This window comes from Kitasatospora sp. NPDC048286 (assembly GCF_043201735.1).
Lineage (GTDB): Bacteria > Actinomycetota > Actinomycetes > Streptomycetales > Streptomycetaceae > Kitasatospora.
The window spans coordinates 494,572-552,242 of sequence record NZ_JBICZE010000006.1; the positions used below are offsets into that span (position 1 = coordinate 494,572).

Sequence of the window (57,671 nt, forward strand, 5' to 3'; positions counted from 1 at the left end):
TGGCGAGCGCACCGCGCAGCCGGCCGATGGGTGTGCGGCGGGCGGCGGCGAAGTAGACGGGACGCACGTCGTCGGGCTCCTTGTCGGGTGGCGGGGCGGGGGCGGGGCGGAACGGGTCAGAAGGCGTTGACGCCGGTGAGGGCGCGTCCGATGAGCAGCTGGTGGATCTGGCTGGTTCCCTCGTAGAGGGTCATCACCCGCGCGTCGCGCAGGTACTTGCCGACCGGGTACTCGTCGATGAACCCGTACCCGCCGAAGACCTGGAGCGCGTTGTTGGCGGCCCGGACGGCGGCCTCGCTGGCGTACAGCTTGGCGACGGAGGACTCGGTGGCGAACGGCAGGCCGCGCTCGATGTGGTCGGCAACCTTCCAGGTGAGCAGCCGGGCGGCCTCGACGTCCACGGCGATGCCGGCCAGCAGCTCCTGGACGAGCTGGTGGGAGGCGATCGGCCTGCCGAACTGCTCGCGCTCGCCCGCGTAGCGGACGGCGGCCTCCAGACAGGCCCGGGCGATGCCGACGCAGCCGGCCGCCACCGACATCCGCCCCTTGGCCAGTGCCGCCATGGCCACCGAGAACCCCTTGCCGACCTCGCCGAGCCGGGCGCTGTCCGGCACCCGGACGTCCTCGAAGGTGAGTCCGGCGGTGGCCTGGCCGCGCAGGCCGAGCTTGCCGTGGATCTCGGTGCGGGTGAAGCCGGGCGGGTCGGTGGGGACGAGGAAGGCCGTGATGCCCCGGTGGCCCCGCTGTTCGGGCGCGTCGCCGCCGGTGCGGGCGAAGACCAGGGCGACGTCGGCCCAGGTGCCGTTGGTGATGAACGTCTTGGCGCCGCTGATCAGCCAGTCCTCGCCGTCCCGGACGGCCCGGGTGGTGAGGTTGGCGGCGTCCGATCCGGTGCCCGGCTCGGTGAGCGCGAAGCAGGCGAGCGCCTCGCCCGAGGTGAGCCGGGGCAGCCAGTGCCGCTTCTGCTCCTCGGTTCCGAAGGTGTTGACGGACTTGCCGACCAGGCCGAGCGAGACCGAGACGATCCCGCGCACGGCGGAGTCGCCGCGCCCGAGCTCCTCCAGCACGAGGCAGTACGCGAGGTGGTCGCCGCCGCTGCCGCCGTACTCCTCCGGGATGGTCAGCCCCAGGAAGCCCACCTTCGCCAGCTTGCCGACGATCGCGCGGTCGACGGACTCGGCGCGGTCCCACTCGGCGGCGTACGGCACGATCTCGCGGTCGGTGAAGGAGGCGGCGAGGTCCCGGACGGCGGCCTGCTCCTCGGACAACTCCAGGTTCACGGAGGCTCCCGAATGCGGTGTCCAGGGCCCGGCGCGGGGCCCGGGCCCATTAAACTAGCGCTGCAAGTTTTATGGGGGCGACTGTAGCCCCGCCCGGCCCGCGCTGGGAAGGGGCACCTGCCAGAATCGGTCCCCACGCACCCGACCGGACGAACCGGAGGAACCCGTCGCGATGGCCCGTCCACGCACCCCGCTGCTCAGCCGAGAGCGCATCGTCGCCGCCGCGCTGCGGCTGATCGACGACGAGGGGCTGGAAGCCCTCTCCACCCGCCGACTCGCCACCGAACTGTCGGTCAGCGGGCCGTCGCTCTACAACCACTTCGCCACCAAGGACGACCTGCTGGACGCGGTGGTGGACAGCGTCATCGGCGAGGTCGACCTGTCGATGTTCGGGACCGCGGAAACCACCGGGACCGCCGCAGCCGACGAAGCCGCAGGGACGGCCGGAACCGACGGAACCGCAGGGACGGCCGGAACCGCCGGTGCCCCCGCCACCCCCGCCACCCCCGCCACCCCCTGGGCCGAGGCGCTGCGCGACTGGGCCCGCTCCTACCGCGCCGCCCTGGCCGCCCACCCCAACATCGTCCCGGTGCTCGCCCAGGGCCCCCGGCGGCGGCCGAACGCGCTGCGGCTGGCCGACGCGGTCTTCGGCCACCTGGTCGAGTCCGGATGGCCGCGCGGCCAGGCCACCAGGATCGGCGCGCTGATGCGCTACTTCGTCACCGGCTCGGCCCTCGCCTCCTTCGCGGCCGGCTTCCCGGCGGACGCCGACGTCTACGACGCGGCCGACTACCCGCACCTCGGTGAGGCGCACCGGCTGGCCGGGCACCGCGGGACGGTGGACGAGGGCGCCTTCGAAACCGGGCTGGAGGCGCTGCTCGACGGCCTCACCCTGCGCTACGCCCGGCTCGCCGAGCGGACCTGAGCCGCCGGACCCCCGCCTCGCCCCCGCCTTGCGCCCCGCGCCCCGGGGCCTCCGCCCGCGCCCCGCGCCTCGCGACCCTCCGCAGGGCGATCCCGGCCCCGCGGAAACGATTCGGCCCCCGCACCCCCGCGCTGATCGCGCCGGGGTGCGGGGGCCGAGAGTCCGACGGGCGGATCAGCCCATGTCCTCCAGTCGGACGCCCTTGGTCTCCTTCATGAACTTCGCCACGAAGAGGATGGACAGCGCCGCGAAGGCGGCGTAGATCAGGTAGGTCGACGACAGGTTCCAGCGCGACATGGACGGGAACGAGACGGTGATCGCCCAGTTCGCGATCCACTGCGCGGAGGCGGCGACGGAGAGCGCGGCGGCGCGGATCCGGTTCGGGAACATCTCGCCGAGCATCACCCAGACGACCACGCCCCAGGACATCGCGAAGAACAGCACGAAGGCGTTGGCGGCGACCAGCGCCACGGTGCCCTGGAGGTCGGGCAGGGTGAGGTTGTCCCCGCTGCCGGTGGCCGAGGAGAAGGCCCAGCCGGCCGTGCCGAGCGCGACCGCCATGCCGGCCGAGCCGATCAGGGCGAGCGGCTTGCGGCCGATCCGGTCGACCAGCACGATCGCGATCACGGTGCCGAGGATGTTGATCACCGAGCCGACGAAGCTGATCAGCAGCGAGTTGCTCTGGTCGATGCCGACCGACTGCCACAGGATCGACGAGTAGTAGAAGATCACGTTGATGCCGACCAGCTGCTGGAAGACCGACAGGCCGATGCCGACCCAGACGATCGGGAGCAGGCCGAACCGGCCGCCGAGCAGGTCGCGGAAGCGCGGGCGGTGGTCGGAGGCGATCAGCGTCCGGATCTCGGTGATCCGGGCGTCGGGGTCGACGCCCTCGCCCTCGACGTCGGCGAGCACCTTGCGGGCCTCGTCCAGGCGCTCGGCCTGGATCAGGTAGCGCGGGGACTCGGGGATGACCGAGGCGAGCACGAAGTAGACCGCGGCCGGGACGACGCAGATGCCGAGCATCCACTGCCAGGCCTCCAGGCCGAGCAGGTGGCCGCGGGTGTCGCCGCCGGCGGCCTGCGCGAGCACCCAGTTGACCAGCTGGGATATCGCGATGCCGAGCACGATCGCGGCCTGCTGGAAGGAGGCCAGCCGGCCGCGGTACCTGGTCGGAGCGACCTCGGCGATGTACGTCGGGGCGATCACCGAGGCGATGCCGATGGCCGCGCCGCCGAGGACCCGCCACAGGGCGAGGTCCCAGGCGGAGAACGGCAGCATCGAGCCGACCGCGCTGACCGCGAACAGCAGCGCGCCCGCCTTCATGACCTTGATGCGGCCGTACCGGTCGGCGAACCGTCCGGCGACCGCGGCGCCGATCGCCGAGCCCAGCAGCGCCGAGGAGACGATCAGTCCGGTCACGCCGCTGCCGACGCCGAACTTCTCCTGGATGCCGGAGACGGCGCCGTTGATCACGGAGCTGTCGTAGCCGAACAGGAAGCCGCCGAGGGCCGCTGCCGCGGTGATGAAGACGACGAAGCCGAGGCGGCCGGGCGCGGGGGCCTCGACCGCCCCGGAGGGCTTCTGGGTGACGCTCACGATCTGACTCCTGGTACTCAACGCTGAGCTCGGTAGCCGAGATCGTAACCCCTATTCGTTTAAGTCTTGTACACCAGGACCCTCAAGTTTCGCTCTGAGAATTCGTAAGATGAACAAGCAAATTGGGCCGCCACGGGAGCCCGGGCCGCGCCGGTCAGACCGGCGAGGCGAGCGAGAGCCCGAACCGGCCCTGCGGGTCGGTCCACCAGTGGGTCAGCCGCAGCCCCGCCGCCGCCAGCTCCCCGGCCACCCGCTCCCGGCGGAACTTGGCCGACACCTCCGTGCGCAGTTCCTCGCCCCGGGCGAAGTGCACCGGCAGGTCCAGGGCCGGGATCTTCACCGTCTGCGCGCGCAGCGAGCGCAGCCGCATCTCGATCCACTCCTGCTCGGCGTCCCAGAGCGCGACGTGCTCGAAGGCGTCCGGGTCGAAGTCGGCGCCCAGCTCGCGGTTGAGCACGTTGAGCACGTTCCGGTTGAACTCGGCCGTCACCCCGGCGGAGTCGTCGTAGGCGGCGACCAGCACCGCCGGGTCCTTGACCAGGTCGGTGCCGAGCAGCAGGAAGTCGCCCGGCTCCAGGGCCGCGCGCAGGCCGTGCAGGAAGGCCGCGCGCTCCAGGGGCAGCAGGTTGCCGAGGGTGCCGCCGAGGAAGGCGACCAGGCGCGGGCCGCCCTCCGGGGGCAGGCCGAGCCGGGCGGTGAAGTCGGCGAGCACGCCGTGCACCGCGAGCCCAGGGTACTCGGCGGCGAGCGCGGCGCCGGCCGAGGTCAGCGCGCTCTCGCTGACGTCCACCGGGACGTACGTCTCCAGGGTGTCGAGCGCGCGCAGGGCGTCCAGCAGCAGCCGGGTCTTCTCGGAGGAGCCGGAGCCCAGTTCGACCAGGGTGCGGGCCCCGGTGGCGGCGGCGATCTCGCCGGCCCGGGCGGCCAGGATGGCCCGCTCCGCGCGGGTCGGGTAGTACTCGGGCAGCCGGGTGATCTCCTCGAACAGCTCGCTGCCCCGGGCGTCGTAGAACCACTTCGGCGGCAGCCACTTGGGCTGGGACGTCAGCCCGTGCTGCACGTCGTGGCGCAGCGCGGTGCTGAAGTGGTCGGCGGGCAGCAGTCGGGTGAGATCGAAGGTGTCCATGACAGGGTGGTTCCTCTGTTCAGAAAGTGAAGGGAGAGTGTGGAGTGTGGGTCAGTTGCGGCCGGGGAGACGGCTCACGGTGACGCCGCGCGGCCCGGCCAGCAGCAGCGAGCCGTCCGGGACGGGCGTCCAGCCCGGAGCGTCGTCGTACGGTTCGGAGGCCACCACCGTGCCGAGGCCCGGCAGCGTGCGGTGGTACAGGGTGTCGCCCCAGGTGGTCGCGGCGATCGCGGCGCCGTCGGTGAGCAGCAGGTTGAGTCGCCCGGTGGTGTGCGCGGCGACGTCGGCGACGGTGCCCGCCAGCGCCTCGCCAGGCCCGGCGCCGGCCCGCAGCCGGTGCAGGGTCAGTGCCCACAGCAGCGCCGAGTCGGTGCGCGCCTCGAGGTCCAGCAGCTCGGCCGGGGGCAGCAGGGCGGCCAGCGCGTCCAGCTTGCCGGGCCAGCCGGCCACCGCGCCGTTGTGGCTGAACAGCCAGCGCTCGGCGGCGAACGGCGCGGCCGCGCCCTCGCCCGGCGCGCAGCCCTCGGTGGCGGAGCGGACGGCGGCCAGCAGTGCCCGGGTGCGGACCACTCGGGCGAGGTCGGCGAAGGTCTCGTCCGCCCAGATCGGCCCGGTCCGGCGGTAGCGGGCGGGCACCTCGTCCCCGTCCGCGTACCAGCCGAGGCCGAAGCCGTCCGCGTTGACCGTGCCGTACTGCTGGACCCGGGGCGCCCAGGACTGGCGGTACAGCCCGAACGGCGGGTGCACCAAAAGCTCCCGGGGCGCCACCGGCTCTCCCACATAGGCGATGTGACGACACATCAGGCCGCCTCCAGGTCGCGCGCGGTGCGGAACCCGGCGAAGATCTGCCGACGGATCGGGTAGTCCCAGTTGCGGAACGTGCCCCGGCAGGCGACCGGCGCCACCGCGAAGCAGCCGCCGCGCAGCACCTTGTACTCGGGGCCGAAGAAGACCTCCGAGTACTCCCTGTACGGCCAGGCCCGGAAGCCCGGATAGGGGCGGAAGTCGCCGGCCGTCCACTCCCACACGTCACCGATCAACTGCCGGACGCCGTACGGGGACTGGCCCTGCGGGTAGCTGCCCGCCCCGGCCGGGCGCAGGTGGCGCTGGCCGAGGTTGGCGTGCTCGGGGCCGGGCGGGCCGTCACCCCAGGGGTAGCGGCGGGAGCGGCCGGTGGCCGGGTCGTGGCGGGCCGCCTTCTCCCACTCCGCCTCGGTCGGCAGCCGCCGTCCTGCCCACCGGGCGTACGCGTCCGCCTCGTACCAACTGACGTGCAGCACCGGCTCGTTCGGCTCGACCGGCGCCACCGCGCCGAAGCGCCGGCGGAGCCACTGGCCGTCCTGGTGGTGCCAGAAGAGCGGGGCGGTCAGGTCGGCGCGCCGACGGTGCTCCCAGCCCTCCGGCGTCCACCAGCGCGGGTCGTCGTAGCCGCCGTCCGCGATGAAGCGCTGGTAGGCGGCGTTGGTGACCGGGGTGGTGTCCAACAGGAAGGCCGGCAGGTCGACGGTGTGCGCCGGGCGCTCGTTGTCCAGGGCCCACGGTTCGGTGTCCGTGCCCATGGTGAACGGGCCCGCGGGGATGAGGACTTCGGCGGGCAGGGTGGCCGCGTCGGCGGGTGCGGGCGGCGGCGGGGGAGCGGCCAGGGCCGGCTCGCCCCGGCGGAGCTGGTGGGTGATCAGCATCGTCTCGTCGTGCTGCTGCTCGTGCTGGGCGATCATCCCGAACGCGAACCCGGCCTCCAGCAGCGGCGCGCCCTCCAGCGGGCTGGCGGCCAGCAGGTCCAGCACCCGGCCGCGCACCTCGTGGGCGTAGGCGCGGGCCTCGGCGGGCGGCAGCAGCGGCAGGCCGGGGCGCTCGGCGCGGGGGTGCCGGAAGGCGTCGTACAGCGGATCGATCTCGGGGTGCATCGGGTCGCGGCCACCGACGTTGCGCAGCAGCCAGAGCTCCTCCTGGTTGCCGATGTGCGCGAGGTCCCAGACCAGCGGCGACATCAGCGGGGAGTGCTGGGCGGTGAGATCGCCGTCCTCGACGCAGTCGGTCAGTGCGGCGGTGCGGGCGCGGGCGGCCAGCAGCTCGGTGGCGATGCTCTCGCGCAGCGCCTCGGTGCCGATGCTGCCGATGCTGCCGATGCTGCCGATGGTGTCGATACCACCGATGGCGCCGGTGGTGGTGGCGTCGGTGGCGGCGGCGCCGGTGGGGGTGGTGGCGTCGGTGCGGTCCGTGCGGCCTGCCCCGGTGCCCCCGTGGGGTCGGATGTCGGTCATGGTGCGGCCTCCTCCGGGGGAGTGCGTAGGGCGCCGGAGCGCAGGGCGTCCAGCTGGTCGTCGGCCGGGCAGCGGCCGCGCGCGGGGTAGCGCTCGGCGAACTCGGCGACGGCGGCGCGCAGCCGTCCGGCACCGGGCAGGCGGCCCAGCGCGGCGTCGGCGGCGGCGAAACAGGCGAGGGCGGCCCGGCGGAGTTCGGGGTCGGCCACGGCCAGGGTGGCGGCGCGGCGCCAGACCTCGCTGCGCGGCGCGCGCGGACCGTGCGCCCCCGTCGGCGGCTCCAGCGGCTCCACCGCGGCCAGCGCGGCGTCGGCGGCCACCGGGTCCTCCAGCAGCGCGGTGACCAGTGCGGCGACCACCACCCAGCCGTCCCCGGGCTGGGCGTCGACCATCCGCAGCTCGAGGTGGCCGCGCGGGCGTACCGGCGGGAAGAGGGTGGTGCGGTGGTATTCCAAGTCGTCGATCGTGGGCGGGCGTTCGCCCGCACCGCCGATCCAGTCGCCGAAGGTCAGTCCGGCCGGGGCCGTCCACGGCAGACCCTCGGGCCTTCGCACGCACAGCACCCGGGCGTCCAGCACGTACTGCGCCCAGGCCTCGCGAGGGTCCCCGTGGTCCGGCTCGGGGGCGAGCGTGCGGGTCGGGTCCATCCGCGACCAGACGGTCTGTCGGGTGGACCGGTGGCCCGTCGGACTTCCGTCCAGGACAGGGGAGTTGGCGAAGGCGGCGACCAGCACCGGGCCCAGCCGGTGGGCCAGGCTCCAGCGGCGTTCGATCGCGTGCGGGCCGCCCGCCTCGCCGGCGTCCAGGCACACCTGCACCGACGCGGTACCCGTCATCATGATCCGGCCCCAGGGCCCGGCGGAGTCGAAGAAACGCTCCATCGCGAGGTAGCGGGGGTGGTCCAGCACCATCCGTCGGGGGCGGGCCAGGGGGTCCGTCCCGGTGCCGGTGAGTCGCAGGCCCTGCGCCGCGAAGGCGGCCCGCAGGGCGGTCAGATCGCGTCGGGTGTCCTCGACGCAGGCCAGGAGGCCGGTGGCGGGCGGGGAGCTGAGCTCGACCTGTCCGCCGGGTTCGAGCGTGACGCGCGAACCGGAGGGGAGCGAGGTGCCGTCCGGGCCGCCGAGGGGCAGCGACTCCAGTGCGGCGTGGAGCAGTTCGGGCCGTACGGGCCGGGAGGGACATCGTTCGTCATGGACGAACCACTCGACCTCCACCCCCACCAGCCGGGGCGGTCCGATCTTGAAGCAGACGCCCGACACGTGGCTGCGCGCCCCCGATTCGGTCAACGGGGTCACCCCCGGCGGGGGCGGTGGCGTGCTCTGCCGGTCGGGCGGAGTGGTGCGGGATACCGGTATCACCGGACTCACCATCCTCGGGATCACGATTGCGGCCCGGTCTACCCTGCCCAGTCTGCTACGGAGCATGCGGGGGCGCCCCGCAAAATTCGCATGAACATCCGTTTCCGCAGGTCAGAAGTGTGGCGAACGGGTGATGCCGGGGTTCTTCGGCGGGTCGGCGGGCCGCGTTCCGAGGGCGGACGAGCGAGGCATGTGCCGGGGTCACAAGCGCTCCAACCGCTCCAGGACGGTCGCCAGCACCGGGCCTGGCAGGGCGTAGTTCAGACGCAGTGAACCCCGGCCGCCGGGGCCGAACTCGGCGCCGTCGGAGGCCTCCAGACCGCAGCGCTCCAACAGCGCCCGGCGGGCGTTCGCGGGCGGCAGACCGAGCGCGGCCGCGTCCAGCCAGAGCAGGTAGGAGGCCCGCGGGGTGGAGCGGACGGCGGGCCCGAGGCGGTCGGTCAGCAGGGTGCGGGCGGCGGCCAGATGGGCGAGCAGCGCGTCCAGCCAGGGACCGCCCTCGCGCAGTGCCGCCTGCTGCACGGTCTGCTCCAGCAGGCCGCCCTCCCAGAGACCGTAGCCGGCCAGCGCCTCGGCGAACCGGGTGCGCAGGGCGGGGTCGGGAACGAGGGCGAAACTGCTGGGAATCCCGGAGCAGTTGAAGGTCTTGCCCACGGAGTTGAGGGTGACGACGAGGTGCCGGTGCGCCGGGTCGGCGACGGTGACGGCGACGGGGTGGGCGGCGCCGGGACGGGTGGCGTCGGGCTGGGCGGCGTTGGGCTGGGCGGCGTCGGGGTGGGTGAGGTCGCCGTGCACCTCGTCCGAGACCAGCAGCGCGCCGCCTTCGGCTGCCGAGGCGGCGAGACCGCGCACCGCGTCGGCCGGCCAGACCGTGCCGGAGGGATTGTGCGGGTTGCTCAGCAGCACCGCTCCGGCGGGACGGGGGAGCGGGCCGGGTGGCAGCCGGTAGCCGCCCGGGCCCCGGAGTAGCGGCAGCTCGCGGTACGGGAGGCCGGCGGCGCGGCAGAGCTGGGCGAAGCCGCCCCACTCGGGGGTGGGGAAGAACACGGGGGCCTGCGGCCGTACGGTCTCCAGCAGGACGCGCAGGGCGGTGCGCGGGCCGCAGGGCAACAGCAGCACCCAGTCCGGGTCGACCTCGGCGCCGTGCCGGGCGCGGTACCAGTCGGCCACCAGCGTGCGGCCGGCCAGGTCGCACACCGTGTAGCCGTACGCGCGGTGGCGGGCGCGCCGCTCCAGCGCCGCGGCGACGGCGGGCGGGCCGGGCAGGTCCATGTCCGCGAGGCCCATCGGGATCACCCCGGGGGCGTCGGCGCGGGCCCACTTGCTGCTGCCGGTCCCGGCGCGGTCGAAGGGGGCGTCGAATCCGAATCCGAATCCGAAGCCGGGGCCGGGGCCGGGGTCGGAGGCGCCGCGGACAGGTGACAGATTTCGAAATCTGTCATCTGTCCGCTGAAAGCCGTCGTCTGTCATCTGTTCGCCGTCACCCGCTCTCCGTCACCGTCCTCCGGCAACCGCGTCCCGCCGCGACCGCCGTCCGATGCCCGTCATCGGCCACCCGCCCCGCCAGGTGCGCCGCCAGCCCCCGGTGCCCCCGGCGCATCATCACCGCGTGGTTGGCCCGGAACAACGGGTGCAGCGGCAGGGCGAGCCGTCGCAGCAGGGCCTTGCCGGGCCGGGTGTCCTCCTCGAACAGCACCCGGCTGCCCGAGCCGTCGGCCGTCACCGTGAACCGGGACCACCCGGTCAGGTCGCCGCTCATGGCCACCTCCAGCACCCCGGCGACCGGGTCGCGCCGGCTCGCCGCCAGGCCGATCACCAGCCGGTACGGCAGGAGCGCCCGCACCACCACGTCCCCGGAGTCCGCCCCGGTCGGCCGGACCTCGCGGATCTCCGGCCACCACAGCGGGTAGCCGCGCACGTCCTCCAGTGCCGCGTACACGAGGGGTGCCGGGGCCGCGAGCCGCCAGACGCCCCGGAATCGGTAGTGGTTGGGGTCCACGGCCCTACCCTAGAGCCGGCCCGGCCGGCCCGGAGGGCGAATGCCGTCGGAGCGTTGCCGAGCCGGTCCGCGGTACGGGTCGAACCGGAGGCGAACGCGCCGGAAGCGCCCGTTCGTAGGGAAGGGTGCACTCCGCTTGCACCCGTTCGAGGTGCGGGGGAGGATCTTCTGTGCTTGTAGTCTCATCAGTCACGGCAGCATCCCCAGGGCGCTGCATCCCCAGAACCGGAGTGAAGGAGTCACAGGCATGCGGCGACCGAACTGGGTACCGGAGGGCACGGACCTGGACAAACCGAACGCCGCGCGGGTCTACGACTACTACCTGGGGGGCTCGCACAACTTCGAGGTCGACCGGGAGATGGCCCGCAAGGCGATCGCCCTGTGGCCGGAGCTGCCGCAGATCATGCGCTCCAACCGCGCCTTCCTGCGCCGAGCCGTGACCTTCCTCGCCGAGCAGGGCATCAGCCGCTTCCTGGACATCGGCTCCGGCATCCCGACCTTCGGCGCGGTGCACGACATCGCCCGGGCGATCCGCCCCGAGGCCGAGGTCGTCTACGTGGACCGCGACCCGGTCGCCGTCGCACACAGCCGCCTGCTGCTCGAGGACGACCACGGCAGCGACGTCGTCCAGGCCGACCTGCGCGACGTCGCCGACCTGCTGGCCCGCCCCGAGGTCACCGAACTGCTCGCGGCCGGCAAGCCGGTGGCCGTGCTGCTGGTCGCCGTCGCCCACTTCGTCACCGACGAAGAGGACCCGTGGAAGCTGGTCGGCGTGATCCGCGACGCCCTCCCGCCCGGCAGCGCGCTGGTGCTCTCGCACGCCTCCCTCGAAGGCCGCCCCGACCAGGCCGAGGACCACCAGAAGCTCTACCAGCGGACGCCGACCCCGCTGACCATGCGCACCCACGAGCAGATCACCGCGATGTTCTCCGGCTTCGAACTGGTCGAGCCGGGCGTGGTCCACCTGCCGCTGTGGCGCCCGGACCAGCCCGGCACGGTCGGCGAGCACCCCGAGCGGATAGCCGGGGTGGCGGGCGTGGGGTTCCGCCCTTGATCGGACGCGACGGACGACGCACCGACGGCCGCACGCCCCGCGCGGCGGCCGCCGGGAGCGCTGCGCCGGGGACGGGCGGCAGCGGGACACGCACCGCCCGAACCGGCGTGCACCCCAGAGGAACCAGGTTCAGCAGATGAGTACCACCCCGGTGCGCGGCAACGCGGAGCGCTTCCACGAGGACTGGGCCCGGCTGCTCTCCGCCGACCACGGCATCGCCGTCCACCCCGGCCTGCTCGGCCGGCTGGTCGCGCGCACCGCCGCGCTGCTGCACCGCGCCCAGGAGGACGACCCGTTCGAGCCGCGACTGGCCGCGCTGGCCGGCGCCGAACTGGTCGACGCGCACTTCACCGACCCGGTGCTGCTGGCCAGGGCGGTCGAACTGCTCCAGGCCCAGCCCGTCCCCGACGACCGCGGCCCGGCCCTGACCGGCGCCTTCGCGGCCGGCTGGGCGGGGGCCCTGCGCGAGCGCACGCTGACCGAACAGGAGGCGATCCGCACCGCCGCCGACTCCGCCCGCAAGGAGGCCGAGCGGGCGCTGCGCGCCTCCGAGGCGCGGTTCCGGGCGCTGTTCGAGAGCGCCGCCATCGGTATCGGCATCGGCGACACGGACGGCAACATCCTGGCGGTCAACAAGGCCCTCCAGGAGCTGTTCGGCGCCGGCCCGGAGGACATGATCGGCCGCCGGGTCGGCGACCTCGTCCACCCCGAGGACACCCCGGGCGTGTGGGAGGCGTACGAGGAGCTGATCAGCGGCAAGCGGGACTACTTCCAGTTCGACAAGCCGTACTACCGCCAGGACGGCGAGATCATCTGGACCCACCTGACCGTCTCGCTGATCCGCGACGACGACGGCACGCCGCAGTACCAGGTCGCGATGCTGGAGGACGTCACCGACCGCTACCGGCTCCAGGAACGGCTGCGCCACCAGGCCACCCACGACCCGCTGACCGGCCTGCCCAACCGTGCGGCCTTCTTCGAGCGGCTGGAGAAGCTGTTCGAGGAGCCCGAGCCCGGCGCCCGCTTCGGCCTCTGCTACGTCGACCTCGACGGCTTCAAGGTGGTCAACGACAGCCTCGGCCACGACATGGGCGACCAGCTGCTGGCCGCCGTCGCCGCCCGGCTGAAGGCCGCCCTCAGCCCGCTCGGCCACCTGGTGGCCCGGCTCGGCGGCGACGAGTTCGTCGTCCTGCTGGAGAAGTGCCGGGGCGAGCAGGAGGCGGTGGCCGCAGCGAAGACCGTGCTCAAGGCGCTGGCCGGGCCGGTGCTGATCGGCGACCACAAGCTCGCCGTCGGCGCCAGCGTCGGCGTGCTGGAGCGGCGGGTGTCCACCACCACCCCCGGCGCCGCCGTCCGGGCCGCCGACCTCACGCTGTACCGCGCCAAGGAGGCCGGCCGCGGCCGCTGGACGCTGTTCGACCCCAAGGAGAACGCCCGGGCGGTCAGCCGCTACGCGGTGTCGGTGCGGATGCCCGCGGCCCTCGACCGCGGCGAGTTCTTCATCGACTACCAGCCGCTCTACCGCCTCGCGGACGGCCGGCTGGCCGCTGTGGAGGCACTGGTGCGCTGGCGCCACCCCCAGCTCGGCGTGCTCGGCCCGGACGAGTTCGTCACCACCGCCGAGGAGACCGGGCTGATCATGCCGCTCGGACGCTGGGTGCTGGAGCAGGCCTGCGGCCAGGCCGCGGACTGGATCAAGCGGTACGGCGACGCCGCCCCGCAGCTCAACGTCAACCTGGCGGTCCGGCAGGCCCGCAGCGCCGCCCTGGTCACCGACCTCGGCCGGATCCTCGACAGCACCGGACTGGACCCGGCCCGGCTGCAGCTGGAGATCACCGAGTCGACCGTGGTCGGCCCCGAGGACGAGGCGCTGCGCACCCTGCACGGGCTGGTCGACCTCGGGGTGTCGCTGGCCGTGGACGACTTCGGCACCGGCTGGTCCAACCTCGCCTACCTGCGCGACCTGCCGGTCTCCGGGCTGAAGATCGCCGGCTCCTTCGTCGGCGACCTGCACGAACCGGGGAAGGACGAGTCCACCGGGTGGCGGATCGTCAGCGGACTGGTCTCGATGGCGCACGCGCTCGGACTGAACGTCACCGCCGAGGGCGTGGAGACCCGCCGGGACGCCGAGCGGCTGCGGACCCTGGGCTGCGACTGGGCGCAGGGCTGGCACTTCGGGCGCCCGGTGCGGCCGGACGAGATCGCCCGGCGGATCGTGGAGGAGCCGTTGGGGCGCCCGGTCGAGGAGCGCTGAGGCAGGCCTGGCGCTCGGGCCCCGGTCGGGGCCGGCTCGGGTTCCGCGGCGAACGGCGAACGACTGACCGCCGACAGATGACGGCCAACAGATGACGGATGACAGCTGACAGATTTTGAAATCTGTCAGCTGTCATCCGTTGGCCGTCGTTACGCCCCCGCGCCCCCGCTCAGCCGACCAGTCGGGAGAGCTCGATCGAGTGGCCCGTCCGCTCCACCTTCGCCCGCAGGTAGCGGACGTTGCTCGCCGACAGGTGCACCCCGGTCGGCACCCGGCGCCGTACGGCGATCCCCAGCCCGGCCAGCTGCGCCGCCTTGTCCGGGTTGTTGCTCAACAGGTCGATGCCGGTCGCGCCGGTGGTGCCGAGCGCGCCGAGCATCTGGGCGGCCGCGGTGTAGTCCCGGCCGTCCTCGGGCAGACCGAGCGCGGTGTTGGCGTCGTACGTGTCCAGGCCGGAGTCCTGGAGGGCGTAGGCGTCCAGCTTGTTGTAGAGCCCGATGCCCCGGCCCTCCTGCCGCAGGTAGAGCAGGTACCCGCCGGCCTCGCTGATCAGCTCCACCGACTCGCGCAGCTGCGGACCGCAGTCGCAGCGGTCCGAGCCGAAGACGTCGCCGGTCAGGCACTCGGAGTGCAGGCGAACCAGCGGCGTCCCGCCCTCGGGGACCGTGCCGAGCGCGAGCGCCAGGTGCTCGGCACCGTCGGCGAGGCCGTGGAAGGTGAAGGCCTCCGCCTCGGCGCGGTAGCCGTCGGGGAAGGTCAGCGGGATGCGCACGCGCGAGCGCACCGTGGCGGAGCCGGGCTGCGGCATGGGCGGGTCTCCGTGGATCAGGGGTGGATCGGGGGGTGGAACGAGGGTGGATCGGAGGTCGACCGTACTAGGTAGTTCCAATTTGAACAACTACCGATGATGCCGGGCCCGACCACGGAGGCGCCTGGCGCCCCGTCGGTCCCGACCGTCCCCACCACGGCTTCCAGCATGTGGATGGTGCGGGACCCGCGGTGTGGACACTGCGAGACTGGCCGCGTTTCCTGGGCACGTCCCTCAGGCCCGCCGGGACAACCGCGCCATGCCCATCGACGACACGGAAGGGTCCTGACCAGATGCCGACGACCCCCGCCACCCCCAACTCCTCCTCCTCCTCCTCCTTCGACGCCGAGCAGCGCGCGATCGAGGCGCTCTACGCGGACGTGGTCCGCCGCAACCGGGGCGAGGACGAGTTCCACCAGGCCGTCCACGAGGTGCTGGAGACCCTGGCGCCGGTGCTCGCCCACCGCCCCGAACTCCTCGACGCCCGGATCATCGAGCGGATCTGCGAGCCCGAGCGGCAGCTCATGTTCCGGGTGCCGTGGACGGACGACTCCGGCGACATCCACGTCAACCGCGGCTTCCGGGTGGAGTTCAGCAGCGCCCTCGGCCCGTACAAGGGCGGACTGCGCTTCCACCCCTCGGTGAACCTCGGCATCGTCAAGTTCCTCGGCTTCGAGCAGATCTTCAAGAACGCGCTCACCGGCCTGCCCATCGGCGGCGGCAAGGGCGGCTCCGACTTCGACCCCAAGGGCCGCTCGAACGCCGAGATCATGCGGTTCTGCCAGTCCTTCATGACCGAGCTGTACCGTCACCTCGGCGAGTACACCGACGTGCCGGCCGGGGACATCGGCGTCGGCGGCAGGGAGATCGGCTACCTCTTCGGTCAGTACAAGCGGATCACCAACCGGTACGAGAGCGGCGTGCTCACCGGGAAGGGCCTCGGCTGGGGCGGCGCGCAGGTCCGCACCGAGGCCACCGGCTACGGCTGCGTCATGTTCACCTCCGAGATGCTGCACAGTCGCGGCGAGAGCCTGGACGGGCGCCGGGTGGTCGTCTCCGGATCCGGCAACGTCGCGGTCTACGCGATCGAGAAGGCGCAGCAGCTCGGCGCGACCGTGCTCACCTGCTCCGACTCCTCCGGCTACGTCGTGGACGAGAAGGGCATCGACCTCGACCTGCTCAAGGAGGTCAAGGAGGTCCGGCGGGGCCGGGTGTCCGACTACGCCCGACTGCGCGGCGGCCACGTCCGGTTCGTCGACGGTCCGAGCGTGTGGAGCGTGCCCTGCGACGTCGCGCTGCCCTGCGCCACCCAGAACGAGCTGTCCGAGGCCGACGCGCTGGCCCTGGTGCGCAACGGGGTGCTCGCCGTCGCCGAGGGCGCGAACATGCCCACCACCCCGGCGGCGGTGCGGGTGTTCCAGGAGGCCGGGGTGGCCTTCGGCCCGGGCAAGGCGGCGAACGCGGGCGGCGTCGCGACCAGCGCGCTGGAGATGCAGCAGAACGCCTCGCGGGACTCCTGGACCTTCCAGCACACCGAGGAGCGGCTGGCCGGGATCATGAAGCACATCCACGACTCCTGCTTCACCACCGCCGAGCGCTACGGCCACCCGGGCAACTACGTGGTCGGCGCGAACATCGCCGGCTTCGAGCTGGTCGCGGACGCGATGCTGGCCCAGGGCCTGATCTGACCCGCCGTGTCACGGCCGCCGGCCCCGAGCCGCCGACGGCCGTCGCCCGGCGATCGGTACCCGACCCGAGCGGGCACCGATTGTCGGGTGCGGCAGGGTGGGTCCTTCCTACGGTGGACGCAGTAAGGGAAGGACGGGGGTCGGCGTGCTGGAGCACCTGAACCGGGCGATGGACCGGATCGAACGGGACCTGGACCGCGAGGTCGACGTGGCCGAGCTGGCGCGGATCGCGATGACGTCGGAGTACCACTTCCGGCGGCTGTTCTCGATGCTCGCCGGAATGCCGCTGTCGGAGTACGTCAGGCGTCGGCGGCTCACCGTCGCCGGGGCCGAAGTGCTGGACGGCGAACGGACGTTGCTCGACGTCGCGGTCCGGTACGGGTACTCCTCGGGGGAGGCGTTCGCCCGGGCGTTCCGGGCCATGCACGGAGTCGGGCCGGGCGAGGCCCGGCGCGGCGGTGCGGTGCTCGTCTCCCAGCCCCGGATGTCCTTCCGACTCGTCGTGGAAGGAAGCAGCAGCATGGAGTACCGGATCGTCGAGAGGCCGGACTTCCGGATCGTCGGCCGGAAGGCCCGGGTCACCCTGATCTACGTGGGGATCAACCCGGGGATCGCCGAGTTCATCAAGGGGCTCGACAAGGAGACGGTCGAACGGATCGCCGCCCTGTCCGGGGACGACCCGGCCGGGATCGTCTCGGTGAGCGACGACTTCTCGCCGAACCGCGAGGAGGGGTCCGAACTCGACTACTGGCACGCGGTGGTGGCGTGCGAGGGGGTCGCCGTCCCGGCGGACCTGGACGTGCTGGACGTACCGGCGGGCACCTGGGCGGTGTTCACCAACACCGGGCCGTTCCCGCAGGCCTTGCAGGAGATGTGGGGGGACGTGGCCGCCCAGTGGTTCCCGTCCAACCCGTACGAGGCGCGGCCGGGCCCGGAGATCCTCCGGACCCGCTTCGTCCCGGGGACGGCCGACGCCGAGGCGGAGCTGTGGATCCCGGTGGCGCGGGCCGTGCGCGGCTGACAGGTGACAGCCGACGGATAACCGACAACGGATAACCGAAAACGGATAACCGAAAACGGATAACCGACAACGGATAACCGAAAACGGATGACAGATGACAGCTGACAGATTTCGAAATCTGTCAGCTGTCATCTGTTCGTCCGCCCCTGTCCGCGCCCCGGATGCCCCGTCCGCGCCGCCCCGCCCACCCCGTTCGGCCCACCACCGCCCGCCAAGCTCCGCCCCCGCCCCGCATGCTGGGGCAGGAGGTGCGGGGGCCGAGGCGCCGAAGACCCGGGGGTTCCCGAGCAACGACCAAGCTGCGAGGACATGACGTCATGAAGCAGACCTCCGTGACCACCAACACCCCCTGCTGGACGGAGCTGGGCACCTCAGACCCGCCCGCCGCCCGGGCCTTCTACACCGAGCTCTTCGGCTGGCAGGAGGACCACAGCGCCCGCCCAGGGGACGGCGACTACACCCAGATGCTGGTCGGGGGCGCCCCGGTCGCCGCCATCACCCCGCGCTACGCCCCGCAGCAGCCGATCGCCTGGACGGTCTGCATCGCGGTCGCCGACGCCGACGCGACCGCCGCGAGGATCAAGGAGTTCGGCGGCCGGATCCTGAAGGACCCCACCGACGCTTTCGACTTCGGCCGCTTCTCGGTGGCCGCGGACCCGTCCGGTGCGGTGTTCATCCTCTGGCAGGGCCGCTCCTTCAAGGGCGCCGGCGTGTTCAACGAGCCCGGTTCGCTCGGCTGGGCGGAACTGCTCACCCGCGACCCGTCCGGCTCGCTCGCCTTCTACCCCGCGGTCTTCGGCTGGGACGTCGCCCCGTCCGAGAGCTACCCCCAGTGGCGGCTGGACGGCCGGGACTTCGGCGGCATGCTGACGATGGACGACCGCTTCCCGCCGCAGGTGGCCCCGCACTGGCTGCCGTACTTCGCGGCCGTCGACGTCGACGACACCGTCAGCCGGGCGGCGGCGCTCGGCGGGGACGTGCTGATGCCCGCCACCGGCACGCCGGGCGGCCGGCGGATCGCCGTGCTGCGCGACCCCCAGGGCGCGGCGTTCGGCGTCTACACCGCCGGCGCCGAGGGCTGACCGGCACGCCGCAGGGCGCGCGAGCGACGCCACCCGGCCGCCGCCACCCCGGCCGCCCCCGTCGTGACGGCCAGCGAGCCCAGCGGCACCACGTCGCCGACCCGGTCGTACCAGGTCAGCGTCCCGGGCGCGGTGAGCGGCAGCCGGACGGTCAGCGCCCCGGTGCCGTCGGTGCCGAGCCGGGCGAGCTCCCGGCCCTGGGCGTCGAAGGCGGCCGAGACCCCGGTCAGCGAGGCCTGCACGGCCGGCCGGCCGGTCTCGGCGGCCCGGATCGCCGCCAGCGAGACGTGCTGCTCGGGCGCCCAGGTGTGCTGGAAGGTCGAGGTCGAGGACTGGTAGACCAGCACCCGGGCGCCGTCCCGGGCGGCGGTGCGGGCCATGTCGGGGAAGGCCGACTCGAAGCAGATCAGCGCCCCGACGGGCAGCGGCGCACCCGCCCGGTCGGTGGCGGCCAGGAGGTGGAAGGACGTGCCGGGTGCCCGGTTCTCGCCTGCGGCCCGGCTGACCCCGGCGATCCAGCCGAGCATCGGCCGCAACGGGATGTACTCGCCGAACGGCACCAGCCGGATCTTGCGGTAGCGGTCCACCACGCCGGTGGGGGAGACCAGCACCGCGTCCTTGGAGATCGGCCCGTCGGCCTTGCGGGCGTCCTCCCCGGCGACGACCTCGGCGCCGGTGGCCGCGGCGAGTCGGCGCAGCGCGTCCAGCGCGGCCGGGTCGCGGTCCAGGTCGGCGACGGTGCTGCTCTCGCCCCACACGACCAGGTCCACCGGCCGGCCGACCAGTCCGGCGGTGATCCGCGCGCTCGCCTCGAACCGGGCCTGCGGGTCCTCCACGATGCCGGGCTGGACCAGCGCCACGGTCACCGCCCCGTCGCCGGCCGGCGCCGCACGCAGCGCGAACAGCAGCGGGCCGCACGCCAGCACCAGCACCACGGACCCGGCGGCGAGGGCCCGCGGCCGCCGGTGCACCGCGGTCAGCGCGATCAGCACCCCGGTGTTCACCGCCACCACCGCCGCGCTGACCAGCCAGATCCCGCCGGCCGAGGCCAGCCCGAGGATCGCCGGGTGCTGCCACTGGGTGGCGCCGAGCAGCGCCCACGGCCCGCCGAGCGCGGGCCAGGACCGCGCGTACTCGGTGGTCACCCAGACCGCCGGCACGACCAGCAGCGCCAGCGCCGCCCGACGGGCGGTCAGCCGCGGATGCAGCAGCCGGTGCACGGTGTACCCGACGGCGCTCTGGAGCGCCCCGAACAGCACCGCGAGCACGGGCAGTCCCGGCCCGATGGACGGGACCAGCCAGTACATCGCGGTCAGGATGAACCCCGAGCCGAACCACCAGCCGCGTACCGCCGACTCCCGGCCCGACGGCGCCCGCTGCATCAGCAGCAGTCCGGGGACGAGCGCGACCCACGCCAGCCAGGCCTGCCCGGGCGCGGGGAAGGCGAGCACCGGTACCGCTCCGGCCGCCAGCGCACCGATCCGCGCGCGGTACCGGTGCGGCGCGTGGGGCTCCCGTTCCTCGGCGGCAGGCGTGCTCAGGGTCGGGCTGGCGGGAGCGGAGCGACGCGGCATGACCCGTATTGTCCGCTGGAAGGGCGTACACCACCAGTACGTTGATCAGCCGAACGGGTGACGGAAACATGACGTCCGGAACCAGTGGCCTCAGTCGTACCAATGGACGCGATCGAACTGATGAGCCGGTCCGCCGGCGCACCGCCGCGTCGGCCGGCGAACCCGGGACAGGCCGGAGACCCCGGGACAGGCCGGAGACCCCGGGGCGGGGCCGGGAGCCGAGAGCCCCGGCCCCGCCCCGCCCGCGCGTGCATGCGTGCGTGCGGGGCGTGCGTGCGTGCGGGCGGCCTCAGCCCTCGCCGCCCTCCAGGTCCCCCTCGGTCTCCAGGAACGCGGCCTGCAGCTGCTGGATCAGCTCCGGGTCCGGCTGCTCCCACAGCCCGCGGCTCGCCGCCTCCAGCAGCCGCTCGCTGATCCCGTGCAGCGCCCACGGGTTGGCGCCCGCCAGGAACTCCCGGTTGACCGGGTCGAGGACGTACTCCTGGGTCAGCTTCTCGTACATCCAGTCCGCGACCACGCCCGTGGTGGCGTCGTAGCCGAACAGGTAGTCCACCGTCGCGGCCATCTCGAAGGCGCCCTTGTAGCCGTGGCGGCGCATCGCCTCGATCCAGCGCGGGTTGACCACCCGCGCGCGGAAGACCCGGGCGGCCTCCTCGGTCAGGGTGCGGGTGCGGACCGTCTCCGGGCGGGTCGAGTCGCCGATGTAGGCGGTCGGCGCCTTGCCGGTGAGGGCGCGCACGGTGGCCACCATGCCGCCGTGGTACTGGAAGTAGTCGTCCGAGTCGGCGATGTCGTGCTCGCGGGTGTCGGTGTTCTTCGCGGCGACGGTGATCCGCTTGTACGCGGTCTCCATCTCCTCGCGCGCCGGGCGCCCGTCCAGCCCGCGGCCGTACGCGTAGCCGCCCCAGACCGTGTACACCTCGGCCAGGTCGGCGTCGGTGCGCCAGTCCCGGCTGTCGATCAGCTGGAGCAGGCCCGCGCCGTACGTGCCCGGGCGGGAGCCGAAGACGCGGACGGTGGCCTTGCGCTCGTCGCCGTGCACCGCGAGGTCGGCCTGGACGTGGGCGCGGACGAAGTTCTGCTCGTCGGGCTCCTCCTGGGCGGCGGCCAGGCGCACCGCGTCGTCCAGCAGGGCGACCACGTGCGGGAAGGCGTCCCGGAAGAAGCCGGAGATGCGCAGCGTGACGTCGATGCGCGGGCGGCCCAGCTCGGCCGGCGGGATCGGCTCCAGGCCGGTGACCCGGCGCGAGGCGTCGTCCCAGACCGGGCGGACGCCGAGCAGGGCGAAGGCCTCGGCGATGTCGTCCCCGGCGGTGCGCATCGCGCTGGTGCCCCAGAGCGAGAGCCCGACCGAGGGCGGGTAGGTACCGTCGTTGTCCGCGCGGTAGCGCTCGACCAGCGAGGCGGCGAGGGCCTGGCCGGTCTCCCAGGCGAGCTTGCTGGGGACGGCCTTCGGGTCGACGGAGTAGAAGTTGCGGCCGGTCGGCAGCACGTTGACCAGGCCGCGCAGCGGCGAACCGGAGGGCCCGGCCGGGACGAAGCCGCCCCGCAGCGCGTGCAGCACGGCGTCCAGCTCGTCGGTGGTGGCGGCCAGGCGGGGCACCACCTGGGTGGCGGCGAACTCGAGGACCCGGTGCACGGCCTCGGGCCGCCCGGCGGCGACCTTCTCCACCGCCTCGGGCGCCCAGTCCTCGGCCTCCATCGCCTCGACCAGCGCCCGGGCCTCGGCCTCGGCCGCGTCGGTGGCGCCCAGGGTCGGCGCCGCCTCGTCCAGCCCGAGCGCCTCGCGCAGGCCGGGCAGGGCGCTGACGCCGCCCCAGATCTGCCGGGCGCGCAGGATGGCGAGCACGATGTTGACCCGGTCGGTGCCGGCCGGGGCCTGGCCGAGGACGTGCAGACCGTCGCGGATCTGGGCGTCCTTGACCTCGCAGAGCCAGCCGTCGACGTGCAGCAGGAAGTCGTCGAAGCCGTCGTCCTCGGGGCGCTCGTCCAGGCCGAGGTCGTGGTCGAGCCTGGCGGCCTGGATCAGGGTCCAGATCTGGGCGCGGATCGCCGGCAGCTTGGCCGGGTCCATCGCGGCGATGTTGGAGTGCTCGTCCAGCAGCTGCTCCAGGCGGGCGATGTCGCCGTAGGAGTCGGCGCGGGCCATCGGCGGGACGAGGTGGTCGACGAGCGTGGCGTGGGCGCGGCGCTTGGCCTGGGTGCCCTCGCCCGGGTCGTTGACCAGGAAGGGGTAGACCAGCGGCAGGTCGCCGAGGACGGCGTCCGGGCCGCACTCGGCGGACAGCGCGGCGGTCTTGCCGGGCAGCCACTCCAGGTTGCCGTGCTTGCCGAGGTGGATCACCGCGTGGGCGCCGAAGCCGCCGTCCTCCCGGGCGGCCTCGATCCAGCGGTAGGCGGCCAGGTAGTGGTGGCTCGGCGGCAGGTCGGGGTCGTGGTAGATGGCGACCGGGTTCTCGCCGAAGCCGCGCGGCGGCTGGATCAGCACGAGCAGGTTCCCGGAGCGGATCGCGGCCAGCACGATGTCGCCGTCCGGGTTCTGCGAGCGGTCGACGTACAGCTCGCCGGGGGCCGGGCCCCAGTGCTCCTCGACCCGGTCGCGCAGGCCCTGCGGGAGGGTGGCGTACCAGCGGCGGTAGTCGGCGGCGGGGATGCGCACCGGGTTGCGCGCCAACTGGTCCTCGGTGAGCCAGTCCTGGTCGTAGCCGCCGGCCGCGATCAGGGCGTGGATCAGCGCGTCGCCCTCGTGGCCGCCGTCGCCGTCGTCGAACGAGGGGAGGTCGTCCCCGAGGTCCATGCCCTCCGCGCGCAGCCGCTCCAGCAGCCGTACCGCGCTGGCCGGGGTGTCCAGGCCGACGGCGTTGCCGACCCGGGCGTGCTTGGTCGGGTACGCGGACAGCACCAGCGCGAGGCGGCGCTCGGCGGCCGGGACGTGCCGCAGCCGGGCGTGCTTGACGGCGGTGCCGGCCACGCGGGCGGCGCGCTCCGGGTCGGCCGCGTAGACGGTGAGGCCGTCCTCGTCCAGCTCCTTGAAGGAGAACGGGACGGTGATCAGGCGGCCGTCGAACTCCGGCACCGCGATCTGGGTGGCGGTGTCGAGCGGGGACAGCCCGTCGTCGCTGCCCTCCCACTGGGCCCGCGACCAGGTGAGGCAGAGCGCCTGGAGGATCGGGCGGTCGAGCGCGGCCAGCGCGCCCGCGTCCCAGGCCTCCTCGTCCCCGCCGGCCTGGGCGTCGGCCGGGCGGGTGCCGCCGGCGGCGAGCACGGTGGTGACGATCGCGTCCGCCTCGCCGAGTGCGGCCAGCAGCTCGGGCTCGGCGCCGCGCAGCGAGGCGCAGTAGTAGGCCCGGGCCTGGGCGCCCTGGTCCTCGACGGCCCGGCAGAGGGTCTCCACGAAGGCGGTGTTGCCGCTCATGTGGTGGGCCCGGTAGTAGAGCACCGCCACCGTCGGGCCCTCGGACGTACGGGCTTCGCGCTCCAGCGGGCCCCAGGCCGGCGCGGAGGCGGGCGGGGCGAAGCCGTGGCCGGTCAGCAGCACGGTGTCGGAGAGGAAGGCGCCCAGCTCGGCCAGGTTGGCCGCGCCGCCGTGGGCCAGGTAGGCGTGTGCCTCGGCGGCGATGCCCGCCGGGACGGTGGACAGCTCCATCAGCTGGGCGTCGGGGGCCTGTTCGCCCGTCAGCACGACCACCGGGCGGGGGCCGGCCAGCAGCGAGTCCAGGCCCTCCTGCCAGGCGCGGCGTCCGCCGAGCAGGCGGACGACGACGAGGTCGGTGCCCTCCAGCAGCGCGGGCAGGTCCTCGGGGGTCAGGCGGGCCGGGTTGCCGAGCCGGTAGCGGACCGGCCCCTCGGAGGCACGGGCACTGAGCAGGTCGGTGTCGGACGTCGACAGCAGCAGGATCATGCGAAGGCCCTCCCGGCCTCGTCGGTGGCCGGGGTGGCCGGGATCTGGGCCGGGTCGGCCGCGCGGTCGACCGGGGTGGTCGTGGCGGCGGCCTGGTCGGCCGCGGAGACGGCCGGAACGACCGTGGTGGCGGCCGAGGACGCGGGCGCGGGCATGCGAAAGCGCTGGAACATTTCTGCCTTCCTCGGGGTCCGCGCCCCGGGCCGGTGGAGGACGGCAGGAGTTCCTGGCTCCCACGGCCACCGGTCTACCGGTGAACCGCGGTCACAGTGGCGGGACCGCACCGGGTTCGCACCGGTTTCCTCCCCTGCGCCGTCGCTGGCGTTCGGACGGCCCGCGGGGGACCGTCCGCCAGCATCGTACGGGGTACGGCTGACCTGGGGGAGAGTGAGCTTTCGGACGTCCGGTTCGCGAGGCCGGTGGCGGGGCGGGCCTCGGGACCGGCGGCGGGGCCGGGGTGAGGGCGGGCACGGGGCCGGGGTGGGGGCGGGCTCGGGGCCGGGTGCGGACCGGGTGTGATGCGACGGACGGAGGCAAGCGATCGGATCATCTGTATGCTCGCCGCCATGCCACCGACACCCGACGCCACCGCGCCGGGCGCCGCAGGACCCGACCGGGAGGTGCCCGACCGGGGGCGTGCGGACGCCTGCCCCGGAGCGCTTCGTCTGCATGCGGCCGACGACGGCGCCCTCGCCCGGATCCGCCTGCCCGGCGGACTACTGACGGACCGTCAGGCGCTCGCACTGGCCGAGGCGGCCGAGGCCCTCGGCGACGGTGAGCTGGAGACCACCTCGCGCGGCAACGTCCAGTTGCGCGGCCTGGCCCCGCACTGCGCGTCCGAGCTCGCCGACCGGCTGCGCGCCGTCGGGCTGCTGCCCTCGGACACCCACGAGCGGGTCCGCAACATCGTTGCCTCCCCGACCGCCGGGCTGGACGCCGCCGACAGCACCCCCGGCAGCCGCGGCAACGCCGATGTGCAGGCCTGGGTAAGGGAGTTGGACGCGCGCCTGTGCGCGAGCGACTGGGCGGCCGGGCTCTCCGGCAAGTTCCTGTTCGCGCTGGACGACGGGCACGGCGACGTCGCCGCGCTCGACGCCGATGTGACATTGATCGCAGGCCCGGACGGCACCCGGCTGCTGCGCCTCGGGCGCGACGACCACGGGCACCCGGTCGAGGCCGGGCGGGAGGTCGCCGCCGTCCTGGACGCGGCCCGCTCCTTCCTGGCAGCACTGCGGACGAACGGACGCAAGGCCTGGCACCTGCGCGAGGTCCCCGAACTGCTGCCGGCCGGCTCGGTGCCGCTGCCCGCCTTCGCCGGTGCCGCGCCCGCCGTCGGCGCGCTGCCCGGCGGGCTCTCGGTGGGACTGCGCTTCGGCCGGGCGAGCGCCGGACAGTGGCGGACGCTGGTCGCCGCCTCGGCCGGTGAACTGCGGCTGACCCCCTGGCGCGGGGCGGTCCTGCCCGGCGCACCGGCCGACCGGCTGCCCGCGCTCGCCGCGGCCGGCTTCCGCACCGAGCCAGGCTCGGCCTGGGAGCGGGCCACCGCCTGCACCGGACTGCCGGGCTGCGCCAAGTCGCTGGCCGACGTCCGTACCGACGCGGCCCGGGCGTTGGACGCCGGTGTCGGTGTCGGTGCCGGTGTCGGGCCGGTCGGTGCGGTGCCCGCCCGGCCGCCCGTCCGACTGCCCGTCCACTGGTCGGGCTGTGAGCGGCGCTGCGGCCATCCCGCCGGGCGGTGGGTGGACGTGCTGGCGACGGGGCGCGGCTACCGGGTGACGGTGAACGGCGCCGCCGCCGACGCGGCGGATCCCCCGGCGACGAGCGTCGGCGTGACGGATCCCCGGGCGGCGAGCGTCGGCGCGACGAGCATCGATGTGACGAGCATCGACGTGACGAACGAGGAGATGGCCGAGGCGGTCGCCGAGGCCAGGAGGACCACGAAGTGATCGAGTACGAGAAGGACGGCGCGTCCATCTACCGCCAGTCCTTTGCCACCATCCGTGCGGAGGCCGACCTGGCCGCCCTCCCGGCGGACGTCTCCCAGGTCGCGGTGCGGATGATCCACGCCTGCGGGATGGTCGACCTGGTCGAGGACCTGGTGTACTCGCCCGGCGTGGTCGCCTCCGCGCGCGCCGCGCTGCGCGCCGGTGCGCCCATCCTCTGCGACGTCAACATGGTCGCGAGCGGTGTCACCCGCAAGCGGCTGCCCGCCGACAACGAGGTGATCTGCACCCTCACCGACCCGTCGGTGCCCGAACTCGCCCGGGCGATGGGCAACACCCGCAGTGCCGCGGCCATGGAGCTGTGGCTGCCCCGACTGGAGGGCGCGGTGGTCGCCGTCGGCAACGCGCCGACCTCGCTGTTCCGGCTGCTGGAGATGATCGAGGCGGGCGCCCCCCGGCCCGCCGCGGTGATCGGCGTCCCGGTCGGCTTCATCGGCGCCGCCGAGTCCAAGCAGGCCCTGGCCGAGCACCCGTCCGGCCTGGAACACCTGGTGGTCCGCGGCCGGCGCGGCGGCAGCGCTATCGCCGCCGCCGCCATCAACGCGATTGCGAGCGAAGTAGAGTGACGGAGCCTCAGAACACCACGGGTCGGCTGTACGGCGTCGGGCTCGGCCCGGGTGACCCGTCGCTGGTGACCGTCCGCGCCGCCGAACTCATCGGCAAGGCCGACGTGGTGGCCTACCACAGCGCCCGGCACGGCCGGTCGATCGCGCGGTCGATCGCCGAACGGTACCTGGCGGGTGGGCAGATCGAGGAGAAGCTCGTCTACCCGCTCACCGTCGAGACCACCGACCACCCGGGCGGCTACCGGGGCGCGCTGGACGAGTTCTACGAGGAGGCCGCCGCCCGGCTGGCCGCCCACCTGGACGCCGGGCGCGACGTGGTGGTCCTCGCCGAGGGCGACCCGCTCTTCTACGGTTCCTACCAGCACATGCACAAGCGGCTCGCGCACCGCTACCCGACCGAGGTGGTGCCGGGCGTGACCTCGATCAGCGCGGCCGCCGCCCGGCTCGGACAGCCGCTGACCGAGGCCGAGGAGACGCTCACCGTCATCCCCGGCACGCTGCCCGAGGAGGAGCTGACGGCGCGGATCGCGGCCGCCGACTCGGCCGTGGTCATGAAGCTGGGACGCACCTTCCCGGCCGTCCGCCGCGCCCTGGAGCGGGCGGGACGGCTGGCGGACGCGCAGTACGTCGAGCGGGCCTTCATGGCGGGCGAGCGGATCGCCCCGCTCGCCGAGGTCGACGACGAGACGGTGCCGTACTTCTCGGTCGCGGTGCTGCCGAGCAAGGTGGCGCCGCTGGAGCCGGAGGTCCGGCTGTCGGACGGCGTCGGCAGCGTGACCGTGGTCGGCACCGGGCCGGCCGGACCGCTCTGGCTGACCGCCGAGGCGCGCGGAGCGCTGTCCGAGGCCACCGACCTGGTCGGCTACACCACCTACCTGGACCGGGTGCCGGAGCGTCCGGGGCAGCGGCGGCACGGCTCGGACAACAAGGTGGAGTCGGAGCGCGCCGAGTTCGCCCTGGAGCTCGCCCGGCGCGGGCACCGCGTCGCGGTGGTCTCCTCGGGCGACCCGGGGGTGTTCGCGATGGCCACCGCCGTCCTGGAGGTCGCCTGTGAGGAGGCGTACCGGGACGTCCCGGTGCGGGTACTCCCGGGGATGACCGCAGCCCACGCCGCCGCCTCCCGGGCCGGCGCCCCCCTGGGGCACGACTACGCGACGGTGTCGCTCTCGGACCGGCTCAAGCCCTGGGACGTGGTGGCGAAGCGGCTGCGGGCCGCGGCCGAGGCGGACCTGGTGCTCGCGCTGTACAACCCGGGCTCGAAGTCCCGGACCACCCAGGTCGGCCTCGCCCGGGACCTCCTGTTGGAGTACCGGGCGCCGGAGACCCCGGTGGTGATGGCCCGCGACGTCGGCGGCCCGACCGAGCGGGTGCGGATCGTCCGGCTGGGCGAACTCGACCCGGCGCTCGTCGACATGCGGACCATCCTGCTGATCGGCTCCTCGCAGACCCGGGCGGTCGAGCGGGGCGGCGGCGTGGAGGTCGTCTGGACGCCGCGGCGGTACCCGGAGGAGTAGCGGGCGCCGGTGGCGGGCGACGGATGACAGATGTCAGCCGACGGACGTCAGCTGACAGATGACGGATGACAGATGACAGCGAACAGATTTCATCATCTGTTCGCTGTCATCTGTCATTCGTTCGCCGTCCTCCGGCCGCTGCTCTCCGCCCCGCGGCCGCCGCTACCGGGTCGGCTTGGTGATCAGCAGCTCGGTGTTGTGGTCCGTGCCCGTGCCCAGCGGCGCCGTCGCGCGGCCGTTCGGGTCGTTGTACGACAGCTCGCGGTAGAGCGCCGCGAGGTTGGCGTCCGAGGTGCTGCCGAAGTCCGTCCCGTACGGTGCGGAGGACTCGATCAGCGTGGTGAACAGCGAGAGCGTGCCGTCCCCGTTGTCCGCGATCTCGATGATCCGCCCGTGCTGCGGGTAGTCGATGTGCGAGGCGGTGTTGATCTCCCAGAACGCCCGCTCCGGCACCGCGTGCCCGTGCGGCGTGATCTTGTTCATGTGGGTGTGCCCGTTCACCCACGCGACCACGTTCGGGTAGCGCTGGAGCAGCGCCACCAGCTCGTTGCCGTCGTGCCGCCCCTCGAAGATGTTGCGCGGGTCCGGCAGCAGGTTGCCCATCGTGCCGCTGGTGTGGTGGCTGAAGACGAGGACCAGCTCGTCCGTGCTCCCGCCCGTCACCTTGCGCCCGTCGGCGTCGTACCAGTGACCGCTGTGCGCCTTCAACTGCTGCTCCAGCCAGCGCAGTTGCGCGGTGCCCAGCGAACCGTCGGCGAACCCGGCCTGGTTGGTGGTGTCCAGGCTGATACCGACCACCTTCTCCGAGATGCGGAAGGTGTAGTAGAGCTTGCCGCTGTTCGCCATGTCCGAGGTGAAGCCGTGCCCGTAGGGGCCGGCGCCGGTGACCGCCGGGTTCAGGTGGGCCTTGGCGAACTCCTTGAGCGTGAACGGCCGGCGGCGCTCGTCCGGGGTGACCTTGCGCACCAGGTCGCCGCTGGCGATCAGCTTCGCCAGCAGCAGCACGGCGCCCGCCGGGTCGCGGCGCAGCGAGTCCATCAGCTGGGCGGCCGTGGCGTCGTCGCAGCCCTCCAGCTTGTACTGGCCGGCGTACAGGTCGTTCAGCAGCCCGAGGTCCGGCAGCGAGCCCTCGATGCTGTCGTCGTGGTTGCCGACCGTGGTGTACCAGGGCGTGCGCAGGCCCGGCGCGTCGAAGGGACGCCCGGCGGCCGACAGGAAGCCGGGTATCTGCGGGAAGCCCTTCGCCTTGTAGCCGTCGCTGTAGGCGAGTTCGGGGTTCCAGTAGGCGGCGTTGCCGGAGTTCTGGACACCCTCGTAGCGGCCGAGGTCACCGGTGCTCTGGGCGAGCCGGCCGCCGCCCATGACCTTGAGGTACCAGTCGAGTTCGGCGAGCTCGTGGTTGTCGGTGTTGTCGCCGGTGGCCATCACCATGCTGAACGGCATCCCGGTGTAGGGGCCGCCGGCGAGCGAGTTGACGCGCTCGACGAGGGCCGACACGCCGCGGGCGTTCAGGGCCTCCTGCGGCCGGTACGCGCTGCCGTTGAACTTGGCCAGGTACTCGAAGCGCACCGGGGACTCGGTGTCCACCAGGTGCAGGTCGCTGAACTGGACGAAGCTGGCCAGGCCGGTCCGGCGGTCGTCCCGCCCGGTGGTCGCCGGCGCCAGCTCGCCGCGCACCACCAACGGCCAGCCGGGCCCGGCCGTCAGCCGCTTGTAGCCGCCGGTGCCGACCGGCGTGGCCACCTGCTCCAGCGTGGTCCCGGCGACCCCGACCGCCCGCGCGGCCGTCGTCGCCAGCGCCCGGTCGCGCGCCGCGGCCGAGGCGAACTGCGCGCCGCCCAGCGACAAGGCCGACCAGGCGGCAGCCACCGACGTACCGGTGAGGAACGTACGCCGATTCATCCCTGCCACAAAAACCCCCACATGCTGATGGCCCGGCGGGGAAGTCGACCCCGGCCGGGCCCACGTCTGTCATGAACCCGCTTCTGGCGGACCGCCAGATTACTCACTGGTAGGGGCGGCGGGCGAGGCCCGTGCAGAGAACTCTTCGGGAACGCGGGGCGGCGCCCCTGCGCAGCTCCCGCACGAGACGCCTCCACGCCGCGCACGATGCGGCCCGCCACCACCCCCGGTCGGGCCCCGCCCGGCCCGGTGGGGGAAAATCGGCGACGGCGTCCGAGGTGGCCGCCGAGCGGAGCGGGACGGCGCGGGCGCTGTCGGAAACGGGGCGCAGGTGGCCGCAGCAGGAGCCGAGCCGGGTGTGGGAGCCGCGGCCGGAGCGGGCGGCCGGGCCGGCCAGCTGAAGAGCAGCGGCCTGCGGCCCGGCTGGACGACGGGCGCCTGCGCCACCGCCGCCACCAAGGCCGCGTACACCGCGCTGCTCACCGGGGAGTTCCCGGACTCGGTGGTCGTCACCCTCCCCAAGGGCCAGCAGCCCGCCTTCGCCCTCGCGGCCGAGCAGCTGACGAGGGCCGAGGAGCCGGACGGGCCGGCCGCCGGAGGCGAGCGCCTCGCCGCCATGGCCGGAGTGGTCAAGGACGCGGGCGACGACCCCGACGTCACCCACGGCGCGCTGATCCGCTCGACCGTACGGTCCGGCGAGCCCGGTGCCGGCGTGGTGTTCCGGGCCGGTCCGGGGGTGGGGACGGTCACCAAGGCAGGCCTGCCACTGCCCGTCGGCGAGCCCGCGATCAACCCGGTGCCCCGGCAGATGATCCGGGACGTCGTCGCCGAGGTGGCCGCCGCGCACGGCGGCAGCGGCGACGTGGTGGTCGAGATCTCCGTCGACCACGGCGAGGAGATCGCCAGGTCCACCTGGAACCCCCGGCTCGGCATCCTCGGCGGCCTCTCCATCCTCGGTACGACCGGGGTGGTCGTCCCGTACTCCTGCTCGGCCTGGATCGACTCGATCCGCCGCGGGGTGGACGTGGCCCGGGCGGCGGGGCGCACCCACGTGGCCGGCTGCACCGGCTCGACCTCGGAGAAGGTCGCGGTCGCCGAGCACGGGCTGCCCGAGGACGCGCTGCTGGACATGGGTGACTTCGCCGGTGCCGTGCTCAAGTACCTCAAGCGCCACCCGGTGCCCCGGCTGACCATCGCGGGCGGCTTCGCCAAGCTGTCCAAGCTCGCGGCCGGCCACCTCGACCTGCACTCGGCGCGCTCCCAGGTGGACAAGGGGTACCTGGCCGAACTGGCCCGCCGCGGCGGGGCGGACGAGGTGCTGGCCGAGGCGGTCGCGGGCGCCAACACCGGCCTGGAGGCGGTGCAGTTGTGCCGCGCCGCCGGGGTGCCGCTCGGGGACCTCGTCGCCGAGGCGGCCCGGGCGACGGCGCTCGGCGTGCTGCTGGGCTCGCCGGTCGCGGTGGACGTCATCTGCATCGACCGCGCGGGCACCGTCGTCGGCCGCGCGGAGCCGCTGGGGCCGTGACGCCGCAGGGCGGCGACAGCCGCCGGGGTCGTGGCACCGCCGGGACGGCGACCGTCGCCTGGGCCGTGACATTGTCGCGAGTGTCACGACGATGCGACAACATCACCTGGTGATGTGAGGAACTGACACTCATACGGTGTGAGAAACGGACAAATGGAGTTCTACATCGACCCCCGATTCTGTCGTCATCTCAGTCATGAGATATCGTCTGGCGAGTGACAGGCGACTACCTCACCCGTATCGGCACCCTCATCCGCACCGCGCGCCAGCACCGGGGCTGGTCCCAGGCGCAGCTCGGAGAGGCTCTCGGAACCAGCCAGAGCGCGGTCAACCGCATCGAACAGGGCAAGCAGAACGTCAGCCTTGAGATGATCGCCCGCATCGGGGAAGCCCTCGACAGCGAGATCGTCTCCCTCGGCTACTCCGGCCCGATGCACCTGCGCGTCGCCGGCGGCACCCGGCTCTCCGGCGCGATCGACGTCCGCAGCAGCAAGAACGCCTGCGTGGCGATCCTCTGCGCCTCGCTGCTGACCACCGGCCGCACCACGATCCGCAGCGTCGCCCGGATCGAGGAGGTCTACCGCATCCTCGAGGTGCTCACCAGCATCGGCGTCAAGAGCCGCTGGATCAACGAGGGTCGCGACCTCGAACTGACCCCGCCCGCCGAGCTGGACCTCGCGGCGATGGACGTCGAGGCCGCCCGCCGCACCCGCAGCGTGCTGATGTTCCTCGGCCCGCTGATGCACCGCGCCCAGCGCTTCGCCATCCCGTACGCGGGCGGCTGCGACCTCGGCACCCGCACCGTCCAGCCGCACCTGACCGCGCTGCGCCGCTTCGGCCTGGAGGTCGCCACCACCGGCGGCGCCTACCACGCCTCGGTCGAGCCGGGCGCCCCGCAGGACCGCCCGATCGTGCTGACCGAGCGCGGGGACACCGTCACCGAGAACGCCCTGCTGGCCGCCGCCCGGCACGACGGCGTCAGCGTCATCCGCAACGCCTCGCCCAACTACATGGTCCAGGACCTCTGCTTCTTCCTGGAGAAGCTGGGCGTGAGGATCGAGGGCATCGGCACCACCACCCTCACCGTCCACGGCGTCCCGGAGATCACCTGCGACGTCGACTACACCCCGGCCGAGGACCCGGTGGAGGCGATGAGCCTGCTGGCCGCCGCCGTCGTCACCTCCTCCGAGCTGACCATCCGCCGGGTGCCGATCGAGTTCCTGGAGATCGAGCTCGCGGTCCTGGAGGGCATGGGCCTCGACTACGACCGCACCCCCGAGTACCGCGCCCACAACGGCCGCACCCGGCTCGTCGACCTCACCGTGCGCCCCTCCAAGCTGACCGCGCCGATCGACACCATCCACCCGATGCCGTTCCCCGGCATCAACATCGACAACGTGCCGTTCTTTGCCGCCATCGCCGCGGCCGCGCACGGCACCACGATGATCCACGACTGGGTGTACGACAACCGCGCGATCTACCTGACCGAACTGACCCGCCTCGGCGCCGACGTCAAGCTCCTCGACCCGCACCGCGTGCTGGTCCAGGGCCCCACCCGCTGGCGCGCCGCCGAGATGGTGTGCCCGCCGGCCCTGCGCCCCGCCGTGGTCATCCTGCTCGCCATGCTCGCCGCCCAGGGCACCTCCGTGCTGCGCAACGTCTACGTCATCAACCGCGGCTACGAGGACCTCGCCGAGCGCCTCAACTCCATCGGCGCCCGGATCGAGACCTTCCGCGACATCTGACCGGCCGACGGGCCACTGACCGGCCTCACCCGTCGAGGCCGGTCAGCAGGACGGCGACCTCCAACCCGGTGTTCAAGTAGTCCACGAACACCGGGTTGTTCAGTGCCCAGGGCGAGCGTCGCTCCCGGACCAGCCGGACCGCCTCGCCGCACTCGTGCCCGAGGCCGACCAGCGCCTGCGCCACCACCAGGCCCGAGCGGTTGTACCCGGAGTGGCAGCGCACCAGCGTCCGCCGGCCCCGGCGGACGGCGGACGCGGTGAGCTCGGCCGCCTCCTGGACGGCGAGCAGCTGACCGGGGGAGAGCGGGCCGTCGGGCACCTCCCGGACGACGTGCTCCACCTCCGGCGCCGGGCCGTGCCCGGGGAGCGTGAACAGGCTGACCACCAGGTCGAACTCCGCCCGCACGATCGCGAGTTCCAGCTCGCCGCCGGGCGGGGTGTAGTAGTGCCCGCCCATCCAGAGCCCGGGGACGATCTCGTTCCAGGGCTCGGACGGCCCGGGAGTCTCGCGTTCCTTCTGGCGGGTGCGCACTGCCTGCTCGCTCCTTGTTCTCGGGTGGCTGCTCGGTGCTGCTCGATGCTCTCCGGTGCCGTTCGGCGCTCTTCGCTGCTACTCGCCGGTGGTGCCGTCGAGGTGTTCGCGGAGGAGGTCGGCGTGGCCGTTGTGGCGGGCGTACTCCTCGATCATGTGGGTGAGGATCCAGCGGAGCGAGAAGACCTCTTCGCCGTAGCGGCCCAGGACGTCCAACGACTCCGCGGCGGCGACGAGTTCCCTGGCGTGGTCGCACTCACGGCGCCAGGTCGCGAAGGCCTCGTCGGGGTCGGCGGTGTCGGCGTCGAACTCGGCGAAGGATCCGTCCGGGTGCTTCCAGAAACCGGGCGCGCCTTCGTCGTCGAGGACGTTGCGGAACCAGCTGCGCTCCACCTCGGCCAGGTGGCGGACCAGCCCGAGCAGGGAGAGCCCGGACGGCGCCAGCACGCGGGTGCGGAGCTGCTCCGCGGTGAGGCCCTCGCACTTCATCGCCAGAGTGGCGCGCTGGTAGTCCAGGAAGCCTGCCAGAGTGGTGCGTTCGTCGGCGGTGCGGGGAGTCGGGGTGCGCTGATCATCGGTCATCGCGCCATCCTGCCCGCCATCCGACGGGCCCGCCCCGCATTATCCGCGGCCCAGTCCGGCCCGGCCCGGTCCAGCGGACTGGTGGGAGCGTCAACGGCCTGACCCCCTAGCGCAGTTGCTCCAGCCAGCGCAGCGCGCCCGGGACGTCGGGTGTGACCGGGACGCCGTCCGGCACCGGAGGACGCTCCACGATGATGACGGGCAGGCCGAGTCCGCGGGCGGCGGTCAGCTTGGGGGCGGTCGCGGCGCCGCCGCTGTCCTTGGTGACCAGGACGTCGATGCCGCGCCCCCGCAGCAGCGCCTCCTCGCCCTCGATCGTGAACGGCCCGCGGTCCAACAGGACTTCGCACGAGGGCGGCAGCGGAGGCTCGGGCGGGTCCACCGACCGGGCGAGGAAGTGGACCCCGTCCAGGTGGGCGAAGGCGGCGACGCCCTGCCGGCCGATGGTGAGGAAGACCCGTTCCCCGCGCCGGGGCAGCAGTTCGGCCGCCGCGGCGAGGGAGGGGGCGGGGAGCCAGCGGTCGCCGTCGACCCGGGTGAAGCCGGGGCGGCGCAGCACCAGCAGGGGGACGCCGGTGGCGGCGGCCGCGAGGGCGGCGTTCCGCGAGATTCCGGCGGCGAACGGGTGGGTGGCGTCCACCACCGCGTCCACGCGTTCCGCGCGCAGCCAGTCCGCCAGTCCTTCCGGCCCGCCGAAGCCGCCGATCCGCACCTCCCCGGCGGGCAGCCGCGGCCGGGCGACCCGGCCGGCCAGCGAACTGGTGACCCGGAGTGCGGTCGGGGCGAGCGCGGTCGGGGCGAGTTCGGCGGCCAGCGTCCGCCCTTCGGTGGTCCCGCCGAGGATCAGGACGTGCCGCATCAGGCGCCGCAGGGCTCGTGCGGTCGCTCGCGGTCCGCCGAGTAGAGGTGGCTGTCGCGGAACTGCTCGGCGGCCAGCGTGCGGCCGACGATGATGACGGCGGTGCGGACCACGCCCGCCGCCTTGACCTGCTCGGCGATGTCCCCGACGGTGCCGCGCAGCACCAGCTCGTCGGGGCGGCTGGCCATCGCGACCACGGCGGCCGGGCAGTCGGCGCCGTAGAGCGGGAGCAGCTGCTCGACCACGTCGTCCACGTACGAGGCGGCCAGGTGCAGCACCAGCAGGGCGCCGCTGCGACCGAGGGTGGCGAGGTCCTCGCCCTCGGGCATCGGGGTGGCGCGCTTGGCGATCCGGGTGAGGATGACGGTCTGGCCGACGGTCGGGACGGTCAACTCCCGCTTCAGCGCTGCCGCGGCGGCGGCGAAGGCGGGCACGCCGGGGACCACCTCGTACGGCACGCCGGCCGCGTCCAGGCGGCGCATCTGCTCGGCGACGGCGGAGAAGACGGACGGGTCGCCGGAGTGCAGCCGGGCCACGTCCTGGCCGGCCTCGTGGGCGGCGACCAGCTCGGCGGTGATCTGGTCCAGGTTGAGCTGCGCGGTGTCGATCAGGCGGGCGCCGGGCGGGCACTCGTCCAGCAGCTCGCGCGGGACCAGGCTGCCCGCGTACAGGCAGACCTCGGCGCGGGCCAGGATGCGCTGGCCGCGCAGGGTGATCAGGTCGGCCGCGCCCGGGCCTGCTCCGATGAAGTGGACGGTCACGAGGCGTTCTCCTGAGGGGTGTTGAACACGGCGGTGGGCTCGGCGGTGTCGGGTTCGGCGGTGTCGAGCTTGACATCGCCGGGCTTGACGGCCGACCACTGGGTGACCGGCATGGCCTGGCGCCACCCGGTGAAACCGCCCACCGGGACGGCGTGGGCGACGGCGAGTTTGACGAGTTCCCCGCCGTGGCGCCGGTACCACTCGGCCAGCAGCGCCTCGGACTCCAGCGTCACGGTGTTGGCGACGATCCGGCCGCCGGGGCGCAACGCGGACCAGCAGGCGTCCAGCAGACCGGGCGCGGTGAGGCCGCCGCCGATGAACACGGCGTCGGGGGTGGGGAGTTCGGCGAGCGCGGTGGGAGCGGGGCCGGTCACCACACGGAGCCGGGGCACCCCGAGCGCGGCGGCGTTGCGGGCGATCCGCTCGGCCCGCACCGGGGCGCGCTCGACGCTGACGGCCTGGCAGTCGCGGTGGGCGCGCAGCCACTCGATCGCGATCGAGCCCGAGCCGCCGCCGACGTCCCAGAGCAGTTCGCCGGGGGACGGGGCCAGCATGGCGAGGGTCGCGGCGCGGACGTGGCGCTTGGTGAGCTGGCCGTCGCTCTCGTACGCGGTGTCGGGCAGGCCGGGGACGACGGACGTGCGGGGGCCGTCGCCGAGGTCGACGGCGATGACGTTCAGCGGGTCGCCGGGCGGGTGCGGCCAGCCGTCGGCGGGGCCGTCCAGGTGGCGTTCGGCGGGGGCGCCGAGCTGTTCGAGCACCCGCAGGCGGGCGGTGCCGTAACCGCGGGTGGTGAGCAGTTCGGCGACGGCAGCCGGGGTGGCGGCGTCGGCGCTGAGCACCAGCAGACGGCGGCCGGGGTGGAGGGCGAGGGCGAGGGAGTCCAGCGGTCGGCCGACCAGGCTGACGACCTCGGTGGCCTCCAGCGGCCAGCCGAGCCGGGCACAGGCGTAGGAGACGGAGGAGGGGTGCGGCAGGACGCGCAGGCGCTCGGCGCCGACGGTCTCGGCGAGGGTGCGGCCGATGCCGTAGAACATCGGGTCGCCGCTGGCCAGCACGGCGATGCGGCGGCCGGCGTGGGTGGCGACCAGCCCGGGGACGGCGGGGCGCAGCGGGAACGGCCAGGGGACGCGTTCGGCGGTGACCTCGTCGCGGGGGAGCAGGTCCAGTTGGCGGGGCCCGCCGACGACGACCTCGGCCTCCCGGAGCGCGGCCCGGGAGCCGACCGCGAGGCCGGGCCAGCCGTCGGCCCCGATCCCGACGACGGTGATCGGGGGTGGCAGCTCGGGCACCGGGTGGCTCCTCGTCGTTCGATGGGCCGATGAGCAGGAAAACTCACTGGCCGGGGCAGCCTACCTGGCGGTCTGTGGGAGGTTCGGTGGCGGATGACAACCGGCAACCGACAACCGACGGCCGACGACTGACAAGTGACAGGCGACAGATTTCAGAAGACAGATGACAGATGACAGCGAACAGATTTCAAACTCTGTTCGCTGTCATCTGTCACCCGCCTCCCAGTCCCCCGACTCGATCAGCGCCGGCTGCTCCCGCAGCCGCGCCTCGGCTCTCGGCCCGGCGAGGTAGACCCAGGCCTCGCGCGGCTCGCCCGTCGCCGTCCGTACCGTCAGCCGTCGCCGCACATACAGCCCGGTCCCGTCCGCCCGGCAGTCCTCCAGCCGGTCCAGCGCCGCCAGGGCTCCGGCGTACGCGCCCGGGCGTACGGTGACGAGCTCGCCCAGGATCCGGCGCCCGGGCGCCGGATCCGCAACCGCGTACGGGAAGCCGGGGCCCTCGTGCAGCGCGGCGCCCTCCAGTACCGCCGGCCGGATCTCGGCGTACCGTCCGGCCAGGTGGACGGCATGATTGCGGCCGCCGCTGCGCAGAGTGCCGTACACGAAGAACGGCAGGGCCTCCTCGGATGCGGACACGGGTTCGACCTCCTCGTCGGGGAGCGCCCACGGTACGTCCTGCGGTCCGACTTCTGATACCGACTGGCGCGCCGGGCCGTCCATGCGCTGTCATGTCGGATGTTCGGCCAGCACCGTCCAAGGGGGACACGCATGACATCGCCCGCTTCACCCTCCCAACCGGCCGCTACCCCCGGCTCGGCTCCCGACACCCCCGACACCCCCGGCATCCCTGCCGCCGCCGCCACCGAAGCGAAGAGCAAGGCCATGACCAAGGCAGCCACGACCCTCACCCCGCCCACCGACGCCGGCCCCGCCGCCCGTCTCGGCGGCGCGGTCTGGCTCGCCCTCCTCGTGGTCTACGTCGTCTGGGGCTCGACCTACCTGGCGATCCGGGTCGTCGTGGAGACGATGCCCTCCTTCCTCTCCGCCAGTGCCCGCTTCCTCACCGCCGGCCTGCTGCTGGCCGGCTACCTCCTGGTGCGCCAGGGCCCGGCCGGTCTGAAGGTGACCCGGCGACAGCTGGCCTCCTCCGCCCTGGTCGGCCTGCTGCTGCTGACCGGCGGCAACGGCATGGTGGTCCTGGGCGAGACTTCCGTCCCCTCCGGCCTGGCCGCCCTGCTGGTGGCCGCGGTCCCGCTGTGGATGGTGGTGCTGACGGCGTTCGGCGGAGAGCGCCCGAGGCCCGCCGAGCTGGCCGGGGTGCTGCTCGGACTGGTCGGCCTCGGCGTCCTGTCGGCCCCCGCGATCGGCGGGTCGATCGAGCCGGGCGGCGTGATCCTGATCATCGGCGCCACCCTGCTCTGGGCGACCGGCTCCTTCGTGAGCAAGAAGATCCCGATGCCCGGCAACGTGCTCGCCGCGAGCGCCTTCCAGATGCTGGCCGGCGGCCTCGGCAACCTGCTGGTCGGACTGGGCCGCGGTGAGCAGCACGGGCTGGACCTCGGGGCGATCTCCGGCCGGTCCTGGCTGGCCCTCGCCTACCTGGTGCTGTTCGGCTCGCTGCTCGCCTTCACCGCGTACGCCTGGCTGCTGCGCGCCGCGCCGCTGACCCTGGTGGCCACCTACGCGTATGTGAACCCGGTGGTCGCGGTGCTGCTGGGCTGGCTGATCCTGGCCGAGCCGCTGACCGGCCCGACCCTCGCGGGCGGCGCGATCGTGGTGGCGGGCGTCTGCCTGGTGGTGAGCGTCAGCCGGCGGCGTCCGGGCCGCTCGTCGAGCGCCGGGAGTCCGGCCCGCCGGGAACGTCAGCCCCGCCGGGAACGTCAGCCCCGCCGGGAACGTCAGGCCGGCTGAACCGGCCGAAACGGTCGTCCCGGCTGAACCGGCTGAACCGCCTGAAGCGGCTGAACCGCCTGAAGCGGCCGAACCGGCCGTCCCGGCCTTCCGACCGGGACGATCCCCCTGGCCTGCCGCCCGACGTTCGGCTCAGAAGGAGTGCGGCGCCCTGCCCGTCCACCAGTTGCCGGGCGCGTCCGGGTCGCGGCTGGTCCAGAACTCGATGATCGCGTTGGTGAACTCGGCCGCGGAGAGCACGCCGTCGCCGTCGGTGTCGAGGTGGCGGAAGGCCTCGTCGGCGTCGTCGCGGGAGAGGCCGGCGAAGTGGCCGCGCTGGAAGACGAAGAACTCGCCGGCGTCCACCGTCCCGCTGCGGTCGGCGTCGGCGACGGCGAGGAAGGCGCGGGCGAGTGCGCCGAGGATGTCCTGCGCGGCCTCCGGGTCGTCGGCGAGCGAGCCGGTCGAGGCGACGAACTGCTGGCGGGTGATCGCCTCGGTGCCGGCGGGCAGCCGGGCGAGGTGCAGGTCGTGCCAGGTCGTCAGGTAGGCGCGCACTATCACGGCCTCCGCCTCGGAACCCTCCTGGTGGCCGAGCGAGCGGGCCACCGAGAGGCCCATCAGGACGTGGTCCCGCTCGGTGAGCAGGCCGTCGCCGTCGGCGTCGAGGTGATCGAAGCCGTGGTTGATCTTTGCGATGAGCAGGTCGTCCGACAAATGTGCCCCCTCGGTTGGTGATTCCTTGCCCGGGTCTCCTACGTCACACCGCCTGCACGCTAGCGCCTCGAGCCGGAGCGGCGCAGCCGAACGAAGGGTGCACGACCTTCCGTTCACTCCTCCTGGTGGTCGGCCCAGACGTACGCCCCCGGCAGCAGGGCCGACACCGGCACGGTGCGCAGCTCCGGCCCCCGCCCGACGATGACCCCCACCTCGGGGAAGTAGTCCAGCAGCACCTGCCGGCACCGCCCGCACGGCGGGATTACCCCGCGTTCCCGGTCGCCCACGGCCACCACGGTGGTGAGCTCGTACACCCCCTGGCCGGCCGCCGCGCCGATGAGCACCAGCTCGGCACACGGCCCGCCGGTGAAGTGGTAGGCGTTCAGCGCGGTGACGATCCGCCCGTCGGCATTGCGGCCCGCGGCCGCCACGGTGTGGTTGTCGCCCCGCGCGTACCGCCGTGCGACCTCCAGGGCCGCCTCCACGAGTTCCTCGTCCACGGTCGTCCGGTCGCTGCTGGTGGACATCGTCGCTGCACCTCTCCGATGGCGTCCGACGGGTCCGATCCCGTCCGACGGGCCTCGATCATCTCAGTGCACCGCTCAGTGCACCGCCGCCAGCAGCTCCCGCGTGTACTCGGTGTGCGGTGCCTCGAACAGCCGGTCCCGATCGGTGGACTCGACCAGCCGGCCCCGGTGCATCACCGCCACCCGGTCGCAGAAGTGCCGTACCACCGCGAGGTCGTGGGAGACGAACAGGAAGGCGACGCCGAGCCGTTCGCGCAGCTCCATCAGCAGGTTGAGCACCTGGGCCTGTACCGACACGTCGAGCGCGGAGACCGGCTCGTCGGCGATGATCAGGCGCGGCTGCGGGGCGAGCGCCCGGGCGATGCCGATCCGCTGGCGCTGTCCGCCGGAGAACTCGTGCGGGTAGCGGTCCAGGTGCCGGGCCTCCAGCCCGACCTGCTCCAGCAACTCGGCCGAGCGCTCCCGCCGTTCGGCCGGGCTCAGCGAGGTGTGCAGGCGCAGCGGGGTGTCCAGGGTCCGGGCGATGGTCCGGCGCGGGTTGAGCGAGGCGTACGGGTCCTGGAAGACCAGCTGGATCTCCCGGCTGAGCCGCTGGCGCAGCTCCCGGTCCGGCCGGGTGACGTCCTGCCCGTCGTACGACACCCTTCCGCCGGTGGGCCGTTGCAACCCGGCCAGGACCCGTGAGGTGGTGGACTTGCCGGAGCCGGACTCGCCGACCAGCCCGAGCGTCTCGCCGGGGGCGATCCGCAGGCCGACCCCCTCGACCGCCCGGACCGGTTCGGCCCGCAGGCCGGGGAAGCGCCGGCGCCCGGGGAAGTGCACGGACAGGTCCTCCACCTCGACCAGCCAGCGCTCGGGACGCCGGACGGTCCGCGGCCGGAACGTCCGGGACGGCGCCGGCTCGTCGACCGTCGGCAGGGCGGTGCCCGGTACCGAGTCCAGCCGGAGCGCCGCGCCCACCAGTGCCCGGGTGTACGGCTCGCGCGGTGCGGACAGCAGCTCGGCGGTCGGCGCGGACTCGATCCCGACCCCGCCGCGCAGCACCAGCGTGCGGTCCGTCGTCCCGGCGACCACGCCCAGGTCGTGGCTGACCAGCAGCACCGCCGTCCCGTGCTCGCGCTGCAACTCGCCGAGCAGGTCCAGGACCTGCCGCTGGACGCGGGCGTCCAGGGCGGTGGTCGGCTCGTCCGCGATGATCAGCCGGGGGTCGTTCATCAGGGCCATCGCGATCATCACGCGCTGGCGCATGCCACCGGAGAACTGGTGCGGGAAGTCGCGGGCCCTGGCCGCCGGGATGCCCACCCGGTCGAGCATCTCGCCCGCCCGCCGGCCCGCCTCGGCCCGGCCCGCGCCCGGGTGGTGCAGCCGGTACATCTCGGCGAGCTGGGCGCCCACACCGTGGAAGGGGCTGAGCGAGGTGAGCGCGTCCTGGAAGACCAGCGCGGCCGTCCCGCCCCGCACCCCGCGCAGCGCGGACTCCTCGGCGCCGACCACCTCCTGCCCGCCCAGCCTGATCGAGCCGGTGACGGTGGTGGTGCGCGGGTCGTGCAGGCCGAGGACGGCGAGCCCGACGGTCGACTTGCCGGAGCCCGACTCGCCCACCAGGCCCAGGACCTCACCCGGCGCGAGGTCGAACGACAGGCCCCGGACGGCGGTCACCGGCGCGCCGCCGCGGGGGTCGGCGAAGGCGACGCTCAGGTCGCGGACGCTCAGCACGGGCTCGACGCCCGTCGCCCCGGAGGCCTTCGCCCCAGTGGCCCTCGCCACGGCGGCCGGCCCCTCAACGGCGTTCGCGGAGGCGGCTCGTCCCTCGGCGGTCTTCGCCGAGGCGGCCGGCCCTTCAACGGCCTTCGCCGAGGCGGTCTTCACGCCGTCTCCCGGAACAGTGGATCTCATCGACGGACTCCCCATCAGCTCAGCCGGACACGCGGGTCGAGCCAGGCGACCGCGAGGTCGGCCAGCGCGACGAACAGCACCATGAAGCAGGCGGCCAGCAGCACCGCGCCGACCACGGCGGGCAGGTCCTGCCCGCCGACGGCCTCCGCGGCGAACCGCCCGACCCCGTTCAGCCCGAACACCGTCTCGGTGATCACGGCCCCGCCGAGCAGCGCCCCGGCCTCCAGCCCGATCAGCTGCACCAGCGGCCCGGCGGCGCCGCGCGAGGTGTACTTGAGGTGGGCGCGCAGCCGTCCCAGGCCCTTGCCGCGGGCCGTGCGGACGTACTCCTCGTTCATCGTCTCCAGCAGTTGCGAGCGCGAGAGCCGGGCGAACACGGCCGAGTTGACGAAGCCGAGGACGAGCCAGGGGAGCAGCATCCCGCCCGCCCAGGCGGCCGGGTCGTCGGCCGGCGCGGTGTAGGAGGGCAGCGGCAGCAGCCCGGTGGAGTACACCAGCAGCCACTGCGCGACGTACCCGAGGAAGTAGATCTGCACGCTCGCGCCGACCAGGGTGAAGCCCGACAGCAGCCGGTCGGTCCGCCGCCCGTGCCGCAGCGCGGAGACGAACCCGCTGCCGAGGCCGAACACCAGCAGGACGGCGAGCGCCCCGGCGGTCAGCGAGAGGGTGACGGGCAGGTGGTCGGCCAGCGCCTCGGAGACCGGCTGGTGCAGCCGGTAGGAGTAGCCGAGGCACGGGGCGTCGCAGTGGATGGTCGAGCCGTCCACGTCGCCGATGTCCCGCCCGGCGACGACCCCGACCAGGTAGTCGGTGTACTGGGTGAGCAGCGGCTGGTCCAGGCCCATGCTCCGGCGGACCGCCGCGACCTGCCCGCTGTCGCAGCGCGGGCCGCAGGCGGCGCGGGCCGGGTCGGCGGGCACGGCGTAGAAGAGGGCGAAGGCGGCGGCGGAGACCGCGACCAGGACCGCGAGGGCCTGGGCGGTCCGCCGCAGGACGAAGGAGAGCATGGCCGATCCGGGGTCGACGTGACGGGGGAGGTGTTGGAAGGGGACGGGCGGAAGAAGGTGGAAGAAGCGAAGAAGGGCGAAGAAGCGAGGACGAAGGGGCCCGCCCCCGTTCCACCGAGGAACCCGGGGGCGGGAGCGGGCCCCGGCCGTCAGGACTTCAGGTACAGCCAGGCCAGCGAGACCGTCCCGTAGATCGGGTGGATGAACGCCCCGCCGACGTTGCCGCCGCGCAGCTGGTTGACGGTCGGGTAGGCGAACGGCAGCACCGGCACGTCCTTCATCACGGTCTGCTCCAGCGCGTACAGCTCCTTGGCCTTGGCGCGGGGCTCGCCGATCTGGTTGATCCGGTCGATCTCCTTGTCGACCTCCGGGTTGCGGTAGCGCGCGGAGTTGATGTCGCTGCCGGCCCGGCCGTCGAAGGAGAAGGGGACGAGGGTGGACGGGGTCGGCCAGTCGACCGAGCTGGTCTCCTCGAACAGGTCGTACGGGGAGTCGGCGCGGTGCACCTCGTCCAGGAAGGCCTTGGGGTCGACCGGCTTGGGCACGACGGTGATCCCGGCCTTGCCGAAGCCCTCGACCAGCACCTGCGCGACGCGCTGCCCGGTCGGGGTGTTCCGGTACGCGTAGGTCAGGCTGCCGGGCGCCTGCTTGGCCTTGGCGAGCGCGGCCTTCGCGGCCTCCGGGTCACCCTCGGGCCTGGCCGGGTAGAGGTCGTACTTCTGGTAGTCGATCAGCGCGGGCGAGCTGAGCGTGGTGGCCAGCTCGCCGGTGCGGGCGCCGCCCTGGACCTGGCGGGCCTGCTGGCGCGGGTAGGCCAGGTGCAGCGCCTTGCGGACCTCGACGTCCGGCACCCGCTCGTTGTTGATCATCAGCTGGGTGACGAAGGCGCCCTGCCGGCCGGAGACGACCAGGTCCTTGGCCTTCGGGTCGGTGTCGGTGGTCTGGTACAGCTCGGCGGAGAGGGTGTCGGACGCGGTGGTGGCGTTGGCGCCGCCGTCCCGGCCGGAGAGGATCTCCTGGTTGAGGTTGAGCGCCTCCTTGCCGTACGTGAAGACGAACTTCTCCGGGTACTGGCTGCGGATCGGGTCGGTCTCGGGCTTCCAGGCGGGGTTGCGCTCCAGCACCATGCGGGTGTTCTGGACGTGCTCGACGATCCGGTACGGGCCGGTCGCGAACGGCAGCCGGTCGTAGTCCGTCCCGGTGTCCTTGTCCCGGCGCACCGGCGAGGAGGAGGACTGCGCGGCCATGTACGGGACGTCGGCCTGCGGCTGCGGGAAGTGGAAGACGATGGTGCGCTCGTCCGGCGTCTCGATCGCGTCCAGGTCGCCGGCCTGCGGGCCCGCGTACTTGGCGCGCGCCGCCTCGTAGCTCGCCTCGCCGGTGAGCCACTGCGGCCAGTACGGCGGGCCGACCTCGTAGCCCTTGCCGAAGGTGCGCTCGATGCCGTACTTGACGTCCCCGGCGGTGATCGGCCGACCGTCCTCCCAGGCGACGCCCGCCTTGAGCCGGTACGTCCAGGTGCGCCCGCCGTCGGTCGGGGTGCCGGTGTCGGTGGCCAGGTCGCCGACCAGCTTGGCCTTGCCGTCCACGACCTGGTACTGGGTCAGCTGGCGGCCCCAGAGCAGCGAGGCGTTGTAGGTGGCGCCCGCGTAGACCTTCTGCGGGTCGAGGTGGCGGAACTCGACGCTGTTGTACACGTTCACCGTGCCGCCGGCGCGGGCGCCGGGGACGGCCGGGGCCGGGCCGGCGCTCTCCTGCTCGCTGCCGAGCACGGCGGTCAGCGGGGAGGTCTCCTTGGCGGAGGCCCCGGCGGCACCGCCGGATCCCGCGGTGCTGCCCGCGCCGGCCGAGCAGGAGGTCGCCAGCAGGACGGTGGCGACGACGGCGAGGGACGGTCTGGTCCAGCGCATGGCGAATCTCTCCTTGTCCCGGCGGATCGTGCCGGGACGGGCTCGGGTTGACGAAAAGGGGCGAATGAAAGGGGTGAATGAAAGAGGGGATTGAAAGGGGGGAACGGAAGGGAGCAGACGAGGGCTTCAGCGGGCAGCGCCCGGTGAGAGCCTTCAGCGGGCGCCGCCGACGCGCGGGTCCAGCGCGTCCCGGACGGCGTCGCCGAGCAGGTTGAAGGCGATGACGAACAGCAGCAGCGCCACCCCGGGGAACACCATGTAGGTGGGGTCGGCCTGGAAGACCTCGGAGCCGCGCGCGATCATCCGCCCCCAGTCCGGGACCGGCTCGGTGACGCCGACGCCGAGGAAGGACAGCGCGGCCTCGGACGCGACGAACGTCGGGACCGCCATGGTGGCGTGCGCCAGCAGCTGCGAGCGGACATTCGGCAGCAGTTCGTGGACGACGACATGGAATCGGCTCGCACCCTGGGCCCGCGCGGACTGCACGAAATCCCTTTCCCGGAGCGAGCGGACGGCGGCCCGCAGGGAAAGCGCGAGCGGAATCCAGCCGAACGCCGAGAAAACCAGGACCAGCACCAGGAACTGCATCCACTCCGGTTCCGCGGTTCCCGGGTCGACCAGCCGGGACTGGATCACCGGGCTGAGCGCGAGCAGCAGGAGCAGCGTGGGAAAGGCCAGCAGCACATTGGCGAGGAATCCGAACAGCCGGTCCGTGACCCCGCCGAGGTAGCCCACCGCGACACCGGCGAGCACCCCCAGCGTGGTGGTCACCGCGGCGGCCGCGAAGGCGATCAGCAGCGAGGTGCGGATGCCGTACAGCAGCTGGGTGAACACGTCCCGGCCGAGACCGGGCTCCAGGCCGAACCAGAAGTCCCCGGAGATGCCGCCGTTCGGCAGCATCGGCAGACCACCGTCGCTGAGCAGGCCGGGAACGTTCTGGCCGTAGTGGTCGACCGGGTTCTTCCCGTACAGTGCTGCGACCAGCGGGGCGCCGAGGGCGAGCAGCAGGAACAGCACCACCACGGCCAGCGCGGCGGTGCCGACCCGGTCCCGCAGGATCCGGCGGAGCGGCCCGGGGGCTGCGGGCGCGGGCCCTGCCGCCGTGTCCGGGGCGGTGCCCGGGTCCATGCCCGCGTCGGTGCTTGGGCCGGTGTCGACCACTGCCATGAGGCGTAACCCCCGAATTCTCCGCCGCCCCATGGGTGAGGGTGCGCTGGTGTGCATTTCCGGTGTGGCCACCGGAGGTTTCCCGAGGGCCGTTCGGGCGACATTTGATCGGATGCTTACGAGGTTCCGCAAATCACCTCCGGGGCTCGTTCGAGCCATTCCTGCGGAACTGTTTCGGGAAATGTGGCGGCTTCATTTCGCCGAAACACCGGCGTTGCAATAGAACGGACAAAACAGGATGAAACGGACTGTCCGTTCCGCATTCTGAGACCTCCGCCACAGTCCCTCGGGGGTTGGTACGATCCCGGTGGGCCGCGACTGGCGCGTAGGGATGGAATCAACCATCGGGAAGCGGCCCCGTGAACCCTCACGTGAAGTTGCCGAGCGCCTGGGCCCCCGCAATCCCCACCAGGAGACCGCCATGGCCCAGCAGCCCCACACCGCCGCCTCCGCCGCGGCCGACACCGCCTTCCGCAGCGCCCTCGACGTGGTCGCCGGCGTCGAACCGCGGATCGCCGCCGCCATCGGACAGGAACTCGCGGACCAGCGCGCCTCGCTCAAGCTGATCGCCAGCGAGAACTACGCCTCCCCGGCCGTTCTGCTCACCATGGGCAACTGGCTCAGCGACAAGTACGCCGAGGGGACCGTCGGCCGCCGCTTCTACGCGGGCTGCCGCAACGTCGACACCGTCGAGAGCATCGCCGCCGAGCACGCCCGCGAGCTGTTCGGCGCCGACCACGCCTACGTCCAGCCGCACTCCGGCATCGACGCCAACCTCACCGCCTTCTGGGCCGTCCTCTCCCAGCGGGTCGAGAGCCCGGCCCTGGAGCGCGCCGCGGTGCGCAACGTCAACGACCTCACCGACGAGGACTGGGCGCGACTGCGCCAGGAGCTCGGCAACCAGCGGATGCTCGGCATGTCCCTGGACACCGGCGGCCACCTCACCCACGGCTTCCGGCCCAACATCTCGGGCAAGATGTTCGAGCAGCGCAGCTACGGCACCGACCCGGCCACCGGCCTGATCGACTACGACGCGCTGCGCGAGACCGCCCGCGAGTTCCGCCCGCTGATCATCGTGGCCGGCTACTCCGCCTACCCGCGGCTGGTGGACTTCCGCAGGATGCGCGAGATCGCGGACGAGGTCGGCGCGACCCTCATGGTCGACATGGCGCACTTCGCCGGCCTGGTCGCGGGCAAGGTGCTGACCGGTGACCACGACCCGGTCCCGTACGCCCACATCGTCACCACCACCACCCACAAGTCCCTGCGCGGACCGCGCGGCGGCATGGTGCTGTGCCAGTCCGAACTGGCCGAGCACGTCGACCGCGGCTGCCCGCTGGTGCTCGGCGGCCCGCTCTCGCACGTCATGGCCGCCAAGGCGGTCGCCCTCGCGGAGGCCCGCCGCCCCGAGTTCCAGGCGTACGCCCGCGCCGTCGTCGCCAACGCCCGGGCGCTGGCCGAGGGCCTGCTGCGCCGAGGCGGCAAGCTGGTCACCGGGGGCACCGACAACCACCTGGTCCTCGCCGACGTCTCCGGCTACGGTCTGACCGGCCGCCAGGCCGAGGCGGCCCTGCTCGACTCGGGCATCGTCACCAACCGCAACTCCGTCCCGCAGGACCCGAACGGCGCCTGGTACACCTCGGGCGTCCGCCTCGGCACCCCGGCCCTCACCACCCGCGGCCTCGGCACCGCCGAGATGGACGAGATCGCCGACCTGATCCACACCGTCCTGACCGCCACCGCCCCCACCACCACCGCCAAGGGCTCCCCGTCCAAGGCCGCCTACACCCTGGACGCAGCCCTCCGCGACGCCACCGCCAAGCGCGCCGCCGACCTGCTCACCCCGTACCCGCTCTACCCGGGCGTCGACCTGGCCTGACGGCGAACGACAGGCGGCGAACGACAGGCGGCGGACGGCCTGCAGAGGACAGTCGACAGCGAACAGATGACAGATTTCGAAATCTGTCATCTGTCATCTGTTCACTGAAAGTCGTCGGCTGAAAGCCGTCAGCCGTCACCCGTCAGCTGCCCGCAGTGAGCGGGCCTCAGGTCACCGCAGCCGGACCAACGAGGCCCAGACGTCATCGCCGACCTGGGTGCCGTCGGGCAGGGCCAGTCGGTCGACCTGGCGGAAGAAGTCGATTCCGGCGTCCCGCGACGAGTGCCCGCCCAGCGCGGGCACGACCCGGTCCCGGACGGCGGTGTACGCCTCGGTGTCGGTCGCCGCCGCCTCGAACCATGCGCAGATGGCCGTGACCGCCCGGGGCTCGAACTGCGGGTCCGCCAGGAGGTCCCGCAGGCCTTCGTCGATCTCGGTGCGAGCCTTCTCGTTGGCCGTACCGAGCAGCCAGGGCCACGGGCCGTCGAGCTGCCCCATCAGCGCCAGCATGGCGATCTTCCCGGATCGGGCGGCCTTCTTCTCGCGCCAGCGCAGTACCTCGGAGAGCAGCAGGTTCCGTCCCTCCTCCCGGTGGCCGAGACGACGGAAGATGGCCAGGACACTGCCGAGGAGGGACTGGTCCCGCGAAGTCGAGGCGACCCGACGCAGCCGCGTCATCGCCTTGCGGTGCCCCCTGCCCCCGGGGTCCTCGGCACTCAGGACGTGCTCCGCCACGTCGACCACCACGGACTGCGTCCCGTGGCGGCGGTCGTCGGCCCAGTCGTAGAGCCGGGCCCACGCGGCCCGTTCCATCCCCGCGTCCCCGAGCACGCGTGCCATGACGGCCGCGCACATGTCCGACCGCCCGGACTCGTGGGCGGTGTCGCGGATCTCGGTCAGAACCGTCGGCGCCCGGTGCCGGGCCGCCAGCGCGGTCAGGGCGGAGACGCTCTTGTCCGCCTCGCCGCGCTCGGCCGGGGCGGTCGCGATCAGCCACTCCAGCAGGACGGACCGCATGTCCTCGTAGTTGTCCCAGACGTACGTGAGGACGGCCTGGCCGTAGCCAGGACGACTGAGCGAGACGATGTCCTGGGAACTCACCGTCGCGTGCAGCGCGGTGAGCCGCTGCCGAAGTCCGCGCCCGGCGAAGACCTGACCGAGGTTCGTCGGAGCGTGCGTCCGGTCCTTCTTGGCGATCAACTCCTCCAAGGCGCGGGCGTCCCGCGAGATCCTGGCGGCCGGCGCGACCCGGTGGAGGGCGAGGGAGAGCAACAGGCAGCGGTCGGGCAGGGACAGCGCACCACCGCTGTCGCCGCCGTGTGCGAAGACGCCGTCCAACTCGGTACGCCAGTCGCCGAGGGCGTTCTCGACGCTCGTGCGGAGTTCGGGATGGCACGCGTCGTCGCCCGCCTCACCGGGCCGACCGAGCCCCTCCTCGATCCAGCCGGCCTCCTCCGGGCGGTCGCGCTTGAACTCCAGCCACTGCTCGGCCACGGCGCCGGCCGCGCGCACCGCCTCCACCGCGTTGCGCAGGGACGACAGATGGACCCGGGCGGTGTCCGACCGGAGGTACGGCACGAGCCAGGACATGCCAGCCGCCGTCAGATGGCGCGCCGCGACGGCGTACGGCTCCGGCGGGGAGCGGAGCTCCACCACCCGGACCCCGGGCGCGACGGGCCAGGTCCGCTGTTCGGTCCACAGATCCGCCGCGATGTTGAGGACCCAGAGCGATCGGGCCTGCCGCAGCATCGAGATGCTTCCGGCGACGTCGTCGAGGAACGTCGTCGACGGGCGGTCGGTCTGCGGGTCCTTGAGGTCCAACTGGTAGGCCCGTCCGGGATCCCGGCGGATCCTCGAGACCCTCGGGCGCGGCCCGTCCGGTTCGAGCTCGACGAGTTTCATCTCGTCCGGCGCGTGACTCGCCAGCAGGTGGTGGACGAAGGTGGTCGAGCCGTAGCCGCGCGGGGCCACCACGATGATCACCCGCACCCCGGGGTCCGCCAGCGCGTCGACCAGCTGCGTTCGGACGGTGTTCCAGGTGGAGGGGAGGGCGAACGTCCGGGATTCGAGCAGCTTGGTGCGGTCCAGCGTCCTGGCCTCGAGGAAGTCCTGACGGATCTCCTGGTACATCCTGTCGACCTGGCCGACGGCGATCCCGACGTCCGCCATGAACGTCAACGAGGGCGCAGCGCGCTCCGGCGTGACGGGTTTCCTGGTGGTACCGGCCGGGGCGGTGCGGACCGGCGCGGGCAGGAAGGCCTGAATCCGCTCCAAGTCGTCCATGGTCATGCGAAGTTGACGCCCCCCACGTTCAGGGTCTCGACTGATCCGACGGCTGTGCCGACGTTGCCGTTGAAGGTGAGCCGTGGACCGGCCGTGGGGCTCGGTGCGGGCTCCACGGGAGGCTCCTCCCGGCCGAGGGCCGCCTTGACCGTCGCGGGCGCGAGCCGCGGTACGTGGACCCACGCGGCGCGCTGGAACTGCTTCTTCGGCACGGCCGCCGAGACGTCCAGGAAGTCCCGCTCGGACAGCGTGCGGGTGCGACCGGCGGCGACGGCCCGCCGGTGGACCTCGTCCGAGACGATCGCCGCGACGAACGAGTCGTGTTCCGCGGCCACCCCGGCCGCGGCGCGGACCTCGTCGCTGTCCACCAGACGGCACGCGTCGTTGACGGCATCGCCCCGGTGATCGGGGGAGAGCGGGCCGAGGTGGACGCTCAGCCGGGTCCGCAGGACCGGCTCGTGGGCGCGCCGCTCCCGGTCGTGGCGGTGCAGCGCGTCCTCCAGGAGCGCGATGCCCGGGTCGACCAGCCGCACGACCATCGCGGCGGGCACGATCCTGATCCAGCCGTCACCCGTGTCGCTGCCCCGGCGTTCGTCGGCCCAGAGAGCGGCCAGGTCGATGCGGGTGAAGGTCTCGGCGACGGCGGCGTCCAGTGCGGCCCGAAGGCCGGGCATCGCGGTCTCCGGCACCTTGCTGTAGCCGACGATGTCGACCACGAGGATGGCGAGGTCGGGCGGGAGGTCATCCCAGTCGACGGGGGCGGGGAGCATGTCTGTCTGTCCTCCTGGTGCGGGTGCGGGTGCGGGTGCGGGTCCGGGGTCCGCGCGCTCGGCAGCGATCATGCCTCCGAGCGGGCGGTCGGTGCTGCCCAACGGATGGCAGGACGGAAGTGAGCTGCGCCACTGCGCGGCCGACGCCGGCGGTCCTACCGCTGCGCGGCGTGCGCGCGTAGCGCCGGCAAGTCGGTCACCGTCACACCGCCGCCCGGAGCCGTGGTCAGCCAGCCGTGCCGGCTCCACTCCACCAAGACCTTGCCGACGGCGTTGCGCGAGGCACCGATGAGCCTGGCGAGGTCCTCCTGCGGCAGCCGGATCCGGGACGGGCCGCCGGACGTCGCCGGGCCGGAGAGCCGCATGAGGAGACCGGACAGCCGGAGCGCCACGGATCCGGTCGCGAGTTCCAGCCTGGTCTGGTCGGCCTCGCGGAGCCGGCTGTAGGAATGCCTGAGCAACGGTCGCAGCAGGCCGTGCGATTCGACGAAGTCCGTGAAGTCCACGGCCGGGACCACGCGAACCCGGCAGGGTTCGAGGGTCCGTACGGTCGCGCTGCGCACGCCCTCCGCCAACACCGACATCTCGCCGAGGAGTTCGCCGTCGCCGCGGACCGCGAGCAACTGCTCACTGCCGAGCGGGCCGTCGGCGGTCACCATCACACTGCCGGCCTCCAGGAGCACGACGCAGGTGGCCGGTTCGTCCTGCCGCAGCAGGGTGGCGCGGGACGCGCGGTGGCGCACCGGCGCCAACTGCTGGAGGAGCGCCCACTTCTCGTCACTCAGGAACTCGCGGTGTGACTCCTGCACGTGGCGCCTCCGGTGGCCGGGTCCGCGGTCGGCGGACTGCCGGTTCGCCGGCCGGACACTGTGATCCACTCAGTGTGCCGCAAGAACCAGAACCGCGGCCAGTGTGCCCAACACCAGCCCGCAGGACAGCAGATCGACCGCACGCCGAAGGAGGCGGTACTTCCGCAGGACCAGCCGGGAAAGCTCCACCAAACGCTGCGCGTGCGCCGTCGCGAGATCCCCGGAACTCCGCTCCGAGAATGACTCGACCAACTGTTCCGGCGTCAAACGGGCGAATTCCAAGTAGGACAGAGCGCGGTGGCCGTCGTGGCGGAGCTGGGGCCTGGCGGCCGCCAGCGACAGGGCGAGCGAGCCGACCAGGAGGGTGATGACGCCCAGGAGCGTCGCCTTGGCCAGCGGGGAGAGGGGAGGCAGCGTGCTGCTCAGCGCGGTCGCCATGGTGATGCCTCCGACGGCGGCGGCTCCGATACCGGTGGCCTTGGCGTCGCTCCGTTGCAGCTCTGCCAGGACCTCCTGGGTGGACGACGCCAGTCGGCCCGGGGCCTGAGGGCCGGTCGGACCGGTGGCAAGGGGGCGGATCGCTCGCATGACGGGGCCTTCCCTCGGTTGACGGGTCTCGGTGGCCCCAGTGTCCGCGCGATCCGCGTTCCGTACTGCCCAGTGGATGGCCGATCCGCCGAGACGTGGGTCACCTCCCGGCCGGGAAGGGCCGGTCGATGCGCGGAGGACGGACGGCGACGGACAGCTGACGGCGAACAGAGAACAGCGAACGGAGAACGACGAACAGCGGACAGCTGACAGATTTCGAAATCTGTCAGCTGTCCGCTGTCATCTGTTCGCCGAAGGCCATCAGCCCCGCTAGTACTGCAGGGACTTGTACTGGAGGAACTCCTCCAGCCCGTGCCGGCCCAGCTCCCGGCCGAGGCCCGAGCTCTTGTAGCCGCCGAAGGGGGCGAGCGGGTTGAAGCGGCCGCCGTTGAGGTCGACCTGGCCGGTGTCGAGGCGGCGGGCGAAGACGGCGGCGGTGTCGGTGTCGCGGGCCCAGACGCCGCCGGACAGGCCGTACGGGGTGCCGTTGGCGAGTTCGGCGGCGTGGTCCTCGTCGCGGTAGCGCAGGATCGCCAGGACGGGACCGAAGACCTCCTCCTGGGCCACCGTCATCTCCGGGGTCACGTCGGCGAGCACCGTCGGGTGGACGTAGTAGCCCGCGGGCAGGTCGGCGACCGGCTCCGAGCCGCCGACGACCAGCCGGGCGCCCTCGGCCAGCGCGCCGTCGATGTGGCCGCGAACCCGGGCCAGTTGCCTGGCGTTGACCAGCGGGCCGATCCGGGTCTGCGGGTCGGTCGGGTCGCCCGGCCGGTACTGGGCGGCGACCTCCGCGGCCCGGGCGACCGCCTCCTCGTACTGGTCCTGGTGGACCAGCAGCCGGGTCAGCGCGCTGCAGGTCTGGCCCGAGTTGGCGAAGACGTTGGCGACGTTCGCCTTGACCGCGCGGGCCAGGTCGGCGCCGGGCAGCACCACGTTGGCCGACTTGCCGCCCAGCTCCAGGGAGACCCGCTTCAGCCCCCGGCCGGCCGTCTCGGCGACCTGCCGGCCGACGGCGGTGGAGCCGGTGAACGAGACCAGGTCCACCTCCCGGTGCCCGACGAGCGCCGCGCCCGCCACCGTGCCGGTGCCGGTCACCAGGTTGAAGGCGCCCGCCGGGAACCCGGCCTCGTGCACCAGCCGGGCGAACAGCCGGGCCACCAGCGGGGTGTCCTCGGCCGGCTTGAGGACCACCGGGCAGCCGGCCGCCAGCGCGGGGACGGCCTTGGCCACGATCTGGTGCAGCGGGTAGTTCCACGGCGTGATCGCCGCGACCACCCCGGCCGGCTCGGCGTGCACCACCGAGTTGCCGATCCGTTCCTCGAAGGGGTGCTCGGCGAGCAGGGACAGGTAGGAGGTCGCCACGGCGAGCGGCAGCCCGGCGTGCACGGCACCGGTGAAGCCGACCGGCGAGCCGAGCTCGGCGACGACCGTCTCGGTGATCTCGCCCTGCGCGGCGGCGATCCCGTCCCGCAGCCGGGTCAGCAGCGCCAGCCGCTCCTCGCGGGTGGTCGCACCCCAGCCGCGGGCCGCCCGCCGGGCCGCCGTCACCGCCGCGTCGACGTCGATCGCGCCGCCGGCCGGCACCGTGGCCAGCACCTGCTCGGTCGCCGGGTTCAGCACGGTGATCGACCCGGTGTCCCCGGAGGGCCGCCACTCGCCGTCGATGTACTGGTCGCCGTGCTCCGGATACTCCGCGTCCTGCCGCACCGATCGTCCCCTCATCAGCTCATCCACTCGACCCGCCTTAACTAGCAGCGCTAGTCGGAGGTCAGTCAATGCGGCGCGGGCGGCCGCGCGCAAGAGTCAATCCGGATCGGCGGACCGGACGGTTACCTCGGAGCGGACCGGACGGTTACCTCGGGGCGAACCGTGCGGTGTACTCGTCGAACGGCTCGATGCCCACCTCCGCCCGCCGCTCGTCCAGCCGCTCCGGCTCCTCGCACGGCCACGGCACCGGGCGGCCCTCCGCCACCGCGCCGATCTGCGTTCCGTAGCGCTGGTCCCGCCCCTCGTTGACCGCCAGCCGGTCCTGGAGGAAGGCCAGGTCGCGGGCGCTCGCCTCGCCCCGGGCGACGGCCTCGCCCATCAGCGCCGCCGCCCGCCGCTGGACGTCGAGCTGCCGGTCCGCGTGCTGCGCCACCAGCCAGGCCGCCCGGGCGGCCTCGGGGCCGACGGCCTGCTCGGTCGGCCAGCCGTGCGCCGCCATGATCTCCGCGAGCCGGTCCCCGTGCCGGACGGTGAGCCGCCGCCACGCCGCCTGCTCGGCCAGGTCGGGGCTGTTCGCGAACCGGGCGGCCGCGCCGTCCTCGGCCATCATCCCGGTGAGCTCCGCGGCCAGCCGCCCGGCCGCCCCCTCGACCGCTCCCGCGCCTGCTCCCTCGACAGGCTCCCCGCCCGGGGCCGCCCCCGCCTCGCCGTCCCGCCGCCGTACGTCCGCCATGCCGATCCGCTCCTCCGGCCCGGGCCCTCCCGCCGAGGGCCGCCCGCCACCACGCTAGGCGCGGACGTCGCGACGAAGATCATCCCCGAAGACGGTGACCCGGGGGTGCCGCCCGCGGCAGAATGGATCCACACCGGGAACGGAGCGCACCGCGCACCCTCCCCAGGGACGCCGAAGGGCCGGTCGGAGGAATCCGACCGGCCCTTCACCGTGAGCCGGCGCGTTCGTGCGCCCGCCCGTTTCCGCCTCAGACCCGCGAGGCCTCCGCGGCGTCGACCGGAGCGGCGCCCTCGGCCTGCGCCATCTCCTCGCGGACCGCGGCCAGCGAGGGGTTGGCCCAGGCGCTGGCGACGCCCCAGCGGTAGAACGCCAGCCCGATCGCGGCGACGATCAGCAGGTCCCAGCCCTCCGGCAGGTAGCCGTTCCCGCCGAAGTCGGCGCTGCCCGCCCAGGAGACGCCGGCCATCACGAACAGGTACGCGACCATCCAGGCACCCGCCTTCAGGTGCGGCTTCAGCTCGGCGAACGGCTTGCGCAGCTCGTACCAGGCCCAGATCGGCAGACCGGCGGCCATCAGCAGGATGACCTTGCCGGTGAGCGGCCAGCGGGCCCAGTAGAGCACCAGCGAGCCGAACACCATCGCGACCGGGGCGATGATCGGCATGGCGCGCAGCCGCACCGGCCGGGGCAGGTCGGGGGCCAGGCGGCGCAGCGCCATCACGGCGACCGGGCCGGTGATGTACGAGATCACGGTGGCCACCGAGACGATCTCGGCCAGCGAGCCCCAGCCGCGGAAGACGGCGAGGAACATGAAGGCGACCACGAGGTTGAGCACCAGCGCCGGGCGCGGGATGCCGGTCTTGGCGTCGACCCGGCCGAAGATCTTCGGCAGGTGGCCGTTCTCCTGCACGCCGTGGATCATGCGCGAGGTGGTGGCGGCGTAGATCATGCCGGTGCCGGAGGGCGAGATGAAGGCGTCCGCGTACAGCGTGATCGCCAGCCAGTTGAGGCCCCAGGCGATGGCCAGGTCGGCCAGCGGCGAGGTGTAGGCGAGGTTGCTCCAGCCGTTCGCCAGGTCGCCGCCCGGGATGGCGCCGAGGAAGGCGATCTGCAGCGCGACGTAGATCACCAGGGAGATCAGGATCGAGCCGATGACGGCCTTCGGCAGCGACTTGCCGGGGTTGCGGGCCTCGCCGGCCAGGTTGAGCGGGGACTGGAAGCCGTTGAAGGCCCAGACGATGCCGGAGACCGCGACGGCGGTGAACACCGCGCTCCAGCCGTTCGGCGCGAAGCCGCCGTGGTCGGTGAAGTGCGAGGTGTCGAAGTGCGCGAAGAGCAGCGCGCCGGCGGTCAGCGTCGGCACGACGACCTTGAAGACGGTGATCGCGGTGTTGGTCTTGGCGAACAGCGTGATCGCGAACCAGTTGAGGGCGAAGTAGACGAGCAGCAGCACGCTGGCGAGTGCCACGCCGCTGAGGGTCAACTCCTTGCCGTCGTACAACCCCTTCGCCCAGCCGAAGTCCCAGGAGCTCATGTACTGGACGGAGGCGGTGGCCTCACCCGGGATGACCGAGACGATGGCGATCCAGTTGGCCCAGGCGGCCAGGTAGCCGGCCAGCGAGCCGTGCGAGTACTGGCCGTACCGGACCATGCCGCCGGCCTTGGGGAACATCGAGCCCAGCTCGCTGTAGGTGAGCGCGATGGTCAGCGCCACCGCGGCGCCGATCACCCAGGCGAGGATCGAGGCGGGTCCGGCGAGCTTGGCGGCCCGCTCGGCACCGAACAACCAGCCGGATCCGATGATCGACCCCAGCCCGACCGCGGTCAGGCTGATCGTGCCGAGCGATCGGCGGTAGTTCTGGTGTGATGCCGTCGACGATTCGGGCTCACTCAACGTATCGGTCCTCTCGCTCGTGGTTCATCGGGTGGTGTCGGTGTTTTTGCGATTTTGAGCCGGTATTTCGGACAAACGGAGAGCAGCCTATGTTCCGAAAACGGGCGAAAACCTCAGAGGAAGCTCAAACCGTCCGATTGTTGCCATCTCGTGTCCGGCTTCCCTGGCCGGTGTGAACCGGTGAGGAGACGGACGCCACAACGCCCGGAATGGGGGCGGCGGTGGCCGGGAATGGTGATCGGGCCGGCCCGACGAAATGGGGCGGGCCGGAAAAACGAAATTCCCCGTGGAGCCTCTCGGCTTCCACGGGGAATTTCGGCTGTGTCCGAGGGGGGACTTGAACCCCCACGCCCGATAAAGGGCACTAGCACCTCAAGCTAGCGCGTCTGCCATTCCGCCACCCGGACCGGGTGTGTGCTTCGGGGGCTTTTTCCTCGCCCCCTCGGCGACAAAGAGAACATTACCAGGGTTCTGGAGTGCTTCTCACCAGCGGCTTCCTCGGGGCCACCCCGCCGGACGCCCCGGTCGGGAGCAACGGGGGCCGCGACGCCCGCCACCGCCCGCCCTGCCACGGTCCACCCCGCACCACCCGCCCGGCACGACACCCGCCCCGCACGGCGCCCGCACAGGTTGGTACGCCCGGCCAACACGCTCGAATCCGGATCGAACCGGTGGTGTCC

General features: G+C 73.2%; 46 protein-coding genes, 1 tRNA gene and 2 riboswitches (1 of these 49 running past the window's edge). Of the genes, 13 read left to right on the forward strand and 34 right to left on the reverse strand.

From position 1 onward, the window contains the following. A protein-coding gene (locus ACGF13_RS17710; RefSeq protein WP_392875463.1) for a thiolase family protein crosses the window boundary here: on the reverse strand, positions 1–67 show its start. Its footprint begins 1,133 nt before the window's first position; 67 of the gene's 1,200 nt are visible here — the first part of the coding sequence; the start codon lies at positions 65–67; its stop codon lies beyond the left edge, outside the window. Between the two features lie 49 nt (positions 68–116). Next, a complete protein-coding gene (locus ACGF13_RS17715; RefSeq protein WP_392875465.1) occupies positions 117–1,280 on the reverse strand; it encodes an acyl-CoA dehydrogenase family protein in 1,164 nt (387 codons plus the stop codon). Positions 1,281–1,452: 172 nt separating this feature from the next. Between ACGF13_RS17715 and ACGF13_RS17720 the strand changes: the two genes are divergently transcribed. Next, positions 1,453–2,205: a TetR/AcrR family transcriptional regulator gene (locus ACGF13_RS17720; protein ID WP_392875468.1), complete on the forward strand. Its 753-nt coding sequence runs from the start codon at positions 1,453–1,455 to the stop codon at positions 2,203–2,205. A 174-nt stretch (positions 2,206–2,379) separates the two neighbouring features. Here ACGF13_RS17720 and ACGF13_RS17725 read toward each other — a convergent pair whose 3' ends face one another. The 7 genes from ACGF13_RS17725 to ACGF13_RS17755 all read right to left on the reverse strand — a co-directional run bounded on the left by ACGF13_RS17725 (position 2,380) and on the right by ACGF13_RS17755 (position 10,551). Then, positions 2,380–3,807, reverse strand: a complete 1,428-nt coding sequence (locus tag ACGF13_RS17725; protein WP_392875803.1) for a sugar porter family MFS transporter — start codon at positions 3,805–3,807, stop codon at positions 2,380–2,382. A 151-nt stretch (positions 3,808–3,958) separates the two neighbouring features. After that, positions 3,959–4,930 carry an L-histidine N(alpha)-methyltransferase gene (gene egtD, locus ACGF13_RS17730; RefSeq protein ID WP_392875470.1) on the reverse strand — a complete coding sequence of 324 codons (972 nt, stop codon included), beginning with the start codon at positions 4,928–4,930 and terminating at the stop codon, positions 3,959–3,961. 51 nt (positions 4,931–4,981) lie between these two features. Continuing rightward, positions 4,982–5,731, reverse strand: coding sequence for an ergothioneine biosynthesis protein EgtC (gene egtC, locus ACGF13_RS17735; RefSeq protein WP_392875473.1), 750 nt, complete (start codon positions 5,729–5,731; stop codon positions 4,982–4,984). Continuing rightward, positions 5,731–7,194 carry an ergothioneine biosynthesis protein EgtB gene (gene egtB / locus ACGF13_RS17740; protein ID WP_392875476.1) on the reverse strand — a complete coding sequence of 488 codons (1,464 nt, stop codon included), beginning with the start codon at positions 7,192–7,194 and terminating at the stop codon, positions 5,731–5,733. The genes egtC and egtB overlap by 1 nt, the downstream gene beginning before the upstream one ends. Beyond that, on the reverse strand, positions 7,191–8,489 hold the full coding sequence (gene egtA, locus ACGF13_RS17745) for an ergothioneine biosynthesis glutamate--cysteine ligase EgtA (RefSeq protein WP_392875806.1): 1,299 nt from the start codon (positions 8,487–8,489) through the stop codon (positions 7,191–7,193). Before egtA ends, egtB begins: the two co-directional genes overlap by 4 nt. A 264-nt stretch (positions 8,490–8,753) precedes the next feature. Then, complete coding sequence (locus ACGF13_RS17750) at positions 8,754–9,839, reverse strand: aminotransferase class I/II-fold pyridoxal phosphate-dependent enzyme (protein WP_392875479.1); 1,086 nt, start codon at positions 9,837–9,839, stop codon at positions 8,754–8,756. Between the two features lie 193 nt (positions 9,840–10,032). Further along, the gene (locus ACGF13_RS17755; RefSeq protein ID WP_392875482.1) at positions 10,033–10,551 is read right to left on the reverse strand and encodes an SRPBCC family protein; all 519 of its coding nucleotides are present in this window, start codon (positions 10,549–10,551) and stop codon (positions 10,033–10,035) included. 247 nt (positions 10,552–10,798) lie between these two features. Between ACGF13_RS17755 and ACGF13_RS17760 the strand changes: the two genes are divergently transcribed. Together ACGF13_RS17760 and ACGF13_RS17765 are read left to right on the forward strand one after the other, a co-directional pair. Beyond that, a complete protein-coding gene (locus ACGF13_RS17760) occupies positions 10,799–11,605 on the forward strand; it encodes an SAM-dependent methyltransferase (protein WP_392875485.1) in 807 nt (268 codons plus the stop codon). A gap of 136 nt (positions 11,606–11,741) precedes the next feature. Beyond that, positions 11,742–13,859, forward strand: coding sequence for a putative bifunctional diguanylate cyclase/phosphodiesterase (locus ACGF13_RS17765; RefSeq protein WP_392875488.1), 2,118 nt, complete (start codon positions 11,742–11,744; stop codon positions 13,857–13,859). A gap of 169 nt (positions 13,860–14,028) precedes the next feature. Here ACGF13_RS17765 and ribA read toward each other — a convergent pair whose 3' ends face one another. Further along, positions 14,029–14,667 carry a GTP cyclohydrolase II gene (gene ribA, locus ACGF13_RS17770; RefSeq protein WP_392875491.1) on the reverse strand — a complete coding sequence of 213 codons (639 nt, stop codon included), beginning with the start codon at positions 14,665–14,667 and terminating at the stop codon, positions 14,029–14,031. Between the two features lie 293 nt (positions 14,668–14,960). On the opposite strand from ribA, the gene gdhA reads away from it, so the two are divergent. The 3 genes from gdhA (at position 14,961) to ACGF13_RS17785 (ending at position 18,458) form a co-directional block, all read left to right on the forward strand. Beyond that, positions 14,961–16,355: an NADP-specific glutamate dehydrogenase gene (gene gdhA, locus ACGF13_RS17775; protein WP_392875494.1), complete on the forward strand. Its 1,395-nt coding sequence runs from the start codon at positions 14,961–14,963 to the stop codon at positions 16,353–16,355. A 145-nt stretch (positions 16,356–16,500) separates the two neighbouring features. Next, a complete protein-coding gene (locus ACGF13_RS17780; protein ID WP_392875497.1) occupies positions 16,501–17,376 on the forward strand; it encodes a GyrI-like domain-containing protein in 876 nt (291 codons plus the stop codon). A gap of 317 nt (positions 17,377–17,693) precedes the next feature. Beyond that, positions 17,694–18,458 (forward strand): VOC family protein, encoded by a 765-nt coding sequence (locus ACGF13_RS17785; RefSeq protein ID WP_392875500.1) that lies wholly within the window; start codon positions 17,694–17,696, stop codon positions 18,456–18,458. Here ACGF13_RS17785 and lnt read toward each other — a convergent pair. The 3 genes from lnt to ACGF13_RS17800 form a co-directional block, all read right to left on the reverse strand. Further along, entirely contained in the window at positions 18,434–20,032 is a 1,599-nt protein-coding gene (gene lnt / locus ACGF13_RS17790; RefSeq protein ID WP_392875503.1) for an apolipoprotein N-acyltransferase, read from the reverse strand. The genes ACGF13_RS17785 and lnt overlap by 25 nt on opposite strands. A 289-nt stretch (positions 20,033–20,321) precedes the next feature. After that, positions 20,322–23,933: a cobaltochelatase subunit CobN gene (cobN, locus tag ACGF13_RS17795; protein WP_392875506.1), complete on the reverse strand. Its 3,612-nt coding sequence runs from the start codon at positions 23,931–23,933 to the stop codon at positions 20,322–20,324. Continuing rightward, positions 23,930–24,106 (reverse strand): hypothetical protein, encoded by a 177-nt coding sequence (locus ACGF13_RS17800; RefSeq protein WP_392875509.1) that lies wholly within the window; start codon positions 24,104–24,106, stop codon positions 23,930–23,932. Before ACGF13_RS17800 ends, cobN begins: the two co-directional genes overlap by 4 nt. A gap of 47 nt (positions 24,107–24,153) precedes the next feature. Beyond that, positions 24,154–24,238, reverse strand: a riboswitch (cobalamin riboswitch). Between the two features lie 261 nt (positions 24,239–24,499). Between ACGF13_RS17800 and ACGF13_RS17805 the strand changes: the two genes are divergently transcribed. The 3 genes from ACGF13_RS17805 to ACGF13_RS17815 are packed head-to-tail and all read left to right on the forward strand — an operon-like array spanning position 24,500 to position 28,016. Further along, complete coding sequence (locus ACGF13_RS17805) at positions 24,500–25,879, forward strand: hypothetical protein (RefSeq protein WP_392875511.1); 1,380 nt, start codon at positions 24,500–24,502, stop codon at positions 25,877–25,879. After that, positions 25,876–26,502 carry a precorrin-8X methylmutase gene (locus ACGF13_RS17810; RefSeq protein ID WP_380692893.1) on the forward strand — a complete coding sequence of 209 codons (627 nt, stop codon included), beginning with the start codon at positions 25,876–25,878 and terminating at the stop codon, positions 26,500–26,502. The genes ACGF13_RS17805 and ACGF13_RS17810 overlap by 4 nt, the downstream gene beginning before the upstream one ends. Then, positions 26,499–28,016 (forward strand): precorrin-2 C(20)-methyltransferase, encoded by a 1,518-nt coding sequence (locus ACGF13_RS17815; protein ID WP_392875514.1) that lies wholly within the window; start codon positions 26,499–26,501, stop codon positions 28,014–28,016. Before ACGF13_RS17810 ends, ACGF13_RS17815 begins: the two co-directional genes overlap by 4 nt. A gap of 162 nt (positions 28,017–28,178) precedes the next feature. Here the strand turns inward: ACGF13_RS17815 and ACGF13_RS17820 are convergent, their stop codons facing one another. After that, positions 28,179–29,918, reverse strand: a complete 1,740-nt coding sequence (locus ACGF13_RS17820; protein ID WP_392875517.1) for a TIGR03767 family metallophosphoesterase — start codon at positions 29,916–29,918, stop codon at positions 28,179–28,181. Positions 29,919–30,249: 331 nt separating this feature from the next. Here ACGF13_RS17820 and ACGF13_RS17825 point away from each other — a divergent pair, with 331 nt between their 5' ends. After that, on the forward strand, positions 30,250–31,443 hold the full coding sequence (locus tag ACGF13_RS17825) for a cobalt-precorrin-5B (C(1))-methyltransferase (RefSeq protein ID WP_392875520.1): 1,194 nt from the start codon (positions 30,250–30,252) through the stop codon (positions 31,441–31,443). 215 nt (positions 31,444–31,658) lie between these two features. After that, positions 31,659–33,188: a UDP-N-acetylglucosamine 1-carboxyvinyltransferase gene (locus ACGF13_RS17830; protein ID WP_392875522.1), complete on the forward strand. Its 1,530-nt coding sequence runs from the start codon at positions 31,659–31,661 to the stop codon at positions 33,186–33,188. 25 nt (positions 33,189–33,213) lie between these two features. On the opposite strand, the gene ACGF13_RS17835 is transcribed toward ACGF13_RS17830, so the two are convergent. The 6 genes from ACGF13_RS17835 to ACGF13_RS17860 all read right to left on the reverse strand — a co-directional run bounded on the left by ACGF13_RS17835 (position 33,214) and on the right by ACGF13_RS17860 (position 37,850). Continuing rightward, on the reverse strand, positions 33,214–33,720 hold the full coding sequence (locus tag ACGF13_RS17835) for a protein phosphatase (RefSeq protein ID WP_392875525.1): 507 nt from the start codon (positions 33,718–33,720) through the stop codon (positions 33,214–33,216). Positions 33,721–33,798: 78 nt separating this feature from the next. Beyond that, positions 33,799–34,302, reverse strand: coding sequence for a DinB family protein (locus tag ACGF13_RS17840; protein ID WP_392875527.1), 504 nt, complete (start codon positions 34,300–34,302; stop codon positions 33,799–33,801). A 106-nt stretch (positions 34,303–34,408) separates the two neighbouring features. Next, the gene (locus ACGF13_RS17845; protein WP_392875530.1) at positions 34,409–35,161 is read right to left on the reverse strand and encodes a cobalt-precorrin-6A reductase; all 753 of its coding nucleotides are present in this window, start codon (positions 35,159–35,161) and stop codon (positions 34,409–34,411) included. Beyond that, positions 35,161–35,922 (reverse strand): precorrin-4 C(11)-methyltransferase, encoded by a 762-nt coding sequence (gene cobM, locus ACGF13_RS17850; protein ID WP_392875533.1) that lies wholly within the window; start codon positions 35,920–35,922, stop codon positions 35,161–35,163. Before cobM ends, ACGF13_RS17845 begins: the two co-directional genes overlap by 1 nt. Then, complete coding sequence (cbiE, locus tag ACGF13_RS17855) at positions 35,919–37,214, reverse strand: precorrin-6y C5,15-methyltransferase (decarboxylating) subunit CbiE (protein ID WP_392875536.1); 1,296 nt, start codon at positions 37,212–37,214, stop codon at positions 35,919–35,921. The genes cobM and cbiE overlap by 4 nt, the downstream gene beginning before the upstream one ends. 204 nt (positions 37,215–37,418) lie before the next feature. Next, positions 37,419–37,850 (reverse strand): gamma-glutamylcyclotransferase family protein, encoded by a 432-nt coding sequence (locus ACGF13_RS17860; protein WP_392875539.1) that lies wholly within the window; start codon positions 37,848–37,850, stop codon positions 37,419–37,421. A 246-nt stretch (positions 37,851–38,096) separates the two neighbouring features. On the opposite strand from ACGF13_RS17860, the gene ACGF13_RS17865 reads away from it, so the two are divergent. Continuing rightward, positions 38,097–39,125 (forward strand): EamA family transporter, encoded by a 1,029-nt coding sequence (locus ACGF13_RS17865; RefSeq protein ID WP_392875542.1) that lies wholly within the window; start codon positions 38,097–38,099, stop codon positions 39,123–39,125. Between the two features lie 132 nt (positions 39,126–39,257). Here ACGF13_RS17865 and ACGF13_RS17870 read toward each other — a convergent pair whose 3' ends face one another. The 6 genes from ACGF13_RS17870 to ACGF13_RS17895 all read right to left on the reverse strand — a co-directional run bounded on the left by ACGF13_RS17870 (position 39,258) and on the right by ACGF13_RS17895 (position 46,328). Beyond that, positions 39,258–39,821, reverse strand: a complete 564-nt coding sequence (locus ACGF13_RS17870) for an EF-hand domain-containing protein (RefSeq protein WP_392875545.1) — start codon at positions 39,819–39,821, stop codon at positions 39,258–39,260. 113 nt (positions 39,822–39,934) lie between these two features. Further along, positions 39,935–40,348: a cytidine deaminase family protein gene (locus tag ACGF13_RS17875; protein WP_392875548.1), complete on the reverse strand. Its 414-nt coding sequence runs from the start codon at positions 40,346–40,348 to the stop codon at positions 39,935–39,937. A 75-nt stretch (positions 40,349–40,423) separates the two neighbouring features. Beyond that, the gene (locus ACGF13_RS17880; RefSeq protein ID WP_392875550.1) at positions 40,424–42,244 is read right to left on the reverse strand and encodes a dipeptide ABC transporter ATP-binding protein; all 1,821 of its coding nucleotides are present in this window, start codon (positions 42,242–42,244) and stop codon (positions 40,424–40,426) included. 14 nt (positions 42,245–42,258) lie between these two features. Then, positions 42,259–43,251, reverse strand: a complete 993-nt coding sequence (locus ACGF13_RS17885) for an ABC transporter permease (RefSeq protein WP_392875553.1) — start codon at positions 43,249–43,251, stop codon at positions 42,259–42,261. A 149-nt stretch (positions 43,252–43,400) separates the two neighbouring features. Further along, entirely contained in the window at positions 43,401–45,161 is a 1,761-nt protein-coding gene (locus tag ACGF13_RS17890) for an ABC transporter substrate-binding protein (RefSeq protein ID WP_392875556.1), read from the reverse strand. Between the two features lie 153 nt (positions 45,162–45,314). Further along, positions 45,315–46,328, reverse strand: a complete 1,014-nt coding sequence (locus tag ACGF13_RS17895) for an ABC transporter permease (protein WP_392875559.1) — start codon at positions 46,326–46,328, stop codon at positions 45,315–45,317. Positions 46,329–46,632: 304 nt separating this feature from the next. Then, positions 46,633–46,729, forward strand: a riboswitch (ZMP/ZTP riboswitch). 20 nt (positions 46,730–46,749) lie between these two features. Here ACGF13_RS17895 and ACGF13_RS17900 point away from each other — a divergent pair. Further along, positions 46,750–48,207: a glycine hydroxymethyltransferase gene (locus tag ACGF13_RS17900; protein WP_392875562.1), complete on the forward strand. Its 1,458-nt coding sequence runs from the start codon at positions 46,750–46,752 to the stop codon at positions 48,205–48,207. A 171-nt stretch (positions 48,208–48,378) separates the two neighbouring features. On the opposite strand, the gene ACGF13_RS17905 is transcribed toward ACGF13_RS17900, so the two are convergent. The 8 genes from ACGF13_RS17905 to ACGF13_RS17940 all read right to left on the reverse strand — a co-directional run bounded on the left by ACGF13_RS17905 (position 48,379) and on the right by ACGF13_RS17940 (position 57,398). After that, complete coding sequence (locus tag ACGF13_RS17905) at positions 48,379–50,481, reverse strand: hypothetical protein (protein ID WP_392875565.1); 2,103 nt, start codon at positions 50,479–50,481, stop codon at positions 48,379–48,381. Positions 50,482–50,492: 11 nt separating this feature from the next. Next, positions 50,493–51,260, reverse strand: a complete 768-nt coding sequence (locus tag ACGF13_RS17910) for a hypothetical protein (protein WP_392875568.1) — start codon at positions 51,258–51,260, stop codon at positions 50,493–50,495. Positions 51,261–51,415: 155 nt separating this feature from the next. After that, entirely contained in the window at positions 51,416–52,069 is a 654-nt protein-coding gene (locus ACGF13_RS17915; RefSeq protein ID WP_392875571.1) for a Crp/Fnr family transcriptional regulator, read from the reverse strand. Positions 52,070–52,138: 69 nt separating this feature from the next. Next, positions 52,139–52,657: a Pycsar system effector family protein gene (locus ACGF13_RS17920; protein ID WP_392875574.1), complete on the reverse strand. Its 519-nt coding sequence runs from the start codon at positions 52,655–52,657 to the stop codon at positions 52,139–52,141. A 270-nt stretch (positions 52,658–52,927) separates the two neighbouring features. Beyond that, on the reverse strand, positions 52,928–54,379 hold the full coding sequence (locus ACGF13_RS17925) for an aldehyde dehydrogenase family protein (RefSeq protein ID WP_392875577.1): 1,452 nt from the start codon (positions 54,377–54,379) through the stop codon (positions 52,928–52,930). Between the two features lie 130 nt (positions 54,380–54,509). Continuing rightward, on the reverse strand, positions 54,510–54,974 hold the full coding sequence (locus ACGF13_RS17930; protein ID WP_392875808.1) for a DUF6624 domain-containing protein: 465 nt from the start codon (positions 54,972–54,974) through the stop codon (positions 54,510–54,512). A gap of 370 nt (positions 54,975–55,344) precedes the next feature. After that, positions 55,345–56,991 (reverse strand): APC family permease, encoded by a 1,647-nt coding sequence (locus ACGF13_RS17935; RefSeq protein ID WP_392875579.1) that lies wholly within the window; start codon positions 56,989–56,991, stop codon positions 55,345–55,347. A gap of 322 nt (positions 56,992–57,313) precedes the next feature. After that, positions 57,314–57,398, reverse strand: a tRNA-Leu gene (locus ACGF13_RS17940). Positions 57,399–57,671 lie beyond the last annotated feature (273 nt).

Bases quoted from the DNA above. Each gene is read 5' to 3' on its own strand.
- ACGF13_RS17720 (WP_392875468.1), top strand. From the start codon at position 1,453: ATGGCCCGTCCACGCACCCCGCTGCTCAGCCGAGAGCGCATCGTCGCC.
- egtD (WP_392875470.1), bottom strand. From the start codon at position 4,930: ATGGACACCTTCGATCTCACCCGACTGCTGCCCGCCGACCACTTCAGC.
- egtC (WP_392875473.1), bottom strand. From the start codon at position 5,731: ATGTGTCGTCACATCGCCTATGTGGGAGAGCCGGTGGCGCCCCGGGAG.
- egtB (WP_392875476.1), bottom strand. From the start codon at position 7,194: ATGACCGACATCCGACCCCACGGGGGCACCGGGGCAGGCCGCACGGAC.
- ACGF13_RS17750 (WP_392875479.1), bottom strand. From the start codon at position 9,839: ATGGGCCTCGCGGACATGGACCTGCCCGGCCCGCCCGCCGTCGCCGCG.
- ACGF13_RS17760 (WP_392875485.1), top strand. From the start codon at position 10,799: ATGCGGCGACCGAACTGGGTACCGGAGGGCACGGACCTGGACAAACCG.
- ACGF13_RS17765 (WP_392875488.1), top strand. From the start codon at position 11,742: ATGAGTACCACCCCGGTGCGCGGCAACGCGGAGCGCTTCCACGAGGAC.
- ribA (WP_392875491.1), bottom strand. From the start codon at position 14,667: ATGCCGCAGCCCGGCTCCGCCACGGTGCGCTCGCGCGTGCGCATCCCG.
- gdhA (WP_392875494.1), top strand. From the start codon at position 14,961: ATGCCGACGACCCCCGCCACCCCCAACTCCTCCTCCTCCTCCTCCTTC.
- ACGF13_RS17785 (WP_392875500.1), top strand. From the start codon at position 17,694: ATGAAGCAGACCTCCGTGACCACCAACACCCCCTGCTGGACGGAGCTG.
- lnt (WP_392875503.1), bottom strand. From the start codon at position 20,032: ATGCCGCGTCGCTCCGCTCCCGCCAGCCCGACCCTGAGCACGCCTGCC.
- cobN (WP_392875506.1), bottom strand. From the start codon at position 23,933: ATGATCCTGCTGCTGTCGACGTCCGACACCGACCTGCTCAGTGCCCGT.
- ACGF13_RS17800 (WP_392875509.1), bottom strand. From the start codon at position 24,106: ATGTTCCAGCGCTTTCGCATGCCCGCGCCCGCGTCCTCGGCCGCCACC.
- ACGF13_RS17805 (WP_392875511.1), top strand. From the start codon at position 24,500: ATGCCACCGACACCCGACGCCACCGCGCCGGGCGCCGCAGGACCCGAC.
- ACGF13_RS17820 (WP_392875517.1), bottom strand. From the start codon at position 29,918: ATGAATCGGCGTACGTTCCTCACCGGTACGTCGGTGGCTGCCGCCTGG.
- ACGF13_RS17840 (WP_392875527.1), bottom strand. From the start codon at position 34,302: ATGACCGATGATCAGCGCACCCCGACTCCCCGCACCGCCGACGAACGC.
- ACGF13_RS17845 (WP_392875530.1), bottom strand. From the start codon at position 35,161: ATGCGGCACGTCCTGATCCTCGGCGGGACCACCGAAGGGCGGACGCTG.
- ACGF13_RS17865 (WP_392875542.1), top strand. From the start codon at position 38,097: ATGACCAAGGCAGCCACGACCCTCACCCCGCCCACCGACGCCGGCCCC.
- ACGF13_RS17875 (WP_392875548.1), bottom strand. From the start codon at position 40,348: ATGTCCACCAGCAGCGACCGGACGACCGTGGACGAGGAACTCGTGGAG.
- ACGF13_RS17880 (WP_392875550.1), bottom strand. From the start codon at position 42,244: ATGAGATCCACTGTTCCGGGAGACGGCGTGAAGACCGCCTCGGCGAAG.
- ACGF13_RS17885 (WP_392875553.1), bottom strand. From the start codon at position 43,251: ATGCTCTCCTTCGTCCTGCGGCGGACCGCCCAGGCCCTCGCGGTCCTG.
- ACGF13_RS17890 (WP_392875556.1), bottom strand. From the start codon at position 45,161: ATGCGCTGGACCAGACCGTCCCTCGCCGTCGTCGCCACCGTCCTGCTG.
- ACGF13_RS17895 (WP_392875559.1), bottom strand. From the start codon at position 46,328: ATGGCAGTGGTCGACACCGGCCCAAGCACCGACGCGGGCATGGACCCG.
- ACGF13_RS17900 (WP_392875562.1), top strand. From the start codon at position 46,750: ATGGCCCAGCAGCCCCACACCGCCGCCTCCGCCGCGGCCGACACCGCC.
- ACGF13_RS17910 (WP_392875568.1), bottom strand. From the start codon at position 51,260: ATGCTCCCCGCCCCCGTCGACTGGGATGACCTCCCGCCCGACCTCGCC.
- ACGF13_RS17920 (WP_392875574.1), bottom strand. From the start codon at position 52,657: ATGCGAGCGATCCGCCCCCTTGCCACCGGTCCGACCGGCCCTCAGGCC.
- ACGF13_RS17925 (WP_392875577.1), bottom strand. From the start codon at position 54,379: ATGAGGGGACGATCGGTGCGGCAGGACGCGGAGTATCCGGAGCACGGC.
- ACGF13_RS17930 (WP_392875808.1), bottom strand. From the start codon at position 54,974: ATGATGGCCGAGGACGGCGCGGCCGCCCGGTTCGCGAACAGCCCCGAC.